The sequence below is a fragment of the Bacillus sp. FSL K6-6540 genome, from assembly GCF_038007545.1.
This window is the reverse complement of sequence record NZ_JBBOXH010000002.1, coordinates 895,001-950,000: the sequence shown is the minus strand read 5'-3', so window position 1 is coordinate 950,000 and position 55,000 is coordinate 895,001. Positions and strand designations below refer to the sequence as shown.

Annotated in this window: 57 protein-coding genes, 2 tRNA genes, 1 rRNA gene and 1 pseudogene (2 of these 61 cut by a window edge); 1 reads left to right on the top strand and 60 read right to left on the bottom strand. The window is 43.0% G+C overall.

All coding sequences use genetic code 11. From position 1 onward, the window contains the following. From MHH82_RS37260 to metG, 48 genes are all read right to left on the bottom strand, one after another. Nucleotides 1–885, bottom strand: a 16S ribosomal RNA gene (locus tag MHH82_RS37260); it reaches 665 nt to the left of the window's first position. A gap of 310 nt (nucleotides 886–1,195) precedes the next feature. Continuing rightward, entirely contained in the window at nucleotides 1,196–2,695 is a 1,500-nt protein-coding gene (gene lysS, locus MHH82_RS37255) for a lysine--tRNA ligase (protein ID WP_003226674.1), read from the bottom strand. 91 nt (nucleotides 2,696–2,786) lie between these two features. Beyond that, the gene (gene dusB / locus MHH82_RS37250) at nucleotides 2,787–3,788 is read right to left on the bottom strand and encodes a tRNA dihydrouridine synthase DusB (protein WP_014475588.1); all 1,002 of its coding nucleotides are present in this window, start codon (nucleotides 3,786–3,788) and stop codon (nucleotides 2,787–2,789) included. A 23-nt stretch (nucleotides 3,789–3,811) separates the two neighbouring features. After that, entirely contained in the window at nucleotides 3,812–4,021 is a 210-nt protein-coding gene (locus MHH82_RS37245) for a helix-turn-helix domain-containing protein (protein ID WP_003226678.1), read from the bottom strand. Further along, nucleotides 3,973–4,476: a 2-amino-4-hydroxy-6-hydroxymethyldihydropteridine diphosphokinase gene (gene folK / locus MHH82_RS37240; protein WP_041850247.1), complete on the bottom strand. Its 504-nt coding sequence runs from the start codon at nucleotides 4,474–4,476 to the stop codon at nucleotides 3,973–3,975. Before folK ends, MHH82_RS37245 begins: the two co-directional genes overlap by 49 nt. Next, a complete protein-coding gene (gene folB / locus MHH82_RS37235; RefSeq protein WP_072175909.1) occupies nucleotides 4,473–4,835 on the bottom strand; it encodes a dihydroneopterin aldolase in 363 nt (120 codons plus the stop codon). Before folB ends, folK begins: the two co-directional genes overlap by 4 nt. Then, on the bottom strand, nucleotides 4,828–5,685 hold the full coding sequence (gene folP, locus MHH82_RS37230; protein ID WP_041850248.1) for a dihydropteroate synthase: 858 nt from the start codon (nucleotides 5,683–5,685) through the stop codon (nucleotides 4,828–4,830). Before folP ends, folB begins: the two co-directional genes overlap by 8 nt. After that, nucleotides 5,667–6,548: an aminodeoxychorismate lyase gene (gene pabC, locus MHH82_RS37225; protein WP_003226685.1), complete on the bottom strand. Its 882-nt coding sequence runs from the start codon at nucleotides 6,546–6,548 to the stop codon at nucleotides 5,667–5,669. Before pabC ends, folP begins: the two co-directional genes overlap by 19 nt. Then, complete coding sequence (gene pabA, locus MHH82_RS37220; protein ID WP_015715111.1) at nucleotides 6,548–7,132, bottom strand: aminodeoxychorismate/anthranilate synthase component II; 585 nt, start codon at nucleotides 7,130–7,132, stop codon at nucleotides 6,548–6,550. Before pabA ends, pabC begins: the two co-directional genes overlap by 1 nt. A 13-nt stretch (nucleotides 7,133–7,145) precedes the next feature. Then, on the bottom strand, nucleotides 7,146–8,558 hold the full coding sequence (locus tag MHH82_RS37215) for an anthranilate synthase component I family protein (RefSeq protein ID WP_015715110.1): 1,413 nt from the start codon (nucleotides 8,556–8,558) through the stop codon (nucleotides 7,146–7,148). 166 nt (nucleotides 8,559–8,724) lie between these two features. Beyond that, on the bottom strand, nucleotides 8,725–9,651 hold the full coding sequence (gene cysK / locus MHH82_RS37210) for a cysteine synthase A (protein WP_015715109.1): 927 nt from the start codon (nucleotides 9,649–9,651) through the stop codon (nucleotides 8,725–8,727). Between the two features lie 75 nt (nucleotides 9,652–9,726). After that, nucleotides 9,727–10,620, bottom strand: coding sequence for a peptidyl-prolyl cis-trans isomerase (locus MHH82_RS37205; protein ID WP_024571698.1), 894 nt, complete (start codon nucleotides 10,618–10,620; stop codon nucleotides 9,727–9,729). Between the two features lie 46 nt (nucleotides 10,621–10,666). After that, complete coding sequence (hslO, locus tag MHH82_RS37200) at nucleotides 10,667–11,542, bottom strand: redox-regulated molecular chaperone HslO (RefSeq protein WP_003226695.1); 876 nt, start codon at nucleotides 11,540–11,542, stop codon at nucleotides 10,667–10,669. A gap of 11 nt (nucleotides 11,543–11,553) precedes the next feature. After that, on the bottom strand, nucleotides 11,554–12,330 hold the full coding sequence (locus tag MHH82_RS37195; RefSeq protein ID WP_010886388.1) for a type III pantothenate kinase: 777 nt from the start codon (nucleotides 12,328–12,330) through the stop codon (nucleotides 11,554–11,556). A 193-nt stretch (nucleotides 12,331–12,523) separates the two neighbouring features. Continuing rightward, the gene (gene ftsH / locus MHH82_RS37190) at nucleotides 12,524–14,437 is read right to left on the bottom strand and encodes an ATP-dependent zinc metalloprotease FtsH (protein WP_003243881.1); all 1,914 of its coding nucleotides are present in this window, start codon (nucleotides 14,435–14,437) and stop codon (nucleotides 12,524–12,526) included. A 97-nt stretch (nucleotides 14,438–14,534) separates the two neighbouring features. Continuing rightward, nucleotides 14,535–15,077 carry a hypoxanthine phosphoribosyltransferase gene (hpt, locus tag MHH82_RS37185; RefSeq protein WP_072175908.1) on the bottom strand — a complete coding sequence of 181 codons (543 nt, stop codon included), beginning with the start codon at nucleotides 15,075–15,077 and terminating at the stop codon, nucleotides 14,535–14,537. Beyond that, a complete protein-coding gene (tilS, locus tag MHH82_RS37180; RefSeq protein ID WP_072175907.1) occupies nucleotides 15,074–16,492 on the bottom strand; it encodes a tRNA lysidine(34) synthetase TilS in 1,419 nt (472 codons plus the stop codon). The genes hpt and tilS overlap by 4 nt, the downstream gene beginning before the upstream one ends. A 103-nt stretch (nucleotides 16,493–16,595) precedes the next feature. Further along, entirely contained in the window at nucleotides 16,596–17,612 is a 1,017-nt protein-coding gene (gene prkT, locus MHH82_RS37175) for a serine/threonine protein kinase PrkT (RefSeq protein WP_072175906.1), read from the bottom strand. Next, the gene (locus tag MHH82_RS37170; protein ID WP_003243782.1) at nucleotides 17,578–18,315 is read right to left on the bottom strand and encodes a VWA domain-containing protein; all 738 of its coding nucleotides are present in this window, start codon (nucleotides 18,313–18,315) and stop codon (nucleotides 17,578–17,580) included. Before MHH82_RS37170 ends, prkT begins: the two co-directional genes overlap by 35 nt. Before the next feature lie 84 nt (nucleotides 18,316–18,399). Continuing rightward, a complete protein-coding gene (spoIIE, locus tag MHH82_RS37165) occupies nucleotides 18,400–20,883 on the bottom strand; it encodes a stage II sporulation protein E (RefSeq protein ID WP_072175905.1) in 2,484 nt (827 codons plus the stop codon). A gap of 199 nt (nucleotides 20,884–21,082) precedes the next feature. Next, a tRNA-Glu gene (locus MHH82_RS37160) sits at nucleotides 21,083–21,154 on the bottom strand. A 9-nt stretch (nucleotides 21,155–21,163) separates the two neighbouring features. After that, nucleotides 21,164–21,240, bottom strand: a tRNA-Met gene (locus MHH82_RS37155). Nucleotides 21,241–21,408: 168 nt separating this feature from the next. Continuing rightward, nucleotides 21,409–21,795 carry a S1 domain-containing RNA-binding protein gene (locus MHH82_RS37150; RefSeq protein ID WP_003218379.1) on the bottom strand — a complete coding sequence of 129 codons (387 nt, stop codon included), beginning with the start codon at nucleotides 21,793–21,795 and terminating at the stop codon, nucleotides 21,409–21,411. 80 nt (nucleotides 21,796–21,875) lie between these two features. Beyond that, nucleotides 21,876–22,253 carry a cell division protein DivIC gene (gene divIC / locus MHH82_RS37145; protein WP_003243211.1) on the bottom strand — a complete coding sequence of 126 codons (378 nt, stop codon included), beginning with the start codon at nucleotides 22,251–22,253 and terminating at the stop codon, nucleotides 21,876–21,878. Between the two features lie 17 nt (nucleotides 22,254–22,270). After that, nucleotides 22,271–22,906, bottom strand: a complete 636-nt coding sequence (yabQ, locus tag MHH82_RS37140) for a spore cortex biosynthesis protein YabQ (RefSeq protein ID WP_021479720.1) — start codon at nucleotides 22,904–22,906, stop codon at nucleotides 22,271–22,273. Continuing rightward, nucleotides 22,903–23,205 carry a sporulation protein YabP gene (yabP, locus tag MHH82_RS37135; RefSeq protein ID WP_003226714.1) on the bottom strand — a complete coding sequence of 101 codons (303 nt, stop codon included), beginning with the start codon at nucleotides 23,203–23,205 and terminating at the stop codon, nucleotides 22,903–22,905. The genes yabQ and yabP overlap by 4 nt, the downstream gene beginning before the upstream one ends. 78 nt (nucleotides 23,206–23,283) lie before the next feature. Beyond that, a complete protein-coding gene (locus MHH82_RS37130; RefSeq protein WP_003226716.1) occupies nucleotides 23,284–23,544 on the bottom strand; it encodes an RNA-binding S4 domain-containing protein in 261 nt (86 codons plus the stop codon). Between the two features lie 2 nt (nucleotides 23,545–23,546). Then, nucleotides 23,547–25,016 (bottom strand): nucleoside triphosphate pyrophosphohydrolase, encoded by a 1,470-nt coding sequence (mazG, locus tag MHH82_RS37125; protein WP_072175229.1) that lies wholly within the window; start codon nucleotides 25,014–25,016, stop codon nucleotides 23,547–23,549. After that, a complete protein-coding gene (locus MHH82_RS37120) occupies nucleotides 25,006–26,604 on the bottom strand; it encodes a putative polysaccharide biosynthesis protein (RefSeq protein ID WP_072175228.1) in 1,599 nt (532 codons plus the stop codon). The genes mazG and MHH82_RS37120 overlap by 11 nt, the downstream gene beginning before the upstream one ends. Before the next feature lie 181 nt (nucleotides 26,605–26,785). After that, nucleotides 26,786–27,322 carry a stage V sporulation protein T gene (gene spoVT, locus MHH82_RS37115; RefSeq protein WP_003218365.1) on the bottom strand — a complete coding sequence of 179 codons (537 nt, stop codon included), beginning with the start codon at nucleotides 27,320–27,322 and terminating at the stop codon, nucleotides 26,786–26,788. Between the two features lie 135 nt (nucleotides 27,323–27,457). Then, entirely contained in the window at nucleotides 27,458–30,991 is a 3,534-nt protein-coding gene (gene mfd, locus MHH82_RS37110; protein WP_072175227.1) for a transcription-repair coupling factor, read from the bottom strand. A gap of 69 nt (nucleotides 30,992–31,060) precedes the next feature. Beyond that, the gene (gene fin / locus MHH82_RS37105; RefSeq protein WP_003243417.1) at nucleotides 31,061–31,291 is read right to left on the bottom strand and encodes an anti-sigma-F factor Fin; all 231 of its coding nucleotides are present in this window, start codon (nucleotides 31,289–31,291) and stop codon (nucleotides 31,061–31,063) included. 59 nt (nucleotides 31,292–31,350) lie between these two features. Next, nucleotides 31,351–31,917: an aminoacyl-tRNA hydrolase gene (gene pth / locus MHH82_RS37100; protein WP_003226727.1), complete on the bottom strand. Its 567-nt coding sequence runs from the start codon at nucleotides 31,915–31,917 to the stop codon at nucleotides 31,351–31,353. 106 nt (nucleotides 31,918–32,023) lie between these two features. After that, complete coding sequence (locus MHH82_RS37095; protein WP_003243443.1) at nucleotides 32,024–32,638, bottom strand: 50S ribosomal protein L25/general stress protein Ctc; 615 nt, start codon at nucleotides 32,636–32,638, stop codon at nucleotides 32,024–32,026. 84 nt (nucleotides 32,639–32,722) lie between these two features. Next, nucleotides 32,723–33,676, bottom strand: coding sequence for a ribose-phosphate diphosphokinase (locus tag MHH82_RS37090; RefSeq protein WP_003218353.1), 954 nt, complete (start codon nucleotides 33,674–33,676; stop codon nucleotides 32,723–32,725). Nucleotides 33,677–33,698: 22 nt separating this feature from the next. Then, complete coding sequence (gene glmU / locus MHH82_RS37085) at nucleotides 33,699–35,069, bottom strand: bifunctional UDP-N-acetylglucosamine diphosphorylase/glucosamine-1-phosphate N-acetyltransferase GlmU (protein WP_015382564.1); 1,371 nt, start codon at nucleotides 35,067–35,069, stop codon at nucleotides 33,699–33,701. A gap of 192 nt (nucleotides 35,070–35,261) precedes the next feature. After that, nucleotides 35,262–35,555, bottom strand: a complete 294-nt coding sequence (gene spoVG, locus MHH82_RS37080) for a septation regulator SpoVG (RefSeq protein ID WP_003218346.1) — start codon at nucleotides 35,553–35,555, stop codon at nucleotides 35,262–35,264. A gap of 194 nt (nucleotides 35,556–35,749) precedes the next feature. Beyond that, nucleotides 35,750–36,127: a 2-iminobutanoate/2-iminopropanoate deaminase gene (gene ridA / locus MHH82_RS37075; RefSeq protein WP_003226738.1), complete on the bottom strand. Its 378-nt coding sequence runs from the start codon at nucleotides 36,125–36,127 to the stop codon at nucleotides 35,750–35,752. After that, entirely contained in the window at nucleotides 36,124–36,981 is an 858-nt protein-coding gene (purR, locus tag MHH82_RS37070; RefSeq protein ID WP_003218342.1) for a pur operon repressor, read from the bottom strand. Before purR ends, ridA begins: the two co-directional genes overlap by 4 nt. A gap of 55 nt (nucleotides 36,982–37,036) precedes the next feature. Continuing rightward, nucleotides 37,037–37,906, bottom strand: a complete 870-nt coding sequence (ispE, locus tag MHH82_RS37065; protein WP_003226742.1) for a 4-(cytidine 5'-diphospho)-2-C-methyl-D-erythritol kinase — start codon at nucleotides 37,904–37,906, stop codon at nucleotides 37,037–37,039. Nucleotides 37,907–38,053: 147 nt separating this feature from the next. Beyond that, a complete protein-coding gene (locus MHH82_RS37060) occupies nucleotides 38,054–38,239 on the bottom strand; it encodes a small, acid-soluble spore protein, alpha/beta type (RefSeq protein WP_003218333.1) in 186 nt (61 codons plus the stop codon). Nucleotides 38,240–38,398: 159 nt separating this feature from the next. After that, nucleotides 38,399–38,659: a biofilm formation stimulator Veg gene (veg, locus tag MHH82_RS37055; RefSeq protein WP_003218330.1), complete on the bottom strand. Its 261-nt coding sequence runs from the start codon at nucleotides 38,657–38,659 to the stop codon at nucleotides 38,399–38,401. A 210-nt stretch (nucleotides 38,660–38,869) separates the two neighbouring features. Beyond that, entirely contained in the window at nucleotides 38,870–39,742 is an 873-nt protein-coding gene (prtG, locus tag MHH82_RS37050; RefSeq protein WP_014475574.1) for a sporulation-specific protease PrtG, read from the bottom strand. A 160-nt stretch (nucleotides 39,743–39,902) separates the two neighbouring features. Continuing rightward, nucleotides 39,903–40,781 (bottom strand): 16S rRNA (adenine(1518)-N(6)/adenine(1519)-N(6))-dimethyltransferase RsmA, encoded by an 879-nt coding sequence (gene rsmA, locus MHH82_RS37045; RefSeq protein WP_340796358.1) that lies wholly within the window; start codon nucleotides 40,779–40,781, stop codon nucleotides 39,903–39,905. Next, nucleotides 40,774–41,334, bottom strand: a complete 561-nt coding sequence (gene rnmV / locus MHH82_RS37040; RefSeq protein ID WP_032725229.1) for a ribonuclease M5 — start codon at nucleotides 41,332–41,334, stop codon at nucleotides 40,774–40,776. The genes rsmA and rnmV overlap by 8 nt, the downstream gene beginning before the upstream one ends. Nucleotides 41,335–41,478: 144 nt before the next feature. After that, entirely contained in the window at nucleotides 41,479–42,792 is a 1,314-nt protein-coding gene (locus MHH82_RS37035) for a ubiquitin-like domain-containing protein (protein WP_072175225.1), read from the bottom strand. A 155-nt stretch (nucleotides 42,793–42,947) separates the two neighbouring features. Then, the gene (locus MHH82_RS37030; RefSeq protein ID WP_014475570.1) at nucleotides 42,948–43,715 is read right to left on the bottom strand and encodes a TatD family hydrolase; all 768 of its coding nucleotides are present in this window, start codon (nucleotides 43,713–43,715) and stop codon (nucleotides 42,948–42,950) included. Nucleotides 43,716–43,794: 79 nt separating this feature from the next. After that, nucleotides 43,795–45,789, bottom strand: a complete 1,995-nt coding sequence (gene metG, locus MHH82_RS37025) for a methionine--tRNA ligase (protein WP_072175224.1) — start codon at nucleotides 45,787–45,789, stop codon at nucleotides 43,795–43,797. A gap of 494 nt (nucleotides 45,790–46,283) precedes the next feature. On the opposite strand from metG, the gene abrB reads away from it, so the two are divergent. Then, nucleotides 46,284–46,574, top strand: a complete 291-nt coding sequence (gene abrB / locus MHH82_RS37020) for a transition state genes transcriptional regulator AbrB (protein ID WP_003226760.1) — start codon at nucleotides 46,284–46,286, stop codon at nucleotides 46,572–46,574. A 48-nt stretch (nucleotides 46,575–46,622) separates the two neighbouring features. Here the strand turns inward: abrB and rsmI are convergent, their stop codons facing one another. From rsmI to MHH82_RS36960, 12 genes and pseudogenes are all read right to left on the bottom strand, one after another. Then, nucleotides 46,623–47,501, bottom strand: a complete 879-nt coding sequence (gene rsmI / locus MHH82_RS37015; protein WP_019712967.1) for a 16S rRNA (cytidine(1402)-2'-O)-methyltransferase — start codon at nucleotides 47,499–47,501, stop codon at nucleotides 46,623–46,625. After that, nucleotides 47,476–47,775 (bottom strand): GIY-YIG nuclease family protein, encoded by a 300-nt coding sequence (locus MHH82_RS37010; protein ID WP_003242983.1) that lies wholly within the window; start codon nucleotides 47,773–47,775, stop codon nucleotides 47,476–47,478. Before MHH82_RS37010 ends, rsmI begins: the two co-directional genes overlap by 26 nt. Next, complete coding sequence (locus MHH82_RS37005; RefSeq protein WP_021479732.1) at nucleotides 47,762–48,505, bottom strand: tRNA1(Val) (adenine(37)-N6)-methyltransferase; 744 nt, start codon at nucleotides 48,503–48,505, stop codon at nucleotides 47,762–47,764. Before MHH82_RS37005 ends, MHH82_RS37010 begins: the two co-directional genes overlap by 14 nt. A gap of 58 nt (nucleotides 48,506–48,563) precedes the next feature. Further along, nucleotides 48,564–48,923, bottom strand: coding sequence for a replication initiation-control protein YabA (yabA, locus tag MHH82_RS37000; RefSeq protein WP_003218308.1), 360 nt, complete (start codon nucleotides 48,921–48,923; stop codon nucleotides 48,564–48,566). Between the two features lie 14 nt (nucleotides 48,924–48,937). Further along, a complete protein-coding gene (gene ricT / locus MHH82_RS36995; protein WP_003226767.1) occupies nucleotides 48,938–49,765 on the bottom strand; it encodes a competence/sporulation regulator complex protein RicT in 828 nt (275 codons plus the stop codon). A 2-nt stretch (nucleotides 49,766–49,767) separates the two neighbouring features. Continuing rightward, a complete protein-coding gene (gene holB / locus MHH82_RS36990) occupies nucleotides 49,768–50,757 on the bottom strand; it encodes a DNA polymerase III subunit delta' (protein ID WP_003226770.1) in 990 nt (329 codons plus the stop codon). An 11-nt stretch (nucleotides 50,758–50,768) separates the two neighbouring features. Then, nucleotides 50,769–51,209 (bottom strand): YaaR family protein, encoded by a 441-nt coding sequence (locus MHH82_RS36985; protein ID WP_072175223.1) that lies wholly within the window; start codon nucleotides 51,207–51,209, stop codon nucleotides 50,769–50,771. A 12-nt stretch (nucleotides 51,210–51,221) separates the two neighbouring features. After that, on the bottom strand, nucleotides 51,222–51,551 hold the full coding sequence (gene darA, locus MHH82_RS36980) for a cyclic di-AMP receptor DarA (RefSeq protein ID WP_003242755.1): 330 nt from the start codon (nucleotides 51,549–51,551) through the stop codon (nucleotides 51,222–51,224). A 73-nt stretch (nucleotides 51,552–51,624) separates the two neighbouring features. Further along, complete coding sequence (gene tmk / locus MHH82_RS36975; RefSeq protein ID WP_015253015.1) at nucleotides 51,625–52,263, bottom strand: dTMP kinase; 639 nt, start codon at nucleotides 52,261–52,263, stop codon at nucleotides 51,625–51,627. Continuing rightward, nucleotides 52,260–53,702 carry an aminotransferase class I/II-fold pyridoxal phosphate-dependent enzyme gene (locus tag MHH82_RS36970; protein ID WP_038827633.1) on the bottom strand — a complete coding sequence of 481 codons (1,443 nt, stop codon included), beginning with the start codon at nucleotides 53,700–53,702 and terminating at the stop codon, nucleotides 52,260–52,262. The genes tmk and MHH82_RS36970 overlap by 4 nt, the downstream gene beginning before the upstream one ends. Nucleotides 53,703–53,773: 71 nt before the next feature. Then, nucleotides 53,774–54,943, bottom strand: coding sequence for a toxic anion resistance protein (locus tag MHH82_RS36965; RefSeq protein ID WP_049140372.1), 1,170 nt, complete (start codon nucleotides 54,941–54,943; stop codon nucleotides 53,774–53,776). A gap of 18 nt (nucleotides 54,944–54,961) precedes the next feature. Then, nucleotides 54,962–55,000, bottom strand: a pseudogene (locus tag MHH82_RS36960) (5-bromo-4-chloroindolyl phosphate hydrolysis family protein); it runs 577 nt beyond the window's last position.

Here is a 55,000-nt window from a genome sequence, read left to right as displayed (position 1 = left end):
GTGCTTAATGCGTTAGCTGCAGCACTAAGGGGCGGAAACCCCCTAACACTTAGCACTCATCGTTTACGGCGTGGACTACCAGGGTATCTAATCCTGTTCGCTCCCCACGCTTTCGCTCCTCAGCGTCAGTTACAGACCAGAGAGTCGCCTTCGCCACTGGTGTTCCTCCACATCTCTACGCATTTCACCGCTACACGTGGAATTCCACTCTCCTCTTCTGCACTCAAGTTCCCCAGTTTCCAATGACCCTCCCCGGTTGAGCCGGGGGCTTTCACATCAGACTTAAGAAACCGCCTGCGAGCCCTTTACGCCCAATAATTCCGGACAACGCTTGCCACCTACGTATTACCGCGGCTGCTGGCACGTAGTTAGCCGTGGCTTTCTGGTTAGGTACCGTCAAGGTACCGCCCTATTCGAACGGTACTTGTTCTTCCCTAACAACAGAGCTTTACGATCCGAAAACCTTCATCACTCACGCGGCGTTGCTCCGTCAGACTTTCGTCCATTGCGGAAGATTCCCTACTGCTGCCTCCCGTAGGAGTCTGGGCCGTGTCTCAGTCCCAGTGTGGCCGATCACCCTCTCAGGTCGGCTACGCATCGTCGCCTTGGTGAGCCGTTACCTCACCAACTAGCTAATGCGCCGCGGGTCCATCTGTAAGTGGTAGCCGAAGCCACCTTTTATGTTTGAACCATGCGGTTCAAACAACCATCCGGTATTAGCCCCGGTTTCCCGGAGTTATCCCAGTCTTACAGGCAGGTTACCCACGTGTTACTCACCCGTCCGCCGCTAACATCAGGGAGCAAGCTCCCATCTGTCCGCTCGACTTGCATGTATTAGGCACGCCGCCAGCGTTCGTCCTGAGCCAGGATCAAACTCTCCGATAAAGTAGTTTGACTGACTACGCACATCGCTGTGCGATTTTTAAAAACTGAATTAACAGGTACGTTTTGTCTTGTTTAGTTTTCAAAGATCATTTTGTTCACTTCGTTCAAGCGACTTTATTATTATAACTCGTTGACTCAGTGAAGTCAATAACTTTTTTTGAATTTCTTTTTTTCGTTATCGCCTTGTTTAGCGGCAACGAATAATAATATACCACCTAGTAAATAATAGTGCAATAGTTTTTTTGAAGAAATACTAAGGAATTTAAAAAGAGCGGCATCCTTTCCCTATGGAGGATACCGCTCTTCTTTATTAGCGTTGTCTCATTTGCGGGAATAACAGCACATCGCGAATAGAAGGGGCATTCGTCAGCAGCATAACCAGACGGTCGATACCGATGCCTAAACCTCCTGTTGGCGGCATACCGTATTCCAGAGCTTCAACAAAGTCTTCATCCATTAAATGAGCTTCATCATTACCGGCTTCACGCTCTTTTAATTGCGCTTCAAAGCGTTCTCTTTGATCAATAGGATCATTCAGCTCTGTAAACGCGTTGGCATGTTCACGGCCAACGATAAACAGCTCAAAACGGTCTGTAAAACGCGGGTCCTCAGGGTTTTTCTTAGCAAGAGGAGAAATTTCTACAGGATGCCCGTAAATAAACGTTGGCTGAATAAGCGTTTCTTCAATTTTTTGCTCGAAGAATTCGTTGATGATATGCCCTACTGTCATAGAGTCTTTAATTTCTACTCCATGTTCTTTTGCATATTCACGCGCCTGTTCAACAGTAACCTCTTCCCAGAAATCAACGCCGGTCGCTTCTTTGACTGCGTCAACCATATGGATTCTTTTCCACTCCGGTTTAAGGTCGATTTGCTCTTCCCCGTATTGAATCGTAGTTGTGCCAAGCACTTCTTGGGCGATATGAGCGACAAGGTTTTCAGTTAAGCTCATGATATCTTTATAGTCCGCATATGCTTCATATAACTCAATCATTGTAAATTCAGGGTTATGGCGTGTAGAGACACCTTCGTTACGGAAAACACGGCCGATTTCATATACTTTTTCTAAACCGCCGACAATTAGACGTTTTAGGTGCAGTTCGATAGCAATACGCATATAGAGTGGAATGTCTAACGCGTTGTGGTGAGTGATAAACGGACGTGCAGAAGCTCCCCCAGGAATGCTGTGCATTGTAGGTGTTTCTACTTCTAAGTATCCATGATCATCAAGGTATCTTCTCATAGCTTGAATGATCTTGCTTCGTGTAATGAACGTATGTTTGCTGTCTGGGTTTACGATAAGATCCAGATAGCGCTGACGGTAGCGCTGCTCAACGTCTTTTAAACCATGGTATTTGTCAGGAAGCGGACGAAGCGCTTTTGTCAGCAATTCAAAGGAAGTTGCTTTAACGGACAATTCGCCTACATTTGTTTTGAAGACTTTTCCGGTTACGCCGATAAGATCACCGAGGTCAGAAGACTTGAAGATTTCATATTGGTCGTCACCGACACTGTCTTTTCTTACGTAGATTTGGATTTGGCCTTCTAAATCCTGAAGATGGGCAAAGCCGGCTTTTCCTTTGCCGCGTTTTGTCATCATGCGGCCTGCGATTGTAACTTCAATAGCTTTTTCTTCTAACTCTTCTTTGGTTAGATCTTGATATGCCGAAATAACTTCTTGAGACTGATGAGTTCTTTCAAAACGTGCGCCGAATGGATCGATGCCGTTATCTCTCAGCTGATTCATTTTATCGCGTCTGACTTGCAGCTGATCATTCAATTCTTCATGGTTATGCTCTTCTTGACTCATTGTTATCACTCCATTACAGATATTGTTTCATGAAAAAAGCAGAAAAACTGCCAGCGTAAAACTAGCAGTGAGCAGCAAATAGAGGTGAGTATTATCCTACTTTTGCATTTTGAAGCTCTTTTGCCTCAACTTCAACCGTAAATGCATCTAAAAGCTGTACAAACTCTTCTCTCGTCTCGCAATGATTGATTTCATTACGAACGTTCGCATTGCCTTTCACGCCTTTCAGATACCATGCAGCGTGCTTTCTCATTTCTCTTACCGCTACGTTTTCACCTTTTAAGTCAATCAGGCGGTCAAGATGCAGTTTGCATACGGCCATTTTTTCGCGTACTTGCGGCTCTTCTTTTAATTCACCTGTTTCAAGATACTGAACCGTACGGTAAATCATCCACGGGTTGCCCAATGCAGCGCGTCCGATCATGACCCCGTCTACTCCTGTCTCATCGAGCATACGCTTAGCATCCTGCGGTGTCTTAACATCGCCGTTTCCGATAACCGGAATCGATACTGATTGTTTAACTTCTTTGATGATATCCCAGTTTGCCGTTCCTTCGTACATCTGCACTCTCGTACGGCCGTGAAGCGCCACTGCTTTACCGCCCGCACGTTCTACAGCCTGTGCATTTTTCACTGCGAAAATGTGGTCTTCATCCCAGCCCATTCTCATTTTCACTGTAACTGGTTTATTAACAGCATCCACTACTGCAGAAACCATTTCGTAAATCTTATCAGGGTCGAGAAGCCATTTGGCTCCCGCATCGCATTTTGTAATCTTCGGCACGGGACATCCCATGTTAATATCAATGATATCAGCAGTTGTGTTTTGGTCTACAAACTTCGCCGCTTCCACAAGGGTTTCCTTTTTTCCTCCGAAAATTTGAAGGCTCAGTGGTTTCTCGCGTTCATCAATATAAAGCATACCCATTGTTCTTGCATTGTTGTAAAGGATCGCTTTGTCACTGACCATTTCAGCGCATACCAATCCGGCTCCGAATTCCTTTACAGTCAATCTGAACGCAGAGTTGCAGACACCAGCCATAGGTGCGAGCACAACCCGGTTTTTCAATTGAATATCTCCGATTTTGAACAATTTTTCTCCTCCTTTCATTTGTTCTATTTTTCTGGCGGCGCCAATTCGTCCGCACTTATATTTAAAACATCAGCTGCATCTTGAATGATGGCAGCTGACGGCAATCGGTTTCCGCGTTCAATTTCGCCGAGAATAGAAACTGATATACCTAATGCTTTTGCAAAACCTTCTTGAGTATAACCTTTCAGCTTTCTGAATGCACGAATTCGTCTACCCCAGATTTCTGCTTCCATACTCTTACACCTTCTTGGTCTGTTTCGGCGCTTGTAGCCTCTTTTTCAACCTGCTGGCAAATTTCCGCAAGCGGCGCAAGGACAAACAAACGCTCATACATTCTCGGATGCGGAACAATTAGTTGCTCTGTTTCAATATTTTCACGATTAAATAACAAAATGTCAAGGTCTGCCGTCCGCGGCCCCCATCTTAATTCCCTTGTTCTGCCTAATTCATTTTCTATCTGCTGCGTCAGTTCAAGTAGTTCAAAAGGGTTCAGTGATGTCTTGATTTCAACAGCCATATTCAAAAATTGAGCTTGATCTTCGTATCCGACCGGGTCAGTTTCGTAAATAGACGACACTTTAGTGACTGTCACCGCAGCATGCTGATGCAGTAAAGCCACTGCTTGCCTTAAATACGTTTCTCTATCTCCAATATTAGATCCAAGTGCAATATAAGCTATGTTGTTCATGACTTTTTTCTCGTAATTTCAATTGCTACTGATTTATAGTGTCCGGGAATTGGCGGGTCTGGCTTAATCACTTTCACCGTACATTGCTGAACAGGCTGAAATTTTTCGAGAACAGTGCCAGCAATACGTTCCGCCAGCGTTTCTACCAATTTTACAGGCTCCCCTTCCACGATAACTTTACATACGTGATAGAGCTCAGCATAGTTGATCGTTTGCTCAAGGTCGTCTGTTTGTCCGGCTTTGCTTAAATCCAGCTCAGCGGTTAAATCGACTTTAAACCGCTGGCCAAGTTTGTTTTCTTCTTTGAACACACCGTGATATCCGTAAAACTCCATACCTTCTACATAAACTTTATCCATGGTGCACCCCTCCCTTATTCAGCATCGCGTCCATCATTTTCGCCATTCTGGCAATTTGCTTTACATCATGGACCCTGACAATGTCACAGCCTTTTTGAATGCCGAGACACACAGTCGCGCCTGTGCCCTCAGCCCGCTCCTCAGGCGGAAGATCCAGAACACGTCCGATGAATCTTTTTCGGGAGGTTGCCAGAAGAACCGGATATCCCAATCCGCTGAAAATCTCTAGTTTGTTCATCACTGCCAAGTTATCGTGATAGGTTTTCGCGAAACCGATACCGGGATCAAGAATAATGTTCTTCTCGTCTACTCCGGCCTTAACAGCAATTTTTACACTCTCCATTAAGTCCGACAGCATATCCGGCAATAAGTCATTGTAGTTTCTTTCAGGGCGGTTATGCATGAGAACAATTGGAACATTATGATCAGCTGCAACGGAAGCCATCTTCGGATCATGTTTGGCTCCCCAAATATCATTGATAATGGATGCACCGGCTTTCACTGCTTCATCTGCGACAGAAGCCTTGTACGTGTCTACAGAAATAGGAACACCAAGCTCTTTCGTAATCCGCTCAATCACCGGAATGACTCTGGACATCTCCTCATCCTCAGATACGCACTCAGCGCCAGGCCTTGTCGATTCCCCTCCGATATCAATGATATGGGCACCATCATCGATCATCTCTTTCGCGTGCAGCAGCGCCTTGTCCAAGCTGTCATATTTTCCGCCGTCCGAGAAAGAGTCAGGCGTTACGTTTAAAATTCCCATCACCAGCGTCTTCTCTTTATATGATAAAGCGCTGGGCTTAGTGTGGATTACTTGTGTTTGATCTATTGTGTGCTGCGCCATGCTCTTCCTCCCTTTTCATACATCATGTTCTTTATTTCTTTTTTGTATAACAATTGAAGAGCGGAGGTTGCTTCTCCGCTTTGGCTTCCATAGTTTACTTCTTCTATTTTAGTAAACGGGATGATTTCAAGAACCGAGTTCGTCATCCACGCTTCGTCAGCTGTCAAGAGAGCTTCTAGCTCATATCGGCCCGTTTTGAGCTCCAGGCCGATATTCTTTGCATTTTCTATGATAAAACGTCTCGTGACGCCGTCCAGAATACCGGTATCAAGCGATGGCGTATAGATACAGCGACCTTTTCTCCAGAAGACATTAGATATGATACCCTCTGCAACAGCTCCATCCTCCGTTAAGAAAATTCCCTCGACACGCGGATCATTTCCAATTTCCCGTTTCGCATACATATTATTTAGATAATGATGAGATTTTAACCGGAACGATCCCTCTGGAGTGTTTCTCCGTATCGATAAAACCTTTCCTTCTTTTTGCAAAGGAAGACTTTCTGGTTTCAGCTGATTCACAAAGCATAAAACGGTCGGCTTATCGTACGTCTGGGCGACAAAGCCTTTATCGCTGATTCCCGCTGATATGTTCAGTCTGACGCGGGCATTGCCATCCTTGATATCATTTAGCTTAAGCAGCTTGTCCAGCATCTCAAGGATCTCATGCTTTGAAACAGTATATTCGATTTGCAGATCCTTAAGCGCGCGTTCAAGCCTTTCTATATGCCAATCAAGCAAAAACGGGCAGCCTTCGTAGAGCCTGAAGGTTTCGAAAACACCGATCCCATATAAAAACCCATGGTCAAAAGGAGAAAGAACTGCATCTTTCTCCTCCATATACCGGCCGTTCACATATATCATCACGCAATAACTTCCTTGCGATATGTCTCAATAAAATTTCTGAGCATTTCTTTCCCAAAGGAGGTCATAATAGACTCTGGGTGAAATTGCACGCCCTCTATCGGGAGGTCATTGTGGCGAATAGCCATGATTTCTCCTTCTTTCGTTTGTGCTGTTACTGTAAAACAGTTTGGCAGCGTCTCAGGTTTTACGATCAGCGAGTGGTATCGCGTCGCAACAAGGGGGTTTTTCAACCCTTCAAAAATGGTTTTGCCGTCATGCTCGATATCCGAGGTTTTCCCGTGCATAAGCCGTTCTGCCCTAACAACATCACCGCCGAACACTTGTGCGATGGACTGATGTCCGAGACATACACCGAAAATAGGAATTTTCCCTGCGAAATGTTTAATTGCTTCGAGACTGATTCCCGCCTCATCAGGGCTGCACGGTCCAGGAGATATCATCAGAAAGTCCGGAGACAGTTCTTCAATTTCTTCGATTGTGATGCTGTCATTGCGTTTCACAACCAGCTCTTCCCCAAGCTCGCCCAAATACTGTACCAAGTTGTACGTGAATGAATCGTAGTTATCAATCATTAAAATCATTTCTCCGCTCACCTCATCTAATTTTTGTCTCTTCTTTGCTCAGCTCTAATGCTCTTTGCATCGCAAAAGCTTTTTTGAATGATTCCTTGTATTCGTGCTTCGGAACAGAATCAATCACAACTCCTGCGCCGGACTGCATAAATGCCTGCCCTCCGGTTGCATAAATGGTTCGAATGACGATATTAAACTGCAGATCGTGATTATATCCAAACCACCCTATAGATCCAGTATAAAGCCCTCGGCGTGTCGGCTCAAGTTCTTCTATAATTTCCATCGTTCTTACTTTCGGTGCACCAGTAATGGTTCCTCCGGGAAACACAGCATGAATAATATCTACAGCGTCATACCCATCCTGCAGTTCACCTTGGACATTAGACACAATGTGCATCACATGCGAGTATTTTTCAATTGCCATGAATTCATTTACGCGCACAGACCCGTACCGTGATACTCTTCCCAGATCATTTCGCTCAAGATCAACCAGCATGACATGTTCCGCGCGTTCTTTTTCATTGTGTATCAATTCGTTTGCAAGCGCCTCGTCTTCTTCATTTGTTTTCCCTCTGGAACGGGTGCCCGCAATCGGTCTCGTCTCTAATAGCTTGCCCTTTTTGCTGACAAGCAGTTCAGGCGATCCGCAAATGATTTGGAAATCAGGTGTTTCTAAATACGCCATATAAGGAGAAGGATTTACTTCTCTCAAGGTTTTGTAAATTTGATATGGGTGGGCAGACAGTGACTGTGACTGCCTTATTGATAGATTGACTTGAAACACATCTCCGCTGGCAATGTATTGTTTGATTTTCTCTACAGCTTGTGAGAACCCATCCTCGGTAAATGGCGCCGCGAAGGAACCATCTGTTTCATGCTTCATCTTTCGCGAAGAGACAGCGGGAAGCTCAGTCAGCCACATCTGCTCTAACTCAGATAGCCTCACATCCGCTGTTTCATGATCAGAACCATTAACATGAGTAATCAGCCATAGAGACTCTTCTTGATGGTCATAAACTGCTATATCATCAAAAACAAGAAAATAAATATCTGGTGTTTCTAGATCATCTAATGAGAGCATTTTAAAATTTTCAATGTACCGTGCGTAATCATAGCTGAGAAACCCGATTGCCCCGCCTTGAAAGTCAGGGAACTCATGATTCGTTTCTGTTTCCAGCGTTTTAAACCAGCTGTGGAAGGCCCGTAATGGATCACCTTCTTTAAACAGCATCTCATCACCATGCTTAATTGTAGTTATTCCGTCTTTTCCTTTCACAGTCGCAATTGGATCAAGACCGGCTATACTGTATCTGCCGCCTCTTGCACTTTCGAGAAGTACATGATGTTTTCGGGATTGCGCAAGTTTCTCAAATTGTTGTAAGAATGAGTCTTTTTGAAAAGGTACTTTTTTGCCTGCCGGTCTGCGTTGTGCCATTTGTATCATTCCTCTATTTTCTTTTTTACTTGTTTTTAATTGTAAAGCAATGTTGTTAGTGAAAAAAGTGAATTTCTCTTCCAAGAATAACATTCGTCGCAGACATGGCATATTTGATGCACGAAATATAAAAAAACTCCCGGCGGACCGGGAGTTTTGGCTTTTTTTAATCGAATTGATACAGCGGCGTGCTTAGATAACGTTCGCCGTTACTTGGAATGATGGCCAATACTTTTTTGCCTTTTCCGAGTTTTTTTGCTACTTGAAGAGCAGCATAAATTGCCGCACCTGATGAGATGCCTCCGAGAATTCCTTCTTCACGTGCAGCTCTGCGGGCATATTCGAATGCTTCTTCATTCTTCACAGGAAAGATTTCATCATATACTTCAGTGTTTAAGATGTCCGGCACGAATCCAGCTCCGATTCCCTGAATTTTGTGGGGGCCTGGTTTTCCTCCTGAAAGCACTGGGGAATCTGACGGTTCAACAGCGTAAATCTTGATGGAAGGGTATGCTTCCTTCAGCACTTCACCCGCTCCCGTAATCGTTCCGCCCGTTCCGATTCCGGCTACAAATGCGTCAAGCGGGTCATCACCGAATTGCTCAACGATTTCTTTACCCGTTGTTTGGCGGTGAATTTCTGGGTTAGAAGGGTTGTTAAACTGCTGCGGCACAAAGTATCCGTGCTTTTCAGCAAGCTCTTCAGCTTTCTTAATGGCGCCTTTCATGCCTTCCGCACCAGGAGTCAGCACAAGCTCAGCACCGTATGCGCGAAGAAGGTTGCGGCGCTCCATGCTCATTGTATCAGGCATAACCAAAATGGCTTTTAATCCTTTAGCAGCAGCAACCATTGCAAGCCCGATTCCTGTATTTCCGCTTGTCGGTTCAATGATCGTATCACCGGCTTTTAATTTTCCTTCTTTTTCAGCCGCTTCAATCATGGCTAAACCGATACGGTCTTTTACACTGCTTCCAGGGTTCATGTATTCAAGTTTTAGATATACATCCGCACTGTTTTCATCTGCAAGGCGATTTAATTTAACGATTGGCGTATTCCCAATTAATTCAGTAATGGAGTTTGCTACACGTACCATTCTCGACACCTCAATTTCCGACTATTTGTATTGGTATTATGTATATAATCTATCAATTTCAAAATTTTTTGTCAATCACTTAGTACTTTTTTCCCCATAAAACCAAGATACATCGGCTTCTTTCCAAAGTGTCTTAACTGTCGCTTTATCGCCTAGCTGATCCATTGCGATTTGCCGTCTGATCTGGTCCTTTACTTCATCAAATGAGAACGTTCTTGCCTTTAGTTTTTCTTTCAGCTGGATAATGGCATATCCGTTGCTGACCTTTATTGGTTCCTGAGACCATTCATCCTCTTTGAGTGTTTTCGCCTCTTCAATGTATGCTGATGGAATGTTGTCTGATGCCTCTGTGACAAAACCTAAATCTCCGCCGTATGGTGATGTATATCTGTCAGTGGATCTTTCGGCAGCGACAGCTTCAAAGCTTGATCCGCCTTTCAGTTCTTTCAGGACTTCTCTCGCTTCTTCTTCATCTTTTACAACAATGTGCCGAATTCGATACGAATCATCAAACTGATATAGTTCCTTATTTTTATTATAGAATGATTCCAATTCTTTGTTTGAGATATCGATATCCCTTGTTAACAATTCCTCAAGGAGGATATTATAACGAATTTGGTCTTTCCACTCTTTCTCCGTCGTATGTTCATCTTCGTAAAAGGAATTATTGACCGCTTTAATCAGCAAAAACTCACGATCAACTTCGCTTTTGGATATTTTAAGGTTGTTCTTTTTAGCCAGCTGCTCAACAACTCGGACATTGATCATATCTTCAAGCGTTGACTTACCATACTGATCTTCCATTTCTTTCAGCCATTCTTCTCTTGTCACACTCTTGCCCCCGATAGTCGCAATAGACTCACCGGATGACGATGCGCCGGCTTGGGATTTCGTCAGCGTATATGCAACAGCAATACAGCAAACCAACAGCGCCCCTAAAATAATGGTCCAGATTGTTCTTGATTTCAAACCTGCTTTCAGCCCCTTTTCTCAAATTAAAAACCCGCTAAAGAGCTTAGCGGGTAGTTTGGTCACGAAGCCCTTCCAGCTCTTCTTTTGTAAATAAGTACTTTTCATTACAAAAATGGCATACTGCTTCGGCTTGTCCATCTTCTTCTATCATATCTTGAATTTCTTTTTTGCCTAGTCCTAAAATGGCTGTTTCGAACCGTTCTTTTGAACAAGGGCAATGGAATCTGACAGGCATCGTTTCCAAAATCTCAGGTTTCTCGCCTAGGACTTCTTCTAAAATTTCTTCTGGTGTCAGCCCTTTTTGGATGAGCTTAGAAATCGGCTCTACTTGAGATAGACGCTGTTCAATTTTTGTGATTGTTTCATCATCTGTTCCCGGCATCAGCTGAATAATAAAGCCCCCTGCCGCAAGAATGGTATTGTCAGGATTCACGAGCACACCTACGCCCACTGATGAAGGAACCTGCTCAGATGATACAAGATAGTAAGTGAAATCATCTCCTAATTCTCCTGAAACGATTTCTACTTGTCCTGTGAAGAACTCGCGCAAACCTAAATCTTTTACGACACTTAACGTTCCGTTTGTTCCAACCGCACGTCTGACATCAAGCTTGCCTTGTTCATTTAAATCAAAATGAACTTGCGGGTTAGAGACATAGGCTCTGACTTCTCCTTTGGCATTGGCATCAGCTACAATAGCTCCGATCGGACCTCCGCCCTCGATTTTCACGGTCAGCTTATCATCGCCCTTCAGCATAGCGCCGAGCATGAGTGAAGCTGTCATTGTGCGGCCCAATGCAGCGGATGCTGTCGGCCACGTACCATGGCGTCTCTGCCCCTCATTTACCATATCAGTCGTTCTCGCCGCATAAGCCCGAACTTTTCCGTCATACGCAAGTGCTTTTACTAAATAATCCATTACTAAACCTCCTATACACTTCCTACGCGGTTTCTTTCATAAATCAATTCCAGCCCTTTTAGGGTTAAGAATGGATCAACGATGTCTATACAATCTGATTCGTTCGCAATGAGCGGCGCTAGGCCTCCTGTCGCAATGACCTTTGGTTCCTGTTTTGCCTGCCATTTCATTCGCTTAACGATTCCTTCCACTTGGCCGACATAGCCAAATAAAATCCCAGATTGCATCGCGCTAACAGTGTTTTTTCCGATAATATTGTCGGGCCGGGTGATTTCGATACGCGGAAGCTTTGCTGCACGCGAGTAAAGCGCCTCTGTCGAAATTGTAATCCCAGGGGCAATCGCCCCGCCCATGTATTGTTTGTTTTCATCAATATAGCAGTACGTTGTGGCGGTTCCGAAATCGACAACAATTAATGGATTGCCGTATAAGTGTATCGCAGCGACAGCATTTACGATTCTGTCTGCCCCCACTTCTTTCGGATTGTCATATTTTATATTTAAACCGGTTTTCATACCTGGACCAACAATTTGCGGCTCGATATGAAAGTATTTTGTGCACATTCTTTCTAACGCAAACATGATTGGCGGCACTACTGACGAAATAATAATGCCATCTATCTGTTCAAACATAAGCCCGGAGTGATCAAATAAGGAGCGCAAAATCATCCCAAACTCATCTTCTGTTTTATGCCTGCTTGTTTCTATACGCCAGTGATATTCTAATTTTCCATCATGATATACACCAAGTACAGTATTGGTGTTCCCCACATCGATAACCAGTAACAACCTCTATCACCACTTTTGAATAGTTTCTCTACTTTACTTTTACAAACATTCTACAATACCATACACGATCAGCGGCTCATTTGTAAACAAATCGATACCAGATTTGGATGATTGTAAAAGCCGCAGCTTAGCCCATCATTTACATAAAAAAACTGCCAGCTTCAGCCGGCAGTTTTTTTAGAAAGAAAGCGAATTACTCTTTCGTATCGTCTTTCTTTTCTTCTGTTTTTGTCAGAATGTTTACTTTCACATCATCGTTCTTTTCATCATCTGAGAAATTACGCTCAGGTAATGTTCCATGATCGATAAGGTGTTTGATCTGTTCAGCGTCAAGCGTTTCAACTTTCAGAAGCGTTTGGGCAATCAATTCAAGCTTGTCACGATTTTCAGTCAGGATTTGTTTCGCACGCTCATAACATTCTTTGATGATGCGCTGAATTTCCTGATCAATTTCGTAAGCGATTTGATCACTGTAGTTCTGTTCGTTGTTGAAATCACGGCCTAAGAATACCTGACCGCCCTGAGACTGTCCAAATTGCAACGGTCCCAGTTTTTCTGACATACCGAATTCCGTAACCATTCGTCTTGCAATATTCGTCGCACGCTGGAAGTCATTGTGCGCCCCTGTGCTGACTTCACCGAAGATAATCTCTTCAGCAACACGTCCGCCCAAGAGGCCGACAATTTTATCAAGCAGCTCCGGCTTTGTTTGGAAATAACGGTCTTCTCTTGGCAGCATAACAGCATAACCGCCAGCCTGGCCCCGAGGAACAATCGTTACTTTATGAACCATATCTGCCTCATCTAAAACGAGACCGATAACGGTGTGTCCGCCTTCGTGATAAGCCACGATATTGCGTTCTTTCTTGGAGATAACGCGGCTCTTCTTAGCAGGTCCGGCAATTACACGGTCCGTCGCTTCGTCAATATCACGCGCATCGATTTTTTTCTTGTTTTGACGAGCCGCTACAAGCGCAGCTTCATTCAAGAGATTTTCTAAGTCAGCGCCTGAGAAGCCTGGTGTTCTCATGGCAATTGATTTTAGGTTAACCGTTTCATCCAGCGGTTTGTTTCTCGCATGGACTTTCAATACAGCTTCACGGCCAATGACATCTGGGCGGTCCACTGTGATTTGACGATCAAAACGTCCCGGACGAAGTAAGGCTGGGTCCAAGATGTCCGCACGGTTCGTCGCAGCAATGATGATAATTCCTTCATTAGCGCTGAATCCGTCCATTTCAACAAGCAATTGGTTTAGCGTCTGTTCACGTTCATCGTGTCCACCGCCGAGACCAGCGCCACGCTGACGTCCGACTGCGTCAATTTCATCAATGAAGATCAAACAAGGCGCATTCTTTTTCGCATTTTCAAACAAGTCACGCACACGGGAAGCACCGACCCCTACAAACATTTCAACGAAATCAGATCCGCTGATGCTGAAGAAAGGTACGCCGGCTTCTCCTGCACAAGCCTTGGCAAGCAATGTTTTACCGGTACCCGGAGGCCCGACTAAAAGCACGCCTTTCGGTATTCTGGCGCCGAGCTCGGCAAACTTGCGGGGATCTTTCAGAAACTCAACAACTTCAACAAGTTCTTGCTTTTCTTCGTCAGCCCCTGCAACGTCTTTAAATTTGACGCGTTTCTTTTCCTCTGTATACAGCTTCGCTTTACTCTTGCCAAAGTTCATGACACGGCTGCCGCCGCCTTGAGCCTGATTGAGCAGGAAGAAAAACAGAATAAAGATAATGACAAATGGGATGATGGTCGTTAGGAACGTCACCCATCCGCTTGTTTCTTGAGCGGGCTCAACCTTTACGTCTGTCTTTTTCAAAGCGTTAAATATCTGGTCTGCTCCCTTTCCTTCAGGAACATGAGTCAAAAAGTATTGATCTTTGTCGTAGTTTTTCAGCTGCCCTTTTACCTCATAAACACCTCTGACAGGCTGAACCGATACGCTATCAACTTTCCCGTCATCCAGGTTTTTGATGAACGTACTGTACGACATATTTTCTGTTTTCGGATTTGAGGTCTGGAAGTAGCTCACAACCCCGATTACTACTAATAAAATAAGTAAATAAAAAATGGTATTACGGAAGACCCGATTCATTCCTTACCTCCTCCCACAGTAAGCACAACTATGTTCAATAGTACCATAGAAAATCATTCCAATACAAACAATAACCATCTCGGAAGCAGGCTGCCGATCAGCTTTCATAAACTGCCGGTTTTAACACTCCGATATAAGGCAGATTGCGATAGCGCTCAGCATAATCAAGTCCGTAACCCACTACAAACGCGTCAGGAACTTCAAAACCGACAAAGTCTGCTTTGATGTTCGCTTTTCTTCCGCTCGGTTTATCCAAAAGGGTAACAATCTTAATTGATTTTGCTTTACGGTATCGGAAGAGCTCTACGAGATAACTTAAGGTTAACCCACTGTCGATGATATCTTCAATAATTAAGATGTCCCGGCCCTCTACAGATGTATCCAAATCTTTAATGATTTTTACTTCTCCAGAAGAAACCGTAGAATTTCCGTAGCTTGATACATCCATGAAATCCATTTCCAAATATGTATCAATATGCTTGATAAGATCCGCCATAAAAGGAAGTGCTCCTTTTAACACACCGATTGCCAACGGAAATGTATCTTGATACTCGCTCGTTAATTCTGCACCTAACTCTTTTACTTTCTTTTGTATCTCTTCCTCTGAGATCAGTACTTTCTCGATATCATGTTTCATCATGATTTTGCTTGCCCCCTACACTTTTCATGCTGTCTATATTGTAATACAATGCGGTCGCTGTTTGGAATCACAAGATCTTCAAAAATTGATTTTTTCAAGCCAGGTATCCAGATAATTTCACCGCTTGCGTCCGTCACAATCGGCCAGTTGTCTCTTTCTTGGAGAGGCAATTTCTTATCAATAAATATATCCTTTACCTTTTTTGAGCCGTTCATCCCTTTTAGTTTGATCCGGTCTCCAGCTTTTCTCGTCCGGATTGTTAAGGGAAACCGCACCTTTTTTTCACTTGTGATAAAAACAGCATTCCCATGTTCTTCAGGCGAGTCCGCATAATGCCTTGCCTCTATCAGATATCCATTAGGGAGCACTGCCGTTTCATCAGAAGCTCCGCTAATTTGGTATTCAAAGGGAACATTTTTGCACTGCCATTGTTCAAATGTAAACAAACATGTCTGATATGATTTGACCACCTTCAGTCCTTTCGGAAAGTCCAGTACTCCTGAAGGACTGCCATTTTCCGCCCAATCGAGAAACTGCTGAATGTGATGGGCTGAAAAGGATGATGGAACGTTTTCATAAAGATAGTTTAATATTAGTTGAACTCCTCTTCTTTGTAAAGGCATCGGGAGGGCAAGCAATTGAGAGGAATTGATTTCAACTGATGTATTAGACTGGCTTGTGATTACTTTATTCATTTCATCTTTCGTTAATGACTGTAAGAATTGCTCATCTTCCGTCAGTGCTTCACTCACTTTCTGAAACCTTTTATGCACATCCGGAGATTCCTGCTTCAAAAACGGGAGCACTGTTTTTCTGAATCTGTTTCTTGTGTAGTCATCTTTGGCGTTGCTTTCATCCGTCCGGTAGCTCAAGCCGTTTTCATGGCAATAGTGAAGGATCTCTTCCTTTGTAATGGTTAAGAACGGCCTGATGATCCGCCCTGTCCCAAAACGTCTAACCGGCTGCATTCCCGCAAGTCCCGTTCCAAGCGTACCCTTAGCCAGTTTCATAAGCATTGTTTCAACCTGGTCATCACCATGATGCGCAAGAGCCAGATAGTCCGCTTGGTGCTTCGACATGATTTCCTCAAAAAACTGGTAGCGGCAATCGCGTGCTGCAGCCTGCTTATTGAGTCCTTTTTCCTGTGCATATGCGGTTACATTGATTTGAGCCGTTTCGCACACGAGCTGTTCAGCTTTACAATAAGCTTGGACAAAACGCATGTCCTCCTCGGATTCCGCACCTCTGAACCGATGGTCAACGTGAGCTGCAATAACATTCGCTGAACGGCCGCATAACGTATGCAACGCGTGAAGAAGAGCCATTGAGTCCGGACCGCCGGAAACGCCTACAATGATTGTCGCCCCTTTTAACGTAAGATTGTGTTTGTTTAAAAAATCTTTGACACTTTTCACAACGTCCTCCTCACAATGAGCAGGTATTTTAAAGATATTCATATCCTAACACTTTCAACCCCTCCAAGCAAAGAAGAAGCATAGGCTCTGCAGTTTGCGCCATTCAGATTAAGAAAAAGATAATATAGGCGAAATAAAGCGCTAAAACACTGATCACGATAAGCGTTGTTTCAAATAACCCCCCTGACTTAGCCGGTTTCTGTTTTGGGGTATATCGCGTCTTCGTTATTTTTCCTTGGCGCGGTTTTTGCTGTCTTTGGCGTGTGGCAGGCTGCGGTGATGCTTTTATAGGCTGTTTTCTTTGTGATGCTTTTTGCCCCGCGTCTAGCATATCCTTTTTCATTTCATCTGCGGATTGATAATCTCCGTTCAAGGCTGAAAAAAGCACTTTTTTATACTTTTGAAGCAGCGGGTTTCCTTCGATGAGAGACCTAAGCTGTTCTTTGGGCTGGTTCGTTTTCTTAAATTCTTTTTTATGCACACTGTTGATCATAATCATGGCAACTGCGAACAGATCATAGGATGGCTCTGCCTTTCTTGTTCCATACCCCCAATAGCCTCTGTCATAAAACTCCGTATACTCTTTTATCGCCCGGCCTTCCTTTGTCGTGCCGCCCACATCAATGCAGCGGATCCTTGCGGGCGGACCAGTTACGATCAGATTATCAGGTTTAAGATCGCCGAATATCCATCCTTGCTGGTGAAGCACCGATAAGCTGGATAACAGCTGAATCATTAATACCGGTATCCACTCTGCTCCTTTATCACTGACATACTTCAAAAGCAGCGGCCCTTTTATGTATTCCATTGCATAAAATGAAAATTTCGTATTGGTACTGGGAATATAGGCATCATCCGTATCAAAAAAAGAAGGCCCCATCGTAACGGACTGGGCCTTTGAGAAAGATTTCAAGACATTCACTTCAGAAGTAATAGACAGGCTGTCATCACTCACCTTTAAGGCAACATGTCCATCTGATGCTTCTGCCAAATACACAATTCCATTGGCCCCTTTACCAAGCTGTTTACGCAATGTATAAGTGTTTCCATTCCACTTGCCTTTGATTGTAGTACCCGGCTTGAGGCTACATGCCAAACTCGTCAAAGCGTCGTTCATCATCTGCCAGCATGCCCCTTCTTGAGCGTATTTTTTCAAACTGCAGTGTCGCTTCACGAATCGCCGGACCTGTCGGCGTGATGCCGCCTGTCGAAAGCTTTGCAAAGAGTGTGGAAAGAGATTGCAGCTTCGGTGTCCAGTTCAGCACAAGCTCGACCTCTTGTTTTTTCCCGGGAAATATACACATCGCAAATTCGTTATTCCCGATTCGGGAATTGAGGCTTACAGACAAATCAATCAGCGCCTCTTTTACTGTTGGAAGCTTTGGCGCCATACTTGCACTTGTATCAACAAGAACCAAAACCTGAAGATGCACCGTTTCTCCAAGCTCGTCTACCACTTCCATGACTTCGCCGCGTTTTTCCGGAGAAAGCTCTTCCATTTCCACATTCTTTCCGAGAATCTGTTTCAGTTCTTGATTGACTACACCTTGTAAGGTTTGCGTCATCGCTTTCTTTGTTACCATTTGAACAGTTTGTGAAAGCTGAGATGCATAAACGACTTGGTGCACACCTCCTCCGGCAAGTGCAATCCCTTCGACTTCCTTCATTGCCTCAGGGTCAATTTGATTTTCTTCCATTATACCAATGACATTTACCGTAATCCCCTGCTCTTTAGCAAAAGCAGCCATTGCAAGCGGGTCTTCCCCATGGTTTGAGCAGCCATCCGTTATCAGCAAAATTTGATTTAAATGTCCGTTGTTCACATTCATTCCTCCTGGAGAATACGAGGATTCTCAGATTCATATATTCCCATCTTCGCCAGAAGAAATTTGATTTATACGGAAGCGTTATGAAATTTCTTGTTTGTTTTGAAAGATTGCCGGAACAGGAATGGATGCCCACTTCGGTGTATTGTGATCAATCCGGACGACAACAACAGTCATATCGTCCTCAATTTGGCCGGATCTTGTGCGGATGACTTCTTCCATAAGCAAATCGGCAATCTCCTGCGGGTCATTTGTTTTCAACCCTTTCATTTTACGTTTCATCCATAAGTCGTGATTTTCCACATGCTTAGGCCCCTCAAAAATGCCATCACTCATCATAATTAAGAGGTCACCCGCTTTCAGCTGTTCACTCACAACCTCCACATCAAATTCATTAATAATACCGATTGGCAGATTGCTCGCTTGAACTTTCATGACCTGGTCACCCCGTTTGATAAAGCTAGGCGTCGATCCAACCTTCAAAAATTTACAGCTGGCATCTTGAAGATCGATAATAGATAGGTCAAGCGTGGAATATATTTCGTCAGTTGTCCTTAGAGACAGTATGCTGTTGATCGTTTTAATTGCTATTTTTTCATCAATTCCCGATTCAAGGATTTTTTCAAGAAGCTTGATCGTTTCATTGCTTTCAAAGTGCGCTCTTGCGCCATTGCCCATTCCGTCACTGATTGCTGCAGCATATTTTCTGGCTCCAAGCTCCATCATGCTGTAACTGTCGCCGGAGACAAGGCCGCCGCCCTTCGCAGCGTGAGCAGCTCCCGTGGACACCCTGTATGATTTTGTTGATCCAAAGGCGACATGGCTGTATCCATTCGGATGCGGAGAGTGCTGTTCGGCTTTCACAAGAATTTGTTCTTCCAGAATGTCAGACAGCATAGGGGCAATGATTTTTTCACTTTCTCCATGTCCGCTGAACGGAATGGTCATTTCAATATCTATATTTCCTTGTTCAAGGCTATAGATCTCGACATGCTGAATCTCAATTCCGAAATGCTGAAGCGCCTCTATGATTTGCTCTTCCTGCAGAAAGTGCTGTTCTCGCTCTCTTTTTATTTCCCGAGAAAAGTCGGCCATGACTTCAGAAACGCCTAAAAGCTGTTCAGCAACAAGACGCCTGCTGTCTTGGACTTTTTTCTTGAGTGTCAAGTGGGCATGATGATGTGCGAGCTCATCATCAATCAGCTCTTCAACCTGCTTGGATTTAGAACAATGCTGTTGAAACTCTTTTTTCAGCCTTCGGTTTGATGCATATTCTTTTTCCTCTGTTTCAAGCATAACTTGTTTCATTAAGTCATATGTTTTATCAAAGTTCTGTACCCAGCACCTGTTTTTCTTGTAGCACGTCTGACAGGAATGCTCCGTGATTTTGCTTAAGAACAGATCAACTTCGCTGTCATCTGTCTGTTCGTCTGATGCTTGGTAAAAGGTTGCAAAGCTTTCAGACAGCGCGTGAAATACATTGGAGAACTGGTCTACCTTCTGAGCAGTGACATCACGGATTTTTCTAGCGTATTGCTGTTGCTCTTGAAGATGCTCGACAGTTCCCGGAATATATCTCGCCACTTTCCTTGTAATAGATTGAGGTGTGAGCAAAAACAGGCCGACTGCGATTAATGACTCATAGAGCGTTGTCATCAGACCGGCAGAGCCTTCACCATATAAAGATATAAGCAGTGATCCAACGATAAGACCGATTGCGGCACCCGCTTTTTTTCCTTCCTTCAGCAAACCGCCCAATAAACCGGAAAAAGCAAGCAGACTCATTTGATATAGGTTTCCGATATTTGCCAAGCCAAGAATCAGGCCGGTCACAACACCAACCGTACAGCCGATGCTTGCTCCGCCAATAAAGGAAAAACTCAATACAACATAACGAGCCAATATATGTTCTGCCTGCATCCCATGGTAGGACAAGCCGGCCAGCCCCGTTAAAACAGAGGCAATAAGAATCATAAAGCAAATGATTTCCTCTATTTTTAATGATTGTTTCACTTTTTTCACAGTAAAAATCGGAAGGCTCTGAAGGAAAATCAGTGTTAAGATAAACGACAGTCCAGCCTCAACGATAGCCATTACATAATCATAGGTTGTAAATACGCCATTTTGGGCATAAACAAACCCGGCTCTTGCTGCAGCCATCGAGAAGAACACGACAATCGGGAGTGCTTTTACACGATCGTCGGTAATGAAGGCAGCCACTTTAGAAAATACGAAGAATGCCAGCAATGCCGCCAGTATGAGCAATGAGTGCTTTGGAGATATGGTCAGCGCACCTGCAAGCACAGCCAAAACCGCATAAAACGCTTTGTCTCTTCTGATAAGAAGCATCGCTCCAAAGAAAGGAAGTGCGAAAGGAAGCACCTCGGATAATATGAAAGCCCGTCCAAGCAAAAATCCGATGACAACATAAATGAATCCTTTATAGAAAAACAGTGAATGCAAATGATGAGTCACCAGCTTCGTGCCCCTGTTAAAAAACGATTGGAGTTTTTCCAAAGCTTGTCCCGCCATTGGCCCGTTCACTCTTCTTTCTGCTTTTTCCATTCCTCTCATCTCCCACCTGTTATATTCGTTGCCTGTCATTATAGCGAAAGCACAGATAGGATTTTGTCAAAAGAAGGTAACAATACCAAAGAAATCTTCGACGGTTTCTGCCTTGATATTCGTTTATGAAAAGAATTTCCGGAATGTTGTCTAAAAATGAAAAAAATCGGCTTCTGCAAGAGAAACCGATTTTTTAGGATGACCCGTACGGGATTCGAACCCGTGTTACCGCCGTGAAAGGGCGGTGTCTTAACCGCTTGACCAACGGGCCAAACAAATATGGTAGCGGCGGAGGGGATCGAACCCCCGACCTCACGGGTATGAACCGTACGCTCTAGCCAGCTGAGCTACACCGCCATATTGTTTTGTGCTTCTAAGCACAAGTTATATAATACAAAGGTTTGTCTCTTTCGTCAACAGAAACTTTAATGTTGTAATTTTCTGACTCTTAAAGAGGATGAGGATAATAAAAAAGCACCCGTCGGGATGAACGGATGCTTCATTTATTTTATAGAAAGCAGCAAGTTATCCTCTTCTTGCTCCGCGCCCTCCACGTTTTGATTCCGTATTGCGTTTTAAAGATGACAAGCGATCTTCGCTGTCTTTTAAAAACTTATTCATTTTCTGTTCAAAAGATTCTTTCGGACGGAAATCATTTCTAGGTCTGGCTTGCGGACGGTCTTTAGCTTTTTTAATAGATAAACCAATTTTCCCGTCTTTTTCAACGTTGATGACTTTCACTTCAACTTGGTCGCCGACTTTTAAGTGGTCGTTAATGTCTTTGACATAATTATCAGCTACCTCACTAATGTGAACGAGACCGGTTGAGCCTCCAGGCAATTCAACAAATGCTCCAAAATTTGTAATACCTGTAATTTTCCCTTGCAACTTGCTGCCAACTTCAATCGACATAAAAAAAGTGCTCCTCCTTAGGCTTATAAAAAGATCGTTTGCTTAATTATACCTAAATAAAAATTTAAGTGTCAACAAGGCTACTTGCTCTTCTTCTCCACATTGAAGATAATTTCTCCGTCTCCAGACATGAATAAGTCCCTTCTGGCAAGCTCTGTGACGTAATCCTCATCTTTCAATTTGGATATTTCTTCTTTTAAATCCGTTTGTTTTGTCTTTAAACTTTTGAGTTCTTTTTCAAGCTGTTCTTTCTTTTCTTCTTTTGCACTAAGGGAAGATGTTTGGGACCATACAGAGCTTGCCAGCACAATTGCCGTCAGGAATACTAGGGCGCCGAATACAGTTAACCGTCTGTACAGCCCTTTGCGTCTTCGTTTCTTCAGCTGATTTTGCCGTTCTACTTGTTCTTTATAGTCGTTTTGTATTTCAGTTATCGTTCGTTCCCTGGAAAAATTCAAACCAGACGGTCCTCCTTTCATTTCTTCAAAAACCGTGTAATGGTCGTTCTTATGGTTATCAATAGTTTCTTCTTCTTTTTGAGAAATCCTGCACCTTTTTCAAAATAACGTCTAAAAGTTAGACGCATTTTCACAGGAAGAAGTTTCAAACATTGTTTCGCGATAAAACGGATCGGAAAACACAGAACCATGACTATTTTATATAGACACAGCAGGAGAAAACCTATCAGGCTGTATGTTTTCTTGAATAAAAATGCCGCCAGCCAGATGATCGCTCCGCATGTCCATACAATAGGACGAAATAACACGTGCTGAATGAGTTTTTTGAAGAATTGATAAACAGAAACAACAAGGTAAATGAAGAATTTCAGTATTTTTATATAGATTCGTTTGCAAAGGCTCTGATACGTCGCAACGCCCAGCAGAACCGCTAAAAAGATGTAAATCCTGAATTCTCCCTCATTTACATGAAGCAAGACATAAAAGAAAAGCAGCCCTTGCACAATCCAGAAAAGAATATCATGAATAAATAATAGCCATCTGGCTGTTTTGGCACGAATGACAAAGAGCCGGTATGTATCAAGCGAAGCACCAAGCCAGAGACCCATACCGGACATCGCCAGCATTGTATAGAATTGTGTCGTCAGCGTCATTTAAACAACTTGCTAAAAAACCCTTTAGCTTTATCCCCTTGTTGTTCATCTAAGTACACTAAATCAAATACCCTGCCTTTAATCGAAACAATCCCTTTTTCCACATCAAGATTTTTCATCTGCAGGTTTTGGCCTCTGACGGAGAGCATTCCCATCACCGTTTCCAGCAGGAATTCTTCGTTATCAAAACTCTCCACATGCTTAACCCCAGAAATATCTAGATGCTTCCGGCCTTTCATTGTCACATCATGCTGTTCCGGAACAGACGAAGAACCTTTTTGATCATAATATGAATTCATCTATTCAGCCCCCATATCCTCGATACTTTTAGCATTATTACTGCATTGTATGAGGTGGGGGATTTTTTTAGAACAAGCCTATTCGCCGAGTTTTTCTTCTTTTAGAATCGTGTACATGTTTGCAGCTTCTTCTTTTTTCGTCGTGTCTTTCAATTCATTAACTTGAACCGTTACAAGCTTTTGGCCGAAGCGGACCGTTAGTTCATCTCCCGGTTTTACATCAGAGCTAGCTTTAGCTTGGTTTCCGTTAATAGAGATTCGTCCTTGGTCAGCTACTTCCTTCGCTAGTGTTCGCCGTTTGATCAGCCGTGATACTTTCAAAAATTTATCTAATCTCATATCTATGATCTCCTCTCAGTTTCTTTTGCTTCATTCCACAGTTTGTCCATGTCCTCAAGGGACATATCAGCCAACTCGACTCCCTCTTCCTTCGCTGTTTCCTCAATGTACGAGAACCGTCTCCGGAATTTGTCATTAGTCATGGCCAGCGCTTCCTCTGGCTCTATTTTGTAGAAGCGGGCTACATTCACCAGCGCGAACAAAATGTCGCCAAACTCAGCTTTAAGATTGTGTTCGTGAGGAGCTTCAGAAACCTCAGAAGAAAACTCCTTCATTTCCTCACTTACCTTTTCCCAAATATCGCTGACGTCTTCCCAGTCAAAACCGACCTTCGCTGCTTTTTTCTGCAATTTAGCAGCTTTCGAAAGAGCTGGAAGGGTTTTCGGTACGCTGTCTAGTAACGATGATTCAGATGTATTTTTTTCTGCCTTTTTTATATCTTCCCAATTGGCCAAAACATCGTTTTCATCCTGAACCTTAACATCTTTAAACACATGGGGATGTCTTCGGACCATTTTTTCACTGATTCCTTTTATGACATCATCAATTGTGAAATAACCTTCATCTTCACCAATTTGCGCGTGAAGCAAGACCTGAAGCAAAACGTCGCCAAGCTCTTCGATCATATGGTCTGTGTCTTCTTCGTCAATAGCTTCGAGAAGCTCATAACATTCTTCAATCATGTACTGCTTTAATGACTGATGCGTCTGCTTTTTATCCCACGGACACCCATTAGGTCCGCGAAGCTCTCTGATGATGCTTCGGAACGTGGAGAATTCGTGATAAAGCAGCTTCTCTTCTTTAATCGGCGGAATATACACACTTGTTAAGTTGTTCAAGGCGACATTGCGGTCCAACTCAAATAATGGCACTGTCCTGATCTCCTCGCCACGGCTGCCTGCTGCAGTCACAATGACAACCTCATAATCATCAGGCAGCTTCTCCATCAATGTCAGCTTGACTTCAGAAGCCGTCATTTGGTCGTAAACCTGACATATGATCAGATGATGTCTGAGCTCAAGCTCGTCCGCGGACAATGTGCCGGCATCCACAAATTGAAAACCTTCAATCGGGTCAATTTGCAAGGCATTGAATGTGGCATCAAGGAAACTTTGTCCCCCCGCGACTTTCACTTGAACGTTTTCCTTTTCCTGCCGCTCCGTCAGCAGCTGAACTGTTTTTTCTGCGACAAAAGGGTGTCCCGGCACAGCGTAAACTACGTCCTCACGCCGCGCCGCTTCAAAGAGGATATCTGCAATTTCTTCATATACCGCCTCGAACTGATCATGTTTCTCATATATATCGTCAAAGTAACGGATGTTCTTCGTTTCTTTTTCAAGCTCCTCAATTAAAGGATGATCCTTGGTTCTGACATACAGCGTATCTGCCTTCGTCAGCAGCTTGTGTATACCAATTGTCAACTGGTCCATGTCTCCGGCACCAAGTCCCACGACTGTAATTTTACCCGCCATTTTGTTCTCTCCTTCTCATGAATTTGCTTAACTTGCTGCCGAATGGCACACTGTTCAGCTCTTCATCTGTAAATATTCCCAATCTCATCATACAATAAATAAACACCGCGCCACCAATGGCAACAGCAGAAAGGCTCTCAATCACAGCCGCTCCTCTTCCTGTTGCAGGAAACAAGAAAGTCCAGAAACGCATATACGCAAGCAAGACAGCTGACATCAAAAGAGCAGATCCAATAATCGGAATTAAAACGCCGCTAAGCTTATCGAGCCATTCCTTTTGCCGAAGCTGATACAAGTTAAGGCCGGCGACAGCCGCAAAGGAAGCCGCTGTCGCAAGCGATGCGCCTTCAATCCCATAGCGCGGAACCAAAAGTGTGTTTAACACCCATTTCACCGCCACACCCGCGCCCACCGCTATCGCAGGAAAAACTGTGTATCCCGCTCCCTGTAAGACTGCCGCTGCCGTTACCGCCAAGGATGCAAACAAAATGGAGCAGCTAAATACTTGTAACGCACCTGTCCCTTCTCCATTTTGAAACAGCATGATATTAACCGGCTTTAGAATGCAAATCAACCCAGCCGATGCGCCCGTACCGAGCACAAGGCATAGTTTCAAAGATGACGTGATTTTTTCTTTCATGATCTTCAGCTCATTGTTTTTTACGGCCATAGAAATATACGGAACGAGTGACGTCGCAATGCTTACGGCAAAAACTGAGCCGAGCTGCAACAAGGGTTGTCCCCGATCATAGATCCCCTTTAGGCGTTTTGCTTCTTCGCTTGCCTCACCACCCGAAAGTAATGCATATAAATTCAAAGCATCAACAAGCTGGATAAACAAAAGCAGCAAACTGCTTACACAAATTGTAACCGAATATAAAAGCAGTTTTTTCGTCAATTCTTTTGTTGTGATGACATTTTCGTTTTGCCTATCCGTTTGGTTGTCTCTTTTCGTTTTGAACCAAAAAAACCCCAGTATCACCAATGCAACCAAACTTCCGGCAAGAGAGCCTGAAGCGGCTGCCGCTCCCGCAGTATAAAGCGAGGCTCCCTTTTTCACGAGCCAAAATGATAAACCCAAGAGCACTGCAACACGCAGAAACTGCTCTGTCATCTGTGATAAGGCTGAAGGGAGCATTTCGTGCCGCCCCTGAAAACCGCCTCTAAGCAACGCGACAAATGGGAACAGCAGAAACGCGCATGCGGCCACTTGAATTAACACGGCTAGATGCGAATCTCCCATAAAGAGTGCAATAGGAACAGCCCCCAGATATAAACAAAGAAATAATAAAATACCGATTAAAGACAAAAACAACGCTGATATTTTTAATATGGTGTGATGATTTTTTTCACTATAATCATTCATCAGCTTTGAAATAATGACTGGAAATCCTGATGTGGACAGCATGACCGCAATACCAAGAAAGGGATATACCTGCTGATATATATAAAATCCAACATCGCCGACAATGTTTTGAAACGGGACTCTGTAAACAGCGCTTAAAATTTTTGTGATGACGCCTGCCAGAATTAAAACAAAAGCCCCCTGCCAAATCCAATGCCGTTTAACGCCTATTGAATCGTCCATCCAAAAGCTCCTTCCCAACGTCAGGGGCAATACGGTTTACGTATTACCGCGGCACAAATAAAAACGAGGTTATTATACCACATCCCAACCCTTGGATTCCTTTTTCGGCACGCATGAAAAAGAACAGCGTCCCAAGGAGAGCTGTTCTTTACATACCTATTTTCGAAGAAAGGAATAAGACCTACTGTTCCATTTGACGAGCCAAAAATCCAGCTGCTGTTTCAACGGCTTTATGCTCTACTTCGCCCATTGTCTGGTCTTTTGAAAAAATCACCACAGCACCTATCGGATCTCCGTTCGCCACAATTGGGCCGACAGTATAAGAATTCATGTCCTCATCAATTCCATTCACAAGCTGTACTGATTTCGCATCACTCTCAAGCACGGAGCTGCGCTGATCCATTGTTCTTTCCAGCATTTCGCTGATTGACTTGTTTAAGTAATCTTTTTTGGAGCTGCCGGACACGGCAATATATACATCACGATCACAAATCAGCACTGAATGGCCGAGGCTGTCGTAAAGCGCGTCTGCATACTCCTTTGCAAAGTCTCCAAGCTCACTGATCGGAGAGTACTTTTTCAAAATCACTTCTCCGTCACGATCTACAAAAATCTCAAGCGGATCGCCTTCCCTGATTCTCAGAGTTCTTCGAATTTCTTTAGGAATCACGACCCGACCTAAGTCATCAATACGACGTACGATACCGGTTGCTTTCATCTCTGGTGCCTCTCTTTCATTTGATGGTATATACATGTGGGAAAGACCTAAAGCAGTTACTTTATGTACCTTCCGCCTCGCTTGAAATTAGTATCCGTCACATCAAATGTAATATACACCAGAGAGTAACAAAATTTACGTTGATGAAATGGTTTGCTTCTTCACATCTTTTAAGCCCTTCAGCATGCCCAGCACGGTGTCGAGCCATTCATCAGCACTACGGCCTTTCGTCTGTATGGAGATTTTGAGTTTTTTCCCTTCCATTCCCAGTCCGATTTGTCTGCCATATTGATTGCCAAGCTCAAACAGCTTCTGCCCGTCAATTTCAGCACTTGCTTCTTCAGAAATCGTCAATCTGACAGCATCTTTATCCTGCTTAATCAGCTCGACACGTTCCTGTCTCGCATAGACCTTCATCTCTGCAACAGTAAACAAGTATTCGACTTCTTTTGGATAGTTTCCAAAGCGGTCGATCATTTCATCTTGAAGCTCATTCTTCTCTTCGATTGTCGCCACAGACCTGAAGCGTTTATACATATCAATTTTCTGTTTGCCGTCTTGAATATAAGTTTCCGGAATATACGCATCAAGCTCGACATCAATTTCTGTTTCAAACTGCTCTGTCTTCGCTGTGTCTCCTTTACGCTCCTCAATGGCCTCCTTCAGCATTTGTGAATAGAGATCAAATCCGACCGAATCGATGAAGCCATGCTGCTGGGCACCAAGAAGATTCCCGGCTCCGCGAATCGTTAAGTCACGCATTGCGATTTTAAAACCGGAACCTAGCTCTGTGAATTCTTTAATAGCCTGCAGCCTTTTTTCAGCCACTTCTGTCAGCACTTTATCCCGGCGGTACGTGAAGTACGCATACGCCACACGGTTAGAACGGCCGACACGCCCCCGCAGCTGGTAAAGCTGAGAAAGACCCATCTTGTCAGCGTCAAATACGATCAGCGTATTGACGTTCGGGATGTCCACGCCAGTTTCGATAATGGTTGTGCTGACGAGAACGTCTGATTCTCCTTCAAGGAAACTTAGCATAACGGTTTCTAATTCATTTTCTGTCATTTTCCCATGCGCATATGCTACCTTCGCGTCAGGGACTAGCATTGAAATTTCATCCGCTTTCCGCTCAATGTCCTCTACCCGGTTGTACAAGAAATAGACCTGGCCTCCGCGTGCAAGCTCACGTTCAATCGCCTCTCTGACAAGAGCGCCGTTATATTCCACAACATACGTCTGTACGGGGAAGCGATTTTCCGGCGGAGTCTCGATGACTGAAAGGTCCCTTACGCCAAGCATAGACATATGCAGCGTACGCGGAATCGGCGTTGCTGTTAACGTTAATACATCAACATTGGCTTTTATTTGCTTGATCTTTTCTTTATGGGTTACACCGAAACGCTGCTCTTCATCAATGATGAGGAGCCCTAAATCTTTATACACGACATCCTTTGATAGCAGCCGATGCGTCCCGATGACGATATCAACCGTTCCGTTTTTCAGCCCTTTGATTGTTTCGTTTGCTTCTTTTCTCGTTCTGAACCTGCTGAGAAGGCCGATATTAATCGGATAGTCCTGGAAGCGCTCTTTTATGGTTTCATAGTGCTGCTGTGCCAAAATTGTTGTCGGAACGAGCAGAGCTACCTGCTTTCCGTCACCGATCGCCTTAAACGCGGCACGTATGGCAACCTCTGTTTTACCGTAGCCCACATCTCCGCACAGCAAGCGGTCCATCGGACGTTCTCTTTCCATGTCTTTTTTGATTTCGTGAATCGAACGGAGCTGATCCTCAGTCTCTTGATAAGGGAAAGCCGATTCGAATTCACGCTGCATCTCATGGTCAGGAGAAAACGCATAGCCCTTGCTCGCTTCTCTTTCGGCATACAGCTTAATTAAGTCGTCAGCAATATCCTGAACGGATGTCTCTACTTTTTTCTTGACCCGCTTCCATTCACTTCCGCCTAATTTATACAGCTTTGGCTCTTTTCCTTCGGAGCCGACATATTTTTGGACCTGATCAATTTGTTCTACAGGGACGTAAAGCTTGTCACTTCCCTGATAATGTATATTTAAATAGTCTTTATGAATGCCGTTGATTTCAAGAGTTTCAATCCCCAGGTATTTTCCGATCCCGTGATTAATATGAACGACATAATCTCCAATTTGAAGCTCAGAATAGCTTTTGATGCGCTCTGCATTGGTAAGCTTCTGTTTTCGCGGCTTCTTCTTTACACGGTTTTTGAACAGTTCTTCTTCCGTGATAACGGCAAGCTTCATTAACGGCAGCTCAAATCCCGATTGGAGCTCGCCTTCCATGATATAGACCTGTCCCTGAACAAGCGCTTTTTTGCTGTCTGTCATGGCGGCCTCGATATCATAATCAGTCAAAACAGATGACAATTTCTGTGTACGTTCCTTGTTTGCTCCTAAGAACACAACAGTGAAATTTGATTTTTTAAAACGCTCCATTTCGCCCGCAAGCACGTTCATTTGGCCATGGAAACTCTGCATTTGCCGGCCTGACACATTGACGATATTTTGCGGGCTCGTATGGTGTACATGCCGCAAAAATAAAGAGTAGTACAGCAGAGGCCGTTTTTGCTCAGCCACTATTTTTTGGAAGCTGAATGACAAACGAATGTCATGCAAAATCTTCCCTTCCTCAAGAAGATTTGTTATAAACTCCGCTTCTTCTTTTTGAAGCTGTTCTTCCATCTCATGAATCCGACTGACTTCATCCAAAATCAGAAGTGTATTATCAGGTGTATAATCTAGTAAACTAGCAGGCTTTTCATAGAAATATGAGAGATACTTCACGAGCTCCTGATCTGTCTGGCCTTCAGACAAGCGTTCTTTATCGTGAGAAATATTCGCATGAAGTATTTCTTTTTGTTTGTCAGCCTTTAATTTTTTCAAGCTCGCGGCAAGACCACTATCGATTTTCTCCATCGCCCGCGCTTTTTCTTCCGGTCTGATAATTAATTCCTTCGCGGGACCGATATTGATCGAGGTAAGGGTCTCAATTGACCGCTGATCATCTGAATTAAAGCTGCGGATTGAATCCACCTCGGTGTCAAAAAGTTCAATTCTCACCGGATTCTCTGAAGTCAACGGATAAATGTCAATGATTCCCCCGCGAATACTGAATTCCCCGGGCGCAGAAACCATATCAGACCGCTCATACCCTACCTCTATCAGCCGTGAGGCAAGCTGGTCAGGTTCGATATCATGGCCTACTTGAATGAGCATCTGGCTGCTTTTCCACACCTCTACAGGCGGCAGCATTCTTCTGATTGCCGCTACCGGAGCAACGACAATTGGCGCTTCTCCATTCGTTAGTCTATTAATGACATCTAATCGCTGCGCCCGCAATTCAGGGCTTGCAACTGCGATTTCTGATGAAATGAGTTCATTGACGGGGTACAAAAGGACAGACCGATCCTCTAGAAGTGAAGTCAGATCATCTGTTACTTTCTGGGCTTGATATAAATTATGGGTGATTAGAAAGATAGGCTTATTCGTTTCATTAGCCAGAGCAGAAGTAAAAACAGAACGCGCGGAACCCGACAGACCGGCGAGCAGCTGTTCCTTCAGGCCCTCGTGTAAACCGTTGATGATGGATTTAAAGTCATCGCTTTCTTTTATAAAGGTTTGAATGTTGTCCATATGGCCCCTCCTCTCTGTTTCCTGCGAGAACAGAAAAACGCTTTGGTCTAGTGTCTACACCAAAGCTTTTTATTGAATAAATGTGTGATATTCGTGGTAATGCGGATTTCGGTCAAGCGCCTCTTGGCAGTCTTCACATATCGTCAAAACATGGACATCTCCATTTTCTTTATAAGAAATCATATCGTTTCTTTCCTCATTTGTTAAGTGCTGAAATCCAAGTGAGTCTGTCGATACCATTGAAGATTCGAGACTGCCTACTTTCACTCCGCAATGACGACAATAATAATGCAAAGCCATACAAGGGACCTCCTGATGAAAAAGTCATTTTGGTGTAGTATGGACTTTGTTGTTACATTTTATACCTTTGCGTTAAATTCGTTCATGACTTCTAAAAACGGTTTACTCAAAGAAGCCTCACAAGCCTTCACAGATTTATCAACCGCTTCTTCGATCTCAGGTGCCTCCTCCTTGGTAAAGGAGCCTAACACATAATCAACGACCTTCATGCCGTTTACAGGCCGGCCGATTCCGATTCGGATACGGTCAAACTCGGATGTTCCAAGATGCTGGATCAGTGATTTGATGCCATTGTGTCCTCCGGCGCTTCCTTTCGTTCTTAAACGGATCTTGCCAGTCGGAAGGTCAAGGTCGTCGTAAATGACTGTCAAATCTTCGTTATCGACATCATAGTAGTCCATTAAAGGCCGCAAACATTCTCCTGATAAATTCATATATGTAAGCGGTTTAACAAGTAGAACCTTTTTGCCGGAAACAAATCCGGTTCCGTATAATCCGTTAAATTTATTTTGATTCAGCTCTATATTCCATTCCTTTGCAAGCTGATCTATCACCATAAATCCGACATTATGCCGTGTATTTTCATAGTTCTTCCCCGGGTTTCCGAGACCGGCAATCACAAGCATGGCGAATCCTCCCTTAGTCACATAACTCCCGTCTTCATAAACGGGCTATAATTCTTCTCATTCTAGCACAAAAGACGTAACCGCGGGAGGGTTACGCCTTAAGCTATTATTGTTCGTTTTCACCTTCAGGCTGAGCATCGGCAGATTCCTCTTCATCGACCTCAGCTGCTTCCTGCTGCTGCGGAGGAAGGATTGAAGCCACAACCTCATCTGATTCATGATTAAAGGAGTAGTCACCGCCAGCAGGCAAATCCGCAATCGTCAGTACTTCATTTACATCGAGGCTTGAAATATCAGCCTCAATCGTTTGTGGAATGGCTTTTGGCTTGGCCTTTACAGTAAGTGCATATAACGGCTGCTGCAGTACGCCTCCGTTTTTCACTCCAATGGCTTCTCCGGTCAGATGAATCGGAACTTCCACTTCAATGTCCTCACTCATATTAACTACTTGAAAATCAGCATGAGTGATTTCATTTTTCAGCGGGTCCGTCTGCAGGTCTGTTACCATGACTGAGTGTTTTTCTCCGCTGACCTCAAGCGTAATGACTGCATTTTTGCCTTCGTCCCTCAGCGTTTTGATGAGCTCCACACTGTCTAATGACACAGGTTTGTTACCCGTATCCTTCCCATATATGATACCTGGAACATGTCCTGAAGTACGGATATTCCGAAGAGACGAACGAGTAAAGTCCGTTCTTTCTTTTGCCGTTAAAGTTGCCATATTCAGCACCATCCTATTGTCGTTTTAGTTGTCCTATTACAAACAATACCCATAACGATAAGGATTTAAACCTCGAAAAATGGTTTAGCTGAACAGATAGCTGACTGATTGCTGCTCATGAACGCGAATAATCGCTTCGGCCAGAAGCGGTCCGACTGAAAGCTGCTTAAAGCGTTCAATTTTCTTTTCTTCAGGAAGCTTGATGCTGTTTGTCACAACAAGCTCTTTAATTGTTGAATTATTAATCCGTTCTACCGCAGGGCCTGATAGTACAGGGTGTGTACAGCATGCATATACTTCTTTCGCTCCGTTTTCAACGAGCGCATTAGCAGCAAGTGTAATCGTACCTGCAGTATCAATAATGTCATCGATGAGGATAGCAGTCTTCCCTTCGATGTTACCTACAATATTCATGACTTCCGCCACGTTTGGACGCGGACGGCGTTTATCGATAATCGCAATTGGCGCTTTTAGTCGGTCAGCCAGTTTGCGGGCACGTGTCACACCGCCATGGTCTGGTGAAACAATGACGATATCTTCAAGATTTTTGCCTTCAAAATATTCTCCTAAAATCGGAACACCCATTAAGTGGTCAATCGGTATATCAAAGAATCCTTGAATTTGCGGCGCATGCAGGTCAAGTGCAATCACACGAGTCGCACCGGCTGTTTCAAGCAGGTTAGCGAAAAGTTTAGCTGTGATTGGCTCACGGGATCTTGCTTTTCTGTCTTGACGCGCATAACCGTAATAAGGAATAACAATGTTAATCGTTTTTGCAGAAGCGCGTTTTAACGCATCTACCATAATCAGCAGTTCCATAATATGCTCGTTAACGGGGTCACTTGTAGACTGGATGATGTAACAATCACATCCGCGAATACTTTCTTCGATATTAATTTGGACTTCCCCGTCACTAAATCTTGTGACAGAACATTTCCCTAATTGAACTCCAACTATATCTGCGATTTCTTTTGCAAGCTCTGGATTCGAATTTAAAGAAAAAATCTTTAAATTCTTATCTCCGTATTGATTAGACATGGATAAACCTCCGAATTTAGGATTATTTTTTATGAATATTTTTCACATAATCGTCTTTATTTACTTGTCTCGCTCTGGCAATAGCAAGTGCTTTTCCAGGTACATCTTCCGTAACAGTTGAACCTGCCGCCACATAAGCGCCTTCTCCGACTGTGACAGGGGCAACCAAGTTGGAATTGCAGCCGATAAACGCGCCATCTTCAATTTTTGTCAAATACTTATTCTTTCCATCATAATTGACAGTAATTGAACCGCAGCCCAGGTTTACATCAGTGCCTACCTCAGCATCGCCGACATAGCTTAGATGAGATGCCTTGCTTCGGTCTCCGAATTGAGTCTTTTTAATTTCTACAAAATTCCCGATCTTCACTTCATTCCCGATGACAGAATCAGGTCTGATGTGAGCAAAAGGTCCTATGTTTACATCATTCCCCACTTTACTGTGATTGACTACCGATTGTTTAATAACCGTACGGCTGCCAATGGCACTATTCATAATCTCCGTATGAGGGCCAATAATCGTATCTTCTCCGATTTGCACCTCACCTTTAATCACAGTTCCAGGGTAAATCACAGTATCGCTTCCGATAACAGCGTCAGGAGAAATATACGTATTCATCGGGTCGATCAACGTCACGCCATTTTGCATATGCCGTTTATTAATGCGCTCTTTCATAAATTGTTCTGCCTGAGAAAGAGCAACTCTATCATTAACTCCGAGCGTTTCTTGGAAATTACCAGTCTGGTAAGCGGCAACAGTTTCGCCTTCATTTTTAAGAATCTCTATGACATCCGGCAAATAATACTCGCCTTGGGCATTATCATTAGACACCTGATCAATAGCCCGAAATAGCGCTTCATTGTCAAAACAATACGTACCGGTGTTGATCTCAGTTACAAGACGTTCTTCTTCAGAGGCGTCCTTATGCTCAACGATTTTTTGAACCGCTCCGTTTTCGCTGCGAATAATGCGGCCGTATCCGGTTGGATCTTCTGCAACCGCAGTTAAAATCGTAGCTTTCGCTTCTCTTTGTGTATGTTCTTTCAGCATCTGTTCCATCGTCTCTGCTGTCAAAAGCGGCGTATCTCCGCAAATGACAATTGTGACGCCTTTTTCGTCAGCAAGAAATGGCTGTGCCTGTTTTACAGCATGAGCAGTGCCAAGCTGTTCTGCTTGAAGCGCGTACTCGCTTTTATCACCAAGCTGCTTTTTCACTTCTTCCGCACCATGTCCGACAATCGTGACAAGCTTTGATAAAGATAATTTTAAGGCTTCGTCCACGACGTGCTCTACCATAGGCTTACCGCAAACTGGATGAAGGACTTTATAAAGCTTCGATTTCATTCTCGTTCCTTGTCCAGCCGCTAAAACAACTGCAAACCGCTTATCCATTTATTGGCCTCCAATATCCCTTTTATCCATAGAAAAATATATCCTAAATATCTTCTGATTTCAAGGAGACTTCATGAAGTGCAAGAATTTTCTATTGAGTGCAACTAAGTTTGAAAAATCAGAATTAAAAAAGGACCGCCGGCAAAAGGCTTATGTCAGCCCTTTCAGCAGTCCTTGCTTTTTGGTTATTTTTTAAGAAGCTCCAGCTTCTTCGAATTCTAATGCTTCAGTGTCACCCAGACGATGATACTCATTTAACACGGCATCTTGAATCTTTCCTCGCGTGCTTGAATTAATAGGATGAGCAATATCGCGGAACTCTCCATCAGGGGTGCGTTTACTCGGCATCGCAACGAAAAGACCATTGTTTCCATCAATCACACGAATATCATGTACAACAAATTCGTGATCCAGCGTGATGGATGCAATCGCTCTCATGCGACCATCGGTATTCACGCGGCGTAATCTTACGTCAGTAACTTCCACAGTAGTTCACCACCTTTTCCCTATATAAAAGCATTAGTGTATCAATTCCACGATTTTTTCTGAAATCCTGCTCGTTTTTAAAATATTTTTTGAAAAAATAGGATATAGTTACACAATTAGGTCATAAAGCTTTCATTTCGGGCATAAGGTAAATAAAAAAGTGATCCCGGGCTCTCCCAGAATCACTTTTCTTATTATTTCACCAGTGCAATAACTTCAATCTCGACTAACGCATCCTTCGGGAGTCTCGCGACTTCAACACAAGATCTCGCCGGTTTGTGAGTGTCAAAGTATTGTCCGTACACTTCGTTTACTTCCGCAAACTGTTCCATATCCGCGATAAATACAGTTGCTTTTACAACTGTTTCAAAAGAAGCACCCGCTTCTTCCAGAACCGCCTTTAAATTGCTGAATACTTGATGAGTCTGCTCCTTAATATCGCCGTTCACCATTTCGCCTGAAGGAGTCAAAGGGATTTGACCTGAGCTGTAAAACATATTGTTGACGATAATCCCTTGTGAATAAGGCCCGATTGCCGCTGGGGCATGTTTTGTGTGGACTGCTTTTGTCATGATTCTGTCTCTCCATTCTTTAAAAGATTGTCTTTAAAAAAACGCAGAAAATTGCCATTCTGAATTTCAATGGACTTCTCTTTCATGTTGATGGTTGAAAGAGTAAGAAGTGACATATATTCGTCAACAAGACGTTCATCTACTCCTTCGGCTTCAACTAAGACGCCGATTCCTGCCACATTTGCGTTAAACTCATCCAACAGGTTAATCATACCATTAATTGTGCCGCCTGCTTTCATAAAGTCATCAATAATGAGTACGTTTGAACCCGTTTTCATGCTTCTTTTCGCAAGTGACATTGTTTGAATGCGGTTTGAGGAGCCTGAAACGTAATTAATGCTGACTGTGGAGCCCTCTGTTACCTTATTGTCTTTACGAACGATCACAACAGGCACATTCAAATAGCTTGCAGCTGCATACGCAAGAGGGATGCCTTTCGTGGCAACGGTCATGACAACATCAATTTCGCGTTCTGCAAACACGGAAGCAAACAGCTTCCCTACCTTGGAGAGTACAGATGGCTTTCCTAAGATATCCGTTAAATATACATAACCGCCCGGAAGGATACGCTCAGGATTTGCCAGCGACTGTCCAAGTGTCTGCACAAACTCTTCAGCTTCAGCCTGCTTCATTTTCGGAATATATTTAACGCCTCCGGCAGCTCCGGGAACAGTAAGCAAAGTACCAATCCCCTGCTGTTCAAAGGTTTGTTTAATAATTGTTAAATCTTCACTGATCGATGATTTTGCAGATTCATACCGCTCAGAGAAAAAGGTTAGCGGTATTAACTCGTGCGGATGGGTTAACAAATAATTTGTTAAGTCCACCAATCTGCCGCTGCGACGAAACTTCATGAACTTACCCCCAAAATCCGAATATTTTAAGATCAATATAACTTAACATACGGATTTAATCAAGAGCGTTCTGTTCGCCGATCATTCTCACCGCATAAACTTGATCGCAGAAGCCTCTTAACCCGTTATAAATTCTCTGCACCTTCGACTCATACTGAACCAGTCCAAATACTGTCGGGCCGCTCCCGCTCATTAACACGGCATCTGCACCAAAGCGTTTCATCTGGTTTTTGATCATCGCAACTTCAGGATGCATATCGAGTGTAACAGATTCAAGCACATTGCCTAACCGGCTGCACATCTTCTGAAAACTCTTTTCTTCTATCGCCTCGATCATGCCTTGTACATCGGGATGCTCTATACCATCCAGTTTCAACGCTCTGTACACTTCAGCAGTTGAAACACCGATTGTCGGCTTCGCTAAAATGACCCAGCAGTGCGGAGGCGTGCTGATATGTTTAATTTTCTCGCCGCGCCCTGTTGCTAATGCAGTTCCGCCATAGACACAAAATGAAACGTCAGAGCCAATTTCCGCTCCAAGCTCAGCAAGCGTTTCCGCGGACAGATTTAAATTCCACAGTCTGTTCAGCCCTCTGAGTGTCGCCGCCGCATCACTGCTTCCGCCGGCAAGACCGGCAGCCACCGGAATTACCTTCGTAATCATGATGGAAACTCCCTTTTTCACGTTGTATCTGTCCTTGATCAGCTTGGCAGCCTGATAAGCTAAGTTTCTTTGGTCATCAGGCACAAATCGATTGTGGGAGGAAACCCTCACTTCATCCTCTGCAAGCTCCGTCAATTCAATTCGATCAGCTAAATCAATTGTCGTCATGATCATTTCGACTTCATGATAGCCATCCGGGCGTTTTCGGGTGACGTCAAGTGACAGATTGATCTTAGCTGGCGCTTTTTCTAAAATACGCATAGCTTTCACCTACTTCTCCATCTAAACATAAGTATGAACATTGTATCACATTTGAAGTACAGGATGAACATATCCATATTCAGCCCATTATGTATTTATATCCAAAATAAAAAAACCAGGGAACAGCACGTCCCCCGGGTCACATCCTTATCGGTTATTCTGATTCTGAGCCATTTGCTGTTCGGCGATTTCTATAGCGCGCTTTACCATGTTACCGGCATCGCGAGCCCGAATTTCGCCCCAGCCGCCATTTTTTACTGTGTCATAAAAACCAAGGTCTTTAGCAAGCTCATATTTAAACTCATCTGACATAACTCCACGACGTCTGCCCAAACGAAACAACCCCTTTTTTAGAAGTGATAGCCATTCGTGCACGTCACGATAATATGTGACTGTTTTATCTTTTGTTAAATCAGATGGAACTTTCGTTTAAATTACTGGAAACCAAAAAAGGGCAAAACAAAAAGCAGTAAACAAAAGGTTCACTGCCCGTTAAAATGCCACTGAGCTTGCGGCGTCATCATTAAATGTCAGCTCAACAGTCTCAGTCAAAATATCAGCATAACTGTATGAAACTCTTTCAAACGAGTTCTCGTCTTGATCTAGTTGTATCACAAAAACAGAAGGGTACGTCTCAGCTAAAATGCCCGAACGCTCAATCGTTTTTCGGCGGCCACCGTTTGCTTTTAACGTCAGCCTTTTACCTAAATTCCCATCAAGCGATCTTTTAATATCGGACAACGTCTTCGCCATTGCATCCACCTCACTACATTTATTGTACAACACGAGCCCATTTTTGTCAAATAAAATTTAAATTATATCAACGTTAATAAGACGTTGTCAATAAAATTATTTTGACAAAATTCTATGATTCCTCAATTATGTTCCGCAAGTTTCGGTAAATTATGTATCATTATGTAAAATAAAAAACCCGCATAGCTCTCCTATGCAGGTTTTCAACTGTTAATTGGACTTATAAGGCATACCAATTCTCAGAACTCCTCTTGTTTCAATACCTCCAAGCCCTTTCTCTCTTGTCAGCGTATTACGGAGCACTTCCCATACATTAATCCGTTCCATAAACGGCGTAAAGCTGATCTTCGCGACGATATATACCGGATCAAGCGCATGAATATTGACTCTTGACGGTGAACTTGCAAAATTCGCACCCGCTCTGATGAGTGATTCAAAATGGGATTGGCAGGCCCCCGCAAAAATAACAAGCTGATCTAAGTGAGGGATCTTTTTTCGGGCTGTTTGAACAGTTTCAACAAAGTGCTTAGAATGTCTGTACGCATTCAAATCATCAATGCCGCCCTTTTGCTTCGAATACGCATCATGCCCTGTGATCACCAGGATATCAGGTCGATATTTGTCGAGCAATTCTTCAATAGAAGCAGACATTTTCTTTTCATGGCAATGGATGCCATAGACCGGCACTCCAATTTTTTTATAGACATTCAGGCATTTTTTCAGATATGCTTCGTCACCATCCAGATGAAGCACTTTGCCCGGCATATGGAAATAATGCTCCTGATGCTGATATTGGCTTGTCGCATAGTACTCCTGCTTTTCTCTGAGCAGCTTATAATCTTGGCGGAGCAATTCGAGCGACTCATTCATTCTGCTCTCATCTTTCTTTTTCCGCATCATCTGCTCATCCTTTTTCACTGCCACCAGATCAGAAAAATCCGAATCAGCAATCAGCCTGACTTCATCTCCATGCAAAATGGCAATTGAATTTCCTTTGCTTGTTTGCTCTATTCCTATAATTCGAAACAAAACATCCATCTGATAGGATTTTCTGGCTACCATATCCCCTATTTGAAATTGCACGTTCCTCACTCCACACATAGACTAAGCCTCATCATGAAAGAAAGAGCCTTGAGAAAGCGCCTTTTTTCGCTGAGTCCAAGTTTTTCTTATCATTGAATGAAAGGTCCTTCTCTAGCCTATGTAGCGGCAGTCCATGTGGTGCGCAAAACAAAAAGCCCTTTTAGAAAAGGGCTTTATACAATACGTTAGACAGCGCTGCGAACTCCTCAATAGACAGGGATTCACCTCGGCGCTTACCGTCAATATTTGTTTCTTTGAGCACTTGCTCAATCGTTGATTTTTGCGCCTTTCCTTCAGGCAGATTGTTAACTAAGTTATTGAGCAGCGTTTTACGGCGCTGTGCAAAGCTTGCCTTGATGAGCTGAAAGAAAAAAGATTCGTTTTCCACGTCCACTGCCGGGCCGTCTCGGAGAATCAGACGGATGACTGCGGAATCGACATTAGGCTGAGGAACAAATACGGTTTTCGGAACGATCATCACCGTTTTGGCTTCTGTATAAAACTGCACCGCGATTGAAAGCGAGCCGTATTCCTTAGATGAAGGATCAGCCGCCATGCGCTCAGCCACTTCTTTTTGCAGCATAACCACAATCCCTTTCAGCGGAAGATGTTCTTCAAGCAGTTTCATGATAATCGGTGTTGTTACGTAATAAGGAAGGTTGGCAACTACCATGATCTCATCGCAATCTTGAAATTGTTCTTCAATGACCGATTTGACATCAGCCTTTAACACATCATGATGAATAACAGTGACATTGTCGTAAGGTGACAGTGTATCCTTCAGAATCGGCAATAATCGCTGATCAATCTCAAATGCCACGACCTTTTTCGCCCGCTTGGCAAGCTGTTCGGTTAAAGCCCCGATTCCCGGGCCGATTTCAATGACACCTGTTTTCTCAGTCACTTCCGCGTGATCAACAATTCTGTTTAAAATGTTCGTATCAATTAAGAAATTCTGTCCTAAGCTCTTTTTAAAAGAAAAACCGTATTTCTTCAGTATCTCTTTCGTTCTAATCGGTGTCGCAATATCTTTATTCATTCTGTTCCTCCCGCATAACGGTATCGAGCGCACTCATAAAATCACTTTTTTTAATTTGAAACATTTGCAGCCGTTTTTGAAGCTGTTTGCCATTTGTATAGCCGATTTTCAACAGATCACCCAGTCGTTCCCGGCGGCGTTTGGCCGCAGGTCCGCCTATTAGTCCGGCATGAATCAAATCCTCAGCTGAAATGTCACTCGGCTGCGCTTCCATCTCCTCATGCACATTTTCTAAACATGCCCTAATGCTTTCAACCGATGCATGCTCCACACCAATTCCCCGCTTGTTTTTAGGTTTGGCAAGATGTTTTGGCAAAAATGCATGCTTACAGCCGGGCACAGCCTCTGAGATGGTTTTGCGAATCTTCTCTCCCGGAAAGTCCGGATCCGTTAAAACAATGACGCCTCTGGTCTTCTGGGCCAAACGGATTTGGTCAATCACATGATCATCGATGGCTGAACCATTTGTTTCAATTGTGTCTGCATCAACAGCCAATTTGATGCGGGCCGTATCATCACGCCCCTCGACCACAATGATCTCTTTAATTTTCATTATTTCCTCCAAGACAAAATAAAAACTTTTGTATATTCATGAAACTTTTTCTTATGTCGAGCGTCTAATAAGCAGAAAATGCACTTTGTCTATTATAACGAAAAAAACAGAGGGCGCAAAACCCTCTGAATACATAAGTATATACTAATTTAAGATTTTAATTTTGACTGTTTTATTTCCCCATCGGTACGCCGATGATTTCTCTGGGAAAAAGACGTCTATCTTGTTCCCTTTAATCGCTGAACCGGTATCTGCAGCAATAGCATATCCATAGCCTTCCACGTGGACTTTGGAGCCTAGCGGAATGACATTTGGATCCACAGCGATGACTTTGGCATTCGGATTATTTTTTAAATTGACGCCTGTCGCTGTATGTCCTGAACAACCGCTGCAGCTTGCCGTATAAGCCGTAGATGATACAGTCATGACTTTGCCTGTTGATTCATTGCTGCGGGACACAACTGTTTTTGAATCACCTGAAGCACTGACCGTTTCAACTTTTGGACTGCTTTGCTTTGTGCCGACAGCAATCACTTTATCTTTGCTTTGTTCAGCTGTTTCTTCTTTTACAAGCTCTCTGGACACTTCTTTACCGTTTTCTTTAACGACTTCGAAATGTTTTTTTAGCTTGCCTTCTTTTCCTTTTTGGACGACCTTTTCTTTCCCTTTTTCAAGAGAAGCGTCTTCTTGCTTTTTCACATCGAACGCAATCTTCTCTTCAACTACATCGGTGACCTTTTCGATACGAGTAATTGTAATATCAGCCTTTCCTTTCGTCAGCTTTGCATCTAACGCAGGCTTGATTTTATCTTCGTCTTTTATGTTCATCTTTTGCTGTTTTAAAAAGTCAGCGACCGTAGTCGAAGTCGTCCAGATCTTCTTTTGTTTCCCTGCATCATTCACAGTAACCTGAAATGCGGGCTCTATGTTAAGCTTCATGTCTTTCGAAATATCTGTATCTATTGCGGGATCAATTTGATCTTGTTCTTTCACATCAACATCTTGTTCGTCCAGTAATGCACCGACCGTTTTTGCTGTTGACCATAATGTCTTTTCTTCCCCGTTTATTGTAAGCTTCACAGGTTTTGCAGCCTCATACACAACGTCCATGTCTGCTGTTATCTTTGTCTGTTTAGCAGGTGTGATCTTGTCTTCGTCTCTTGTCTTTATATCAAGCGTCTCCAAAAGATCACCGACTGTATTTGCATGTGTGCGTATATGTTTCTTTTTGCCATTGATAGAAACTGAGACTGATTGTTTCGTCAGCTCATGAGCCGCGTACGCAGTCCCGCTTCCTGCCAAAAGCAAACAAGCAGCAACCAGAATGACTTTGCTTTTGCTAAGCTTTACGGAAAACAGCTTTTTCATTTTTTGTGTGATGAAAAACGCCTCCTTCTCCTCGGAGAGATTATATAGAGTATCTAAAAGGCTGTCAACCCTCCCTTCTCTTTCTCCCAAAAGCTCAGTGTCTTCTTCATTATCCTGAAATACACTGAGAAACGGAAGAAAGACTTGTCGACAAACCTATCCTATGAGGAGAAGAAAGCATGTAGAACTTTTATAGAAAAACGCTGTAAGGGACAAGCTCTTACAAAACCCGCTAGCGTTTTTTGTCAGTTTATACGGAAAAGTCTTTTCGCATTTTCAGTCGTGATTGACGCAATCTCTTCAAAGGTCATTTCTTTTAATTCGGCGATTTGTTCTGCCACATATTTCACATAGCTTGGCTCATTTCTTTTCCCGCGGAAAGGGTGCGGTGTGAGAAACGGGCAGTCCGTTTCAATCAGCAGCCGGTCATTGGGAATTTCCTTCACTACTTCCTTCGGTTTCTTCGCATTTTTAAATGTCACCGGTCCCCCAAATGATAAATAAAAATTCATTTTCATGCATTCTCTTGCCACTTCCGCACTTCCTGTAAAGCAGTGCATGATTCCGCCCACAGCTTCTGCGCCTTCCTCTTTCAAAATGGTCACGACATCCTCCGTTGCATCACGGTTATGAATGATAATAGGCAAATTGACCTCTTTCGCTAAGGCGATTTGTTTTCTAAACACCTCTTTTTGAATATCTTTAGGTGATTTATCCCAATGATAATCCAGTCCCATTTCCCCTATCGCTACCACTTTCTCATGAGCAGAAAGCTCTTTAATCCACGCTAAGTCTTCCTCTGTCATGTCAATAGCGTCAACAGGGTGCCAGCCAATGGCTGCATAAATAAAATCATATTCCTCAATCATTTCCATCGCACGGGTAATCGTCGGACGGTCAAAACCAACTACGACAATTCGTTCAACTTTTTCAGCTTTTGCCCGTTCAATAACCTCTTCAAGATCAGTATCATATTGTTCTGCATTTAAATGCGCGTGTGTGTCAAACAACATAAGTGAAAAACTCCTTTCTTGTCGAAACACAAAAGGTGTTCGACGAATTGTTACACGTGAAACACCTTTTGTTTTATCATTATTTAATTCTTGTGCCTTTTGGTAACGACTGATCGATAGACACGACCTTTAAAACGCCGTCTGCTTCTCCTGCAAGGATCATACCTTGAGAAAGCTCTCCTCTGAGTTTAACCGGTTTTAGATTTGTTACACAAACGAGTTTTTTTCCAACAAGCTCTTCAGGCGTATAATGCTTCGCAATGCCGGATACCACTTGGCGCTTTTCAAAACCAAGATCGAGCTGCAGCTTCAATAAACGGTCTGCTTTTTTCACTGGCTCTGCCTCAATGACCTCAGCTACGCGAAGCTCTACATCCATGAATTGATCAATCGTAATTTCAGGTAAACGATCGACCTCTTGCGGCTCTTCTTCTTTTGTTTCTTCTTTCGATGGTGCTGAACCTTGCATTTTCCCTTTGATGTAAGCAATTTCTTCTTCTGCCTCTAAACGAGGGAACAATGGATCACCTTTTTGTACTTTTGTATCTTTCAGCTGGCCGAAAGCTGTAATGCTGTCCCAAGCTTTTAAAGATTCATCAGTAATACCTAGCTGCTCGAACATTTTTTCAGGTGTTTTTGTTAAGAATGGCTGAAGCAGTACCGCTGAAATACGCAATGATTCAGCGAGGTGATACATAACGGATCGCAATTCTTCTTCTTTTGCCGGATCTTTCGCAAGCACCCATGGAGCTGTCTCATCAATGTATTTGTTTGTGCGGCTGATGAGCTGCCATAAAGTCGAAAGTGCTACCGAGAACTCCATATTTTCCATTGCTTTCTCATAAGCTTTCACTGTTTCTTCAGCAACGGAAGTGAGCGTTTGGTCAAATTCCGTAACAGCACCTTTGTAAGAACCGATTTGTCCGTCAAAATACTTATTGATCATCGCAACAGTACGATTCAATAGATTTCCTAAATCATTCGCTAAATCATAGTTGATTCGCTCAACAAATCCTTCCGGCGTGAATACACCGTCAGATCCGAACGGCACTTCGCGAAGCAGGTAATAGCGAAGCTCGTCTAAACCATAGCGCTCAATTAATGTAACCGGATCTACAACGTTTCCTTTTGATTTCGACATTTTTCCGTCTTTCATCAAAAGCCAGCCATGCGCGAATACTTGCTTTGGCAGCGGAAGATCCAGCGCCATCAGCATAATTGGCCAGTAAATAGTATGGAATCGTACAATCTCCTTACCGACTAAATGAACATCGGCAGGCCAATATTTTTGATAAAGCTCATCATTTTCTGTATCATAACCGAGTGCCGTTAAATAGTTAAATAGTGCGTCAATCCAAACATATACAACATGCTTTGGATTTTCCGGCACCTTCACGCCCCAATCAAAAGTGGTACGTGATACTGCCAAATCCTCAAGTCCAGGTTTGATAAAGTTATTAATCATTTCGTTTTTGCGTGATTCTGGCTGAATGAATGTCGGGTTTTCTTCATAGTATTTCAGAAGACGATCCGCGTATTTCCCCATGCGGAAGAAATAAGATTCCTCTTTGATCAATTCAACTGGGTGACCGCTGTCAGGGCTTTTTCCTCCGATGACCTCTCCCTTTTCATTCCGCTCAATATCAACGAGCTGAGTTTCCGTGTAGAACGTTTCATCAGGGATGCTGTACCAGCCTTCATACTCATCAAGATAGATGTCCCCGTTATCAAGAAGCTTTTGAAACACCTTTTCAATGACAACTTTATGCCGTTTTTCTGTCGTGCGGATAAAGTCGTCGTTTGAGATTTCAAGCTGCTTCCACAGTTTTTGAATATCTGCCGCTGCGCGATCCACATACTCCTGAGGTGTAATGTTTTCCTGTTCAGCTTTTTGCTGGATCTTTTGTCCATGCTCGTCCGTTCCCGTTAAATAGTGAACATCGAACCCTTTTAATCTTTTGTAACGTGCCATTGCATCTCCCGCGACTGTCGTATATGCATGGCCGATATGTAATTTTCCGCTCGGATAATAAATCGGTGTTGTAATGTAAAATGTATTGTTTTCTTGCGGCATCTTGAAACCTCCTAATCAGAATGTCAAAAAGCTCCCGCCCAAAGGACGAGAGCGGCGATAAGTGCAAATCATATATGAATATTATTTATATTTATCCTTTATCTATGATACCATCTTAGCCTTTAAGATCAAGAATATATACATACGCCCTGAAAAAGAATAATTAAAATTAAAAATCTTTAATGAAAATAAAAAAAGTCTGTTCGTGTCGAATTTTGTCGTATATAATCAAATGAAATAAAAAACTTTGGTTCGAAAGTCTTGATTTAAAAGGATTTTTAGTAGGATAATAGCTTTATTAAATATTTATAAAATGCTGTTATTTCGGTAGTTTCTAAGACATTACTGACTATAAGAACTAATTCTTACAATCAATAGTAAACAAAATGATTGACGATTATTGGAAACCTTGTTATGCTATGAAGGTAAGGATTTTGTCGAATAATGACGAAGAAAAATATAATTTAAACAAATAAGTATCTCTTGGGAGGAGAATGTTTATGAAATCTACTGGTATTGTACGTAAAGTTGATGAATTAGGACGTGTAGTTATTCCTATCGAACTGCGTCGTACTCTTGGAATCGCAGAAAAAGATGCTCTTGAAATCTATGTTGATGATGAAAAAATCATCCTTAAAAAATATAAACCAAACATGACTTGCCAAGTAACTGGTGAAGTTTCTGATGATAACCTTAAACTTGCAGGCGGTAAATTGGTTCTTAGTAAAGAAGGCGCTGAGCAAATCATCAGCGAAATCCAAAACCAGCTTCAAAACCTTAAATAATCATTTCTTGTACAAAAAACGTTCTTGTTATGACACAAGAACGTTTTTTTATTGCTTAATATGGTAAGCATCGTACACTTCACGCTTTGGTACATTGCGATCGACTGCTGCTTTTTTAATGGCTTCTTTAGATGTAGCGCCTTTCGAAATGTAATGCTCGACATGTTCTTTCGCAGTGAGGGTTTCCCACCATTGTTCTTCCTCATCTACCTCTTCATTATTACTTCCTTCTACAACAAGACAAAACTCGCCGCGTATCTGATCCTCGTTTGCCCATCCAATGACCTCAGATATGGTTCCTCGAATAAACTCTTCATATTTCTTAGTGAGTTCACGCGTTACAGCTATTTCCCGATCTCCTAATATCTCTGCCATCGCTGACAAGGTTTCCTTCAATCTGTGAGGCGCTTCATAAAAAATGATCGTTTCCCGCCGTTTTTTAAGGGCTTCAAGCTCCTTCTTCTTTTCTTTTTTCTGTCTGTTGAGAAAACCGTAAAAGAAAAAAGGCTGCGGTACAATACCTGAAGCAATAAGAGCTGTTAATGCGGCATTTGCTCCCGGCAGCGGAACAACATAACCGCCTATATCCGTAAAATCCTTTACAATTTCCGCTCCGGGATCAGAAATCGTCGGCAGACCGGCATCACTGACAAGAGCAATGTTTTTTCCCGACTTCAGCCATTCAATAATTTTGTGCCCACTGCTTTCTTTATTGTGTTCGTGATAGCTGACGAGCGGTGTTTCAATTTCATATACATGACAAAGCTTTTTCGTTTGCCTCGTATCTTCCGCAGCAATCGCATCCACTGATTTCAGCGTGTCGATCGCCCGGAATGTCATATCCTCTAGATTTCCGATTGGGGTTGGGACCAAGTAAAGAATCCCCATGTCCGACTTTCCATTAAAGCTCATTTGGCGCCTTAACATATACAGCCTCCTTGCTGTTCCGCTTTTCTTCTATATAAAGCTCTTTTTTCTTCCGAGTTAGTTTTTTGAAATAATATTCCGCCTGCATAGCTTCCCGCTTTGTTGAAAAGCTCTCGGCAAAAATTAATTCAACCGGACGTCTTACTTTTGTGTACTTTGCACCCTTTCCATCATTGTGTGTTTTCACTCGTTTATGCAGATCGTTGGTATACCCGGCATACCAGCTATTGTCCTTACATTTCACGACGTAGAAGAAATGGTTATTTGTCTCCATATAAAATGGTCCTGATTTCTTTTGTATATTCATTTTGTTCATCATAAACGAATAAAGGAGGAAGAATTTTTAAATCCGGGCGCCCGCCTTTGATACCTTCAACCAAAATGGTATTGGCTTCTTTCCCTTGCTTCGGATAGACAAATTGTACACGTTTTGGCTCGATTTGATAAGCCTTCATCAGTTCAAAAATCTCTAGAAGCCTTCCCGGCCGGTGAACAAGAGCTGCTTTTCCCCCTTGCTTGAGCAGCTTGCTGCTGACTGAAATGACATCCTCCAGTGTGCAGTGGATTTCATGTCTTGCAATTCGGAGATGCTCATTCATGTTTTGTTCAGTTTGTTTCGGTGTTTTAAAATACGGCGGATTGCAGGTGACAACATCATATCGATTATGTCCAAGTTTCTCCGGCATGTTTTTCAGGTCATCATGTATGATCTGAATCTGATCCTGCAGCTTATTATACTCCACGCTGCGAACAGCCATATCATGCAGCCTTTCTTGTATTTCGACTCCCAGAATGTCTGCTTTTGATCTTGTACTGAGCAGCAGCGGCACAATACCATTGCCGGTGCATAAATCAACGATTTTCCCTTTTTGAATCGGAACGTACGCAAATTTGGACAGAAGCACAGCGTCCAACGAAAAAGCAAACACTGTTGGGCTTTGTATGATTTTCATGTCCTCTGCCAGCAAATAGTCTAATCTTTCATCATCATGTAATGAAACCATCTTCTTATCCTTTCAGTACCTTTGAAAAAGGCTCCCGTCTTATGCGGAAGCCTTTTCCCTATTTTTTATTTAAGAATGACAGACAGAAAAGACAATCCTCTTTTCGAACACTTCCATAGTGGACATTGCAGATATGAAATCCTTCTTGATACAGACGTGCCAGATTATCATATCCTTCCCCTATATCAGTTTGCTCTGTCTTCTGTGTTTTTGATTCTTTTTTATCAGCTTTGAACTTTTCAATCTGCTGCGTCGTATCGTCCAGCCGTTTGCGCAAATGCTTGTTTTCAAGCTGTAAATGATGATTTTCCTCAATCATCTCACCGATATGCTGCTTCAAATCCCCCAGCTGCCGGTACAGTGAACCAATTTGTTCTTCTAAGTTAATGACTGTATCAAATAACTCTTTTTTATCCAAGGTTCCACACCTCGTTAATCTGTGGTTTGTGCGGATACGACGCCCTCTTCCAAGAGCTCTTCCCAAGTATATTCTATCACTTTTTCACGGTTTATCAGTTCCACCTGAAGCACCCGTTCCAGAATATTTAGTCCGACGACCTTCGCGGGACCGTTTGCTGTCGTAATCATTTCTCCTATATCCGGAAGCTGTTCTTTTGCCGTCTCATACTCATCGTTCTCATATTTTAGACAGCACATCAATCGTCCGCAAAGACCCGAAATCTTCGTAGGATTTAAAGACAAGTTCTGATCCTTGGCCATTTTAATGGAAACGGGTTCAAAATCTCCAAGAAACGTTGAACAGCAAAGCATTCTTCCGCAAGGACCGATTCCTCCTAGCATTTTTGCCTCATCCCTCACTCCGATTTGGCGCAGCTCAATTCTTGTCTTAAAGATAGAAGCCAAATCCTTTACAAGCTCTCTAAAGTCGACTCGGCCGTCAGCAGTGAAGTAAAAAATGACTTTATTGCGATCAAACGTGAATTCAACATCGACCAGCTTCATATCCAAGCCATGCTCAATCACTTTCTTTTGGCAGATATCAAATGCTGATAGTGCTTCCTGTTTATTTTCTTCTACAATGAGAAGATCGCGCTCGTCAGCCACACGTATCACTTTTCGAAGGGGAAGCACCACATCATGCTCATCCACCTGTTTATTTGCAATTACGACCTGGCCGTACTCAACGCCTCTGACAGTTTCTACAATTACGCAGCTGTCATGTTCTATATGAAATCCATTCGGATCAAAATAATATATTTTACCCGCTTTCTTAAAGCGGACACCAATTACATTGTACAAGCTTATCCCTCCTGCAACATTAACACCAAGTGCTCCATTAATCCTTGTACATTCACATTGGAATGAAGCCGTTTCTTTGCTTCTAAAACAGCAAGTATCTGATTCGTAACGCTTTGTTGTGTTGATTGTAGCGCATGCTGTTTTATTGATTGGAATAAGTCTTGATAAATCAATTTATCTTCATTTCCTATTTGGATGGACAACACATCACGATATATCAATAAGAGCATATCAAGACCCATTTCTTGATGGGTTTTTTCTTTGAAAAAGGGCATCCATTGATCTTGAATAAAGAAAAAAGCATGTCCTTTCCGCTGGTGTAGGACTTCATACAATTTTATCACTTTCGCTCTAGACTCTGCAAACTCATCATTTCGACTTAATTCGACTGCTTCTGCTACATTATTGGTCATGTTGGCCAGAAGCCTTGCCATATGAGGCGAGACGTCCTGTTCGATCAGTCTATCTTCAATTGCTTTCGGCTGCAAAGGCTGAAAAGGAAGGGTTTGGCATCTTGAAATGATGGTATCCAATAACCTTTGGGGCTGCTCAGTGATGAGGACGGCCATTGTGTCTTTGTTCGGTTCTTCTAAAAATTTCAGCAGGCTGTTCGCCGCATTTGCTGTCATTTGATCTGCGTGCGAAATAATATACAGCTTTTTATGCGATTCAAGTCCTGTCTTAGAAAACTCTTCTTGGAGCGCTTGAATTTGCGCCTTTTTGATTGATAAGCCATCAGGCTGAACAAGATGGAGATCAGGATGGTTCCCTGACTCTATCCGTTTACAGTTTCGGCAGCTCTCACAAGGCTCCGCGCCATCCTCCAGACAAAAGAAGCTTTTTGCAAGAAGCAGCGCGGCATCAAGCTTGCCTGTTCCTTTTTTCCCCTCAAACAAATAAGCGTGTGATAGTCTGTCCTTCTCAATACTATTATATAAAAGCTTCATCACTCTGGGCTGAAGCTCGTTCATTTCCTTCCAGGATATTGCCATTGTATCACTCTCTATGTGTAAAGGTTAATTAATAAACCTTTTATTTCGCCAATACGCTCCAGCAAATCTATTGCCGGTTTTTCCTGATCCATCATCTCTTCCGTAAGCTGTATCAATTTGTCATCTATTTCTTTCACAAGTCCCAGCGTTCTGCTGTTCCCGTAAAGGTCAAAGCTTTTCGATGTTTCATGTGAAAGGCCGCTGTCCACAGCTTCTTTGACAAAACGTTTCACAAGTCCTTTAAATCTCGCTAAGTCTTTAAAATTCCGAGATTTCGTTAGCCTTTTTCCGAATGCCTCTATATCAGATAACAGCCTGGTAAGCTGATCAAGCTTCATTTTGCTGCTATGGTTTTCCATTGATGTTTTAAACGATGCTGTGATCTCAGATGTTTTCACAGAGGGAATCTGCTTATTATCTATAAATGTACGTATATCTTTATTAATTTTCACAGTTTCAGATCCTTAAAATTGATGAAATTCATCGACTGGAAGGACAAATACTGTCGCTCCGCCAACTTCAACTTCGACTGGATAAGGGACATAGGAATCAGCATTTCCGCCCATTGGAGATACAGGGGCAATCATCTGATCACGTTTCTGCCCGTTTTCTTTAATGAGACTCAACGCTTTATTGACGCGTATATCCTCGACACCGATCATAAACGTTGTATTGCCTGATTTAAGAAATCCTCCTGTCGTCGCAAGCTTTGTGACTCTGAAGTTGTGATCCGTTAAGGTTTTCAAAAGTCTGTTGCTGTCCTGATCTTGTACAACTGCCACTATCAATTTCATCTGTGAAGGCCTCCTTTAGATTGGAAACAACGTGATCTCGTTTACATTATTATATCAACTATTGGGAAACAGGTCACAATTGAATTTTTTTCAACGCTTCATCGATCACCTTTAGAACATCCTGAACGACGAGGTCTTTGGATTGCCCGGCATCAACTGAATGAAATCTTTCCGGAAATCGCTTCATCAGCTCTTGATAACCTTCTTGTACTTTTGTATGAAAGTCCAGTTTTTCTAAATCGAGCCTGTTTTTCTCCCGTGAGCCGTTTGCGTAAATACGCTTCAGTCCTTCTTCCGGATCAATTGAAAAATAAACCGTTACATGGGGCATCATATCTCCAATGGCAAATTCATTAATGGACAGAACCTCATCAATTCCAAGTCCTCTTGCATATCCTTGATACGCAAGAGAACTGTCTATGAATCTGTCGCAAAGAACGATAAACCCCTGTTCTAAAGCAGGTTTTACTTTTTCAACTAAATGCTGGCGTCTTGCAGCCGCATATAAGAGAGCTTCTGTTTTTGGGTCCATTAATGTATTGTTCTCATTCAGAATAACCTCTCGAATTTGTTCTGCAATATCTATTCCGCCTGGCTCTCGAGTTGCCATAACCTGAAGGCCTTCTGCTGTCAGTATGTTTTTGATCTCCTGCAGAACAGTCGTTTTTCCTGCACCTTCAGGACCTTCGAATGTAATAAATAAACCGCTCATGATTTCTCCTCTTCTATATAAACAAGTAGTTGTTTCTCTTTGATTTTCATATTCCCTTGAACATGCGTTTTCATGCTGATCAAGCGGCTGAGCTTTTGCACACTTTCTTTTGTTATTCTTTCTCCCGCCATAATCATCGGGATACCCGGAGGATAAGGGATGATATCTTCTGCATTCAGCCGGCCAGCTGCTTCCTCAAAGCTCACATATTCTTTCTTAAACGAATGTAAGACCTTTTTTGGATAAGGCAAGACAGTAACAGGCTGCACACCCCATTCTGCAGAAACAAACGTCTGATCCGGAGGCGTTTTCTCAATCTCTTCATCGATGCTTCTAATGGTTTCAGCGTTTATTCTCCGTTTTCCTCCCAATGGGAGAACGAGCAGAACTTGATTTTCATCAGCAAGCTCAGTGAATATGTTGGCACGCTCTAATATGCTTTGCAGCGTATAGCCAGAATGCCCGCGTTTTGAACGAATTGTGAGCTTCAGCGGGTCCGTGATGATCAGTGGATTAGCAGGGTTAACAGCTTCTGCATTTGTAAGTGAATCAAACGTTTGTTTAAGTGTTTGTATCCGCTGCAGAATGTCAGAAAGCTTTTGTTCTTCTATAATATGCTGTACATAAGCGCGGGCAATATCTAACGAAGCCATAATCGGATAAGACGGGCTGCTGCTTTGTAATCGGTTTAAATACTCTGCCACCCGATCCCTGTTAATCCTGCAGCTGGTGTTGAGATGCAAATAAGAACCCATCGTCATGGCAGGCAGCGTTTTGTGGGCCGACTGAACAACAATATCTGCCCCCATTTTTAAAGCTGAGACCGGAAAAGGCTCACCTAAAATAAAATGTGCGCCATGCGCTTCATCGACCAAAACAGGAATCCCGTAATGATGGGCTTCAGTAATGATCTCAGTCAAATCAGCACTATGTCCGTAATATGTCGGATTGGTCAGTACCAAGCCTTTCGCATCTGGATATGCTGCCAGGGCCTCTTTAATTGTTCCAAGCGGAACATGCGTAGGCACATGCATCGCTGAATCAACGTCAGGTGCAAGATAAACCGGCTCAGCACCGGCCAAATCAACAGCATGAAATACAGATTTATGACAGTTTCTTTGAACCAGAATTGTATCACCAGGTTCACAAACAGATAAAATCATCGCTAAGTTTCCGACAGTCGTACCATTTACCAGAAAAAAACTTTCCGCCGATCCATATAATTGACTGACAAGCTCCTGAGCTTCCTTAATCACCCCGGAAGGATGATGGAGATCATCCAGTCCTGCCAGTTCAGTTACATCAATGGTGAGAAGCGGATCGAATATTGACTTAGCGTCATCAAAAAAGACATCTCCATTGTGATGTCCCGGAACATGAAATGAATGAGAATTTCTTCTCGCATGTTGAATTAATGCTTTATATAAAGGTGTGTTCATGAAAACAATCCTTTGAATGTGTCTTCTTACACCTTATTATATCGTGCCTCTGAGAGAACTTAAAGCCAGACTTACTGGTAACTATCTTTCCTTATTGTAAGCAGCTTTTGCTTCAGGTCGCCTTCCATCATCATGAGCTCTTCTTCTGCCTGACGGCGTTTGATTCGTCCTTCTTCTTGTATAGTCAGTGTTTCTTCAAGCGTGCTTATTAAGCTTTCCTGCACCTTCTTCAAGGTATCTATATCAACAAGGCCTCTTTCATTTGCCCGTGCAGTTTCAATTGTATTGGTTTTTAAAAGGTCCGCATTTTTCAGCAAAAGCTCATTAGTTGTATCAGATACTTTCTGTTGTGCATCCACTGCATTGCGCTGCCTTAAAAGCGTCAGTGCAATGGCAACTTGATTTTTCCATAACGGAATCGCTGTCACAATGGATGACTGAATCTTTTCAGCTAACGCTTGGTTTGTATTTTGAATCAGCCTGATTTGCGGTGCACTTTGAATTGTAATTTGCCTGCTCAGCAACAAATCATGAACTCTTTTATCTAACCGGTCAGCAAATTGAATTAAATCATTCACCTCTTGAACGGCCATTTGGTTATGATCACTCGATTCAGCCTGTTGCTTCAGTTCAGGAATTGTTTTCGTTTTTAATTCCTCAAGCTTCAGTTCTCCTGCAGCAATATAAACATTCAGCGCGGCAAAATATTCTTTATTTTTTTCATATAACTGCTCTAACAGCTTGTTGTCACTGATTAAAGCATTTTTAGAGTGCTCCAGCTTCAAGCTGATTCTGTCTATCTGCACACTGGTCTTTTGGTATTTAGACAGCACCTCTTGAAGAGAACTTGATACTCTTCCAAACATGCGTGCCAAAAAACCCTTTTTCTTAGATTGGAGATCATCAGGATTTACTTGCTCCAGCTTTTTCATCAGCTCTCCAAGTATTTCGCCAATCTCCCCGACATCCTTCTTTTGAACATGATTAATCATATCATGAGAAAAGTTCAGCAGTTTAGATTGAGCTTGTGAACCGTATAAGACAATGCTTTGCATATTTTTATGATCAATCTGTCCAGCAAGCTGAATTGCTTTTTCCTTGTTTTCCTCAGGAAGAACATCAACAAGCCGTACTTGCTCTTTCTCTGCTTTTACAGCCTCCGAACCTGGTATCTCTATGTTACCACCAAAAGGATCTGCCAATAATTCATCTATATGAAGGTCGCTTTGGTCTCGGTTCATCGCTCTTACCCTCTTCCCTTATTTCTTTAATGAATGTTTTGCTGCGTCTAATTCAAA

What these genes read in the sequence shown, in the direction of transcription:
- pabA (WP_015715111.1), bottom strand. Translation starts at nt 7,132, where the DNA reads ATGATTTTAATGATTGATAACTACGATTCATTCACGTACAACTTGGTA.
- MHH82_RS37095 (WP_003243443.1), bottom strand. Translation starts at nt 32,638, where the DNA reads ATGGCAACTTTAACGGCAAAAGAAAGAACGGACTTTACTCGTTCGTCT.
- MHH82_RS37030 (WP_014475570.1), bottom strand. Translation starts at nt 43,715, where the DNA reads ATGTTGTTTGACACACACGCGCATTTAAATGCAGAACAATATGATACT.
- tmk (WP_015253015.1), bottom strand. Translation starts at nt 52,263, where the DNA reads ATGAGCGGTTTATTTATTACATTCGAAGGTCCTGAAGGTGCAGGAAAA.
- folP (WP_041850248.1), bottom strand. Translation starts at nt 5,685, where the DNA reads ATGGCGCAGCACACAATAGATCAAACACAAGTAATCCACACTAAGCCC.
- glmU (WP_015382564.1), bottom strand. Translation starts at nt 35,069, where the DNA reads ATGGATAAGCGGTTTGCAGTTGTTTTAGCGGCTGGACAAGGAACGAGA.
- pabC (WP_003226685.1), bottom strand. Translation starts at nt 6,548, where the DNA reads ATGATATATGTGAACGGCCGGTATATGGAGGAGAAAGATGCAGTTCTT.
- MHH82_RS37150 (WP_003218379.1), bottom strand. Translation starts at nt 21,795, where the DNA reads ATGTCGATTGAAGTTGGCAGCAAGTTGCAAGGGAAAATTACAGGTATT.
- rsmA (WP_340796358.1), bottom strand. Translation starts at nt 40,781, where the DNA reads ATGAATAAAGATATTGCGACACCGATTAGAACGAAAGAGATACTGAAG.
- MHH82_RS37010 (WP_003242983.1), bottom strand. Translation starts at nt 47,775, where the DNA reads ATGGAGACAAATAACCATTTCTTCTACGTCGTGAAATGTAAGGACAAT.
- ftsH (WP_003243881.1), bottom strand. Translation starts at nt 14,437, where the DNA reads ATGAATCGGGTCTTCCGTAATACCATTTTTTATTTACTTATTTTATTA.
- folK (WP_041850247.1), bottom strand. Translation starts at nt 4,476, where the DNA reads ATGAACAACATAGCTTATATTGCACTTGGATCTAATATTGGAGATAGA.
- abrB (WP_003226760.1), top strand. Translation starts at nt 46,284, where the DNA reads ATGTTTATGAAATCTACTGGTATTGTACGTAAAGTTGATGAATTAGGA.
- hpt (WP_072175908.1), bottom strand. Translation starts at nt 15,077, where the DNA reads ATGATGAAACATGATATCGAGAAAGTACTGATCTCAGAGGAAGAGATA.
- veg (WP_003218330.1), bottom strand. Translation starts at nt 38,659, where the DNA reads ATGGCGAAGACGTTGTCCGATATTAAAAGATCGCTTGATGGGAATTTA.
- purR (WP_003218342.1), bottom strand. Translation starts at nt 36,981, where the DNA reads ATGAAGTTTCGTCGCAGCGGCAGATTGGTGGACTTAACAAATTATTTG.
- holB (WP_003226770.1), bottom strand. Translation starts at nt 50,757, where the DNA reads ATGGCAATATCCTGGAAGGAAATGAACGAGCTTCAGCCCAGAGTGATG.
- MHH82_RS36965 (WP_049140372.1), bottom strand. Translation starts at nt 54,943, where the DNA reads ATGAACCGAGACCAAAGCGACCTTCATATAGATGAATTATTGGCAGAT.
- hslO (WP_003226695.1), bottom strand. Translation starts at nt 11,542, where the DNA reads ATGGATTATTTAGTAAAAGCACTTGCGTATGACGGAAAAGTTCGGGCT.
- ispE (WP_003226742.1), bottom strand. Translation starts at nt 37,906, where the DNA reads ATGCGTATTTTAGAAAAAGCGCCAGCTAAGATCAATCTGTCACTTGAC.
- MHH82_RS37130 (WP_003226716.1), bottom strand. Translation starts at nt 23,544, where the DNA reads ATGAGATTAGATAAATTTTTGAAAGTATCACGGCTGATCAAACGGCGA.
- spoIIE (WP_072175905.1), bottom strand. Translation starts at nt 20,883, where the DNA reads ATGGAAAAAGCAGAAAGAAGAGTGAACGGGCCAATGGCGGGACAAGCT.
- mfd (WP_072175227.1), bottom strand. Translation starts at nt 30,991, where the DNA reads ATGGACAACATTCAAACCTTTATAAAAGAAAGCGATGACTTTAAATCC.
- MHH82_RS36970 (WP_038827633.1), bottom strand. Translation starts at nt 53,702, where the DNA reads ATGAACACACCTTTATATAAAGCATTAATTCAACATGCGAGAAGAAAT.
- rsmI (WP_019712967.1), bottom strand. Translation starts at nt 47,501, where the DNA reads ATGTTAAGGCGCCAAATGAGCTTTAATGGAAAGTCGGACATGGGGATT.
- lysS (WP_003226674.1), bottom strand. Translation starts at nt 2,695, where the DNA reads ATGAGTCAAGAAGAGCATAACCATGAAGAATTGAATGATCAGCTGCAA.
- MHH82_RS37005 (WP_021479732.1), bottom strand. Translation starts at nt 48,505, where the DNA reads ATGGTTTCATTACATGATGATGAAAGATTAGACTATTTGCTGGCAGAG.
- MHH82_RS37245 (WP_003226678.1), bottom strand. Translation starts at nt 4,021, where the DNA reads ATGGAAGCAGAAATCTGGGGTAGACGAATTCGTGCATTCAGAAAGCTG.
- yabQ (WP_021479720.1), bottom strand. Translation starts at nt 22,906, where the DNA reads ATGACGCTGACGACACAATTCTATACAATGCTGGCGATGTCCGGTATG.
- mazG (WP_072175229.1), bottom strand. Translation starts at nt 25,016, where the DNA reads ATGGCGGGTAAAATTACAGTCGTGGGACTTGGTGCCGGAGACATGGAC.
- spoVT (WP_003218365.1), bottom strand. Translation starts at nt 27,322, where the DNA reads ATGAAAGCAACCGGTATCGTACGTCGTATTGATGACTTAGGTCGGGTC.
- fin (WP_003243417.1), bottom strand. Translation starts at nt 31,291, where the DNA reads ATGGCTTTGCATTATTATTGTCGTCATTGCGGAGTGAAAGTAGGCAGT.
- darA (WP_003242755.1), bottom strand. Translation starts at nt 51,551, where the DNA reads ATGAAATTGATAGTGGCAGTTGTACAAGATCAGGACAGCAACAGACTT.
- rnmV (WP_032725229.1), bottom strand. Translation starts at nt 41,334, where the DNA reads ATGAAAATTAAAGAGATCATTGTGGTCGAGGGGCGTGATGATACGGCC.
- cysK (WP_015715109.1), bottom strand. Translation starts at nt 9,651, where the DNA reads ATGGTACGTGTAGCAAACTCCATTACTGAATTAATTGGGAATACGCCA.
- MHH82_RS37120 (WP_072175228.1), bottom strand. Translation starts at nt 26,604, where the DNA reads ATGGACGATTCAATAGGCGTTAAACGGCATTGGATTTGGCAGGGGGCT.
- metG (WP_072175224.1), bottom strand. Translation starts at nt 45,789, where the DNA reads ATGCCGCAAGAAAACAATACATTTTACATTACAACACCGATTTATTAT.
- folB (WP_072175909.1), bottom strand. Translation starts at nt 4,835, where the DNA reads ATGGATAAAGTTTATGTAGAAGGTATGGAGTTTTACGGATATCACGGT.
- ridA (WP_003226738.1), bottom strand. Translation starts at nt 36,127, where the DNA reads ATGACAAAAGCAGTCCACACAAAACATGCCCCAGCGGCAATCGGGCCT.
- MHH82_RS37215 (WP_015715110.1), bottom strand. Translation starts at nt 8,558, where the DNA reads ATGGCACAACGCAGACCGGCAGGCAAAAAAGTACCTTTTCAAAAAGAC.
- MHH82_RS37090 (WP_003218353.1), bottom strand. Translation starts at nt 33,676, where the DNA reads ATGTCTAATCAATACGGAGATAAGAATTTAAAGATTTTTTCTTTAAAT.
- pth (WP_003226727.1), bottom strand. Translation starts at nt 31,917, where the DNA reads ATGCTTGTGATTGCCGGTCTCGGAAACCCGGGGAAGAACTATGAAAAT.
- prkT (WP_072175906.1), bottom strand. Translation starts at nt 17,612, where the DNA reads ATGATGAACGACGCTTTGACGAGTTTGGCATGTAGCCTCAAGCCGGGT.
- yabP (WP_003226714.1), bottom strand. Translation starts at nt 23,205, where the DNA reads ATGAATTCATATTATGATCAAAAAGGTTCTTCGTCTGTTCCGGAACAG.